General features: G+C 43.9%; 56 protein-coding genes (2 of these 56 cut by a window edge). 27 read left to right on the top strand and 29 right to left on the bottom strand.

Going from position 1 to position 57,514, the window contains the following annotated elements; genetic code table 11:
* On the bottom strand, positions 1-622 hold the 5' portion of the coding sequence (locus DOE51_RS15425) for a chemotaxis protein CheX (protein WP_246845123.1). It extends 335 nt beyond the left edge of the window; 622 of the gene's 957 nt are visible here — the first part of the coding sequence; its start codon is at positions 620-622; the stop codon falls past the left edge of the window.
* A 198-nt stretch (positions 623-820) separates the two neighbouring features.
* Here DOE51_RS15425 and DOE51_RS15420 point away from each other — a divergent pair, with 198 nt between their 5' ends.
* Together DOE51_RS15420 and DOE51_RS15415 are read left to right on the top strand one after the other, a co-directional pair.
* The gene (locus tag DOE51_RS15420) at positions 821-1,615 is read left to right on the top strand and encodes a GYF domain-containing protein (RefSeq protein WP_142697429.1); all 795 of its coding nucleotides are present in this window, start codon (positions 821-823) and stop codon (positions 1,613-1,615) included.
* A gap of 29 nt (positions 1,616-1,644) precedes the next feature.
* Positions 1,645-2,646, top strand: a complete 1,002-nt coding sequence (locus DOE51_RS15415; RefSeq protein ID WP_142697428.1) for a hypothetical protein — start codon at positions 1,645-1,647, stop codon at positions 2,644-2,646.
* Here DOE51_RS15415 and DOE51_RS15410 read toward each other — a convergent pair.
* Positions 2,577-4,388: an ABC transporter ATP-binding protein gene (locus DOE51_RS15410; RefSeq protein WP_246845122.1), complete on the bottom strand. Its 1,812-nt coding sequence runs from the start codon at positions 4,386-4,388 to the stop codon at positions 2,577-2,579. The two genes, DOE51_RS15415 and DOE51_RS15410, sit on opposite strands and share 70 nt — an antisense overlap.
* On the bottom strand, positions 4,381-6,051 hold the full coding sequence (locus DOE51_RS15405; RefSeq protein ID WP_168196471.1) for an ABC transporter ATP-binding protein: 1,671 nt from the start codon (positions 6,049-6,051) through the stop codon (positions 4,381-4,383). The genes DOE51_RS15410 and DOE51_RS15405 overlap by 8 nt, the downstream gene beginning before the upstream one ends.
* 359 nt (positions 6,052-6,410) lie before the next feature.
* Between DOE51_RS15405 and DOE51_RS15400 the strand changes: the two genes are divergently transcribed.
* Both DOE51_RS15400 and DOE51_RS15395 read left to right on the top strand, forming a co-directional pair.
* Positions 6,411-7,148, top strand: coding sequence for a helix-turn-helix transcriptional regulator (locus DOE51_RS15400; protein ID WP_142697426.1), 738 nt, complete (start codon positions 6,411-6,413; stop codon positions 7,146-7,148).
* 54 nt (positions 7,149-7,202) lie between these two features.
* On the top strand, positions 7,203-8,012 hold the full coding sequence (locus DOE51_RS15395; RefSeq protein WP_142697425.1) for a murein L,D-transpeptidase catalytic domain family protein: 810 nt from the start codon (positions 7,203-7,205) through the stop codon (positions 8,010-8,012).
* On the opposite strand, the gene DOE51_RS15390 is transcribed toward DOE51_RS15395, so the two are convergent.
* Positions 8,009-8,668, bottom strand: a complete 660-nt coding sequence (locus tag DOE51_RS15390; RefSeq protein WP_142697424.1) for a TetR/AcrR family transcriptional regulator — start codon at positions 8,666-8,668, stop codon at positions 8,009-8,011. The genes DOE51_RS15395 and DOE51_RS15390 overlap by 4 nt on opposite strands.
* A 252-nt stretch (positions 8,669-8,920) precedes the next feature.
* Between DOE51_RS15390 and DOE51_RS15385 the strand changes: the two genes are divergently transcribed.
* The 5 genes from DOE51_RS15385 to DOE51_RS15365 all read left to right on the top strand — a co-directional run bounded on the left by DOE51_RS15385 (position 8,921) and on the right by DOE51_RS15365 (position 15,817).
* Positions 8,921-10,288, top strand: a complete 1,368-nt coding sequence (locus tag DOE51_RS15385; protein ID WP_246845121.1) for a TolC family protein — start codon at positions 8,921-8,923, stop codon at positions 10,286-10,288.
* Between the two features lie 2 nt (positions 10,289-10,290).
* On the top strand, positions 10,291-13,533 hold the full coding sequence (locus tag DOE51_RS15380; RefSeq protein WP_142697422.1) for an efflux RND transporter permease subunit: 3,243 nt from the start codon (positions 10,291-10,293) through the stop codon (positions 13,531-13,533).
* A 19-nt stretch (positions 13,534-13,552) separates the two neighbouring features.
* Entirely contained in the window at positions 13,553-14,794 is a 1,242-nt protein-coding gene (locus tag DOE51_RS15375) for an NAD(P)/FAD-dependent oxidoreductase (protein WP_246845120.1), read from the top strand.
* Positions 14,795-14,820: 26 nt separating this feature from the next.
* Entirely contained in the window at positions 14,821-15,336 is a 516-nt protein-coding gene (locus tag DOE51_RS15370; RefSeq protein ID WP_142697420.1) for a MarR family winged helix-turn-helix transcriptional regulator, read from the top strand.
* 76 nt (positions 15,337-15,412) lie between these two features.
* Complete coding sequence (locus tag DOE51_RS15365; RefSeq protein ID WP_142697419.1) at positions 15,413-15,817, top strand: four-helix bundle copper-binding protein; 405 nt, start codon at positions 15,413-15,415, stop codon at positions 15,815-15,817.
* Positions 15,818-15,820: 3 nt separating this feature from the next.
* Here DOE51_RS15365 and DOE51_RS15360 read toward each other — a convergent pair whose 3' ends face one another.
* The 5 genes from DOE51_RS15360 to DOE51_RS15340 form a co-directional block, all read right to left on the bottom strand.
* On the bottom strand, positions 15,821-16,588 hold the full coding sequence (locus DOE51_RS15360) for a DNA-binding domain-containing protein (RefSeq protein ID WP_142697418.1): 768 nt from the start codon (positions 16,586-16,588) through the stop codon (positions 15,821-15,823).
* Positions 16,557-17,408, bottom strand: coding sequence for a DUF692 domain-containing protein (locus DOE51_RS15355; protein WP_246845119.1), 852 nt, complete (start codon positions 17,406-17,408; stop codon positions 16,557-16,559). Before DOE51_RS15355 ends, DOE51_RS15360 begins: the two co-directional genes overlap by 32 nt.
* 2 nt (positions 17,409-17,410) lie before the next feature.
* Positions 17,411-17,704, bottom strand: a complete 294-nt coding sequence (locus DOE51_RS15350) for a hypothetical protein (RefSeq protein WP_142697417.1) — start codon at positions 17,702-17,704, stop codon at positions 17,411-17,413.
* Between the two features lie 11 nt (positions 17,705-17,715).
* On the bottom strand, positions 17,716-18,306 hold the full coding sequence (locus DOE51_RS15345; protein ID WP_142697416.1) for a YceI family protein: 591 nt from the start codon (positions 18,304-18,306) through the stop codon (positions 17,716-17,718).
* A 205-nt stretch (positions 18,307-18,511) separates the two neighbouring features.
* Positions 18,512-19,933, bottom strand: coding sequence for a S8 family peptidase (locus DOE51_RS15340; protein WP_142697415.1), 1,422 nt, complete (start codon positions 19,931-19,933; stop codon positions 18,512-18,514).
* Between the two features lie 270 nt (positions 19,934-20,203).
* Here DOE51_RS15340 and DOE51_RS15335 point away from each other — a divergent pair, with 270 nt between their 5' ends.
* The 7 genes from DOE51_RS15335 (at position 20,204) to DOE51_RS15305 (ending at position 26,887) form a co-directional block, all read left to right on the top strand.
* Positions 20,204-20,767, top strand: a complete 564-nt coding sequence (locus DOE51_RS15335) for an NADH-quinone oxidoreductase subunit B (protein ID WP_371726445.1) — start codon at positions 20,204-20,206, stop codon at positions 20,765-20,767.
* On the top strand, positions 20,754-22,436 hold the full coding sequence (gene nuoD, locus DOE51_RS15330; protein WP_142697414.1) for an NADH dehydrogenase (quinone) subunit D: 1,683 nt from the start codon (positions 20,754-20,756) through the stop codon (positions 22,434-22,436). The genes DOE51_RS15335 and nuoD overlap by 14 nt, the downstream gene beginning before the upstream one ends.
* A gap of 15 nt (positions 22,437-22,451) precedes the next feature.
* Positions 22,452-22,925, top strand: coding sequence for an NAD(P)H-dependent oxidoreductase subunit E (locus DOE51_RS15325; protein WP_142697413.1), 474 nt, complete (start codon positions 22,452-22,454; stop codon positions 22,923-22,925).
* Positions 22,925-24,217, top strand: a complete 1,293-nt coding sequence (gene nuoF, locus DOE51_RS15320) for an NADH-quinone oxidoreductase subunit NuoF (protein ID WP_142697412.1) — start codon at positions 22,925-22,927, stop codon at positions 24,215-24,217. The genes DOE51_RS15325 and nuoF overlap by 1 nt, the downstream gene beginning before the upstream one ends.
* Entirely contained in the window at positions 24,198-25,781 is a 1,584-nt protein-coding gene (locus tag DOE51_RS15315) for a 2Fe-2S iron-sulfur cluster-binding protein (RefSeq protein WP_142697411.1), read from the top strand. Before nuoF ends, DOE51_RS15315 begins: the two co-directional genes overlap by 20 nt.
* A complete protein-coding gene (locus DOE51_RS15310; protein ID WP_142697410.1) occupies positions 25,778-26,302 on the top strand; it encodes an NADH-quinone oxidoreductase subunit I in 525 nt (174 codons plus the stop codon). Before DOE51_RS15315 ends, DOE51_RS15310 begins: the two co-directional genes overlap by 4 nt.
* Before the next feature lie 195 nt (positions 26,303-26,497).
* Positions 26,498-26,887 carry a hypothetical protein gene (locus tag DOE51_RS15305; RefSeq protein ID WP_142697409.1) on the top strand — a complete coding sequence of 130 codons (390 nt, stop codon included), beginning with the start codon at positions 26,498-26,500 and terminating at the stop codon, positions 26,885-26,887.
* A 9-nt stretch (positions 26,888-26,896) separates the two neighbouring features.
* Here the strand turns inward: DOE51_RS15305 and thpR are convergent, their stop codons facing one another.
* Together thpR and DOE51_RS15295 are read right to left on the bottom strand one after the other, a co-directional pair.
* A complete protein-coding gene (gene thpR / locus DOE51_RS15300; protein WP_142697408.1) occupies positions 26,897-27,508 on the bottom strand; it encodes an RNA 2',3'-cyclic phosphodiesterase in 612 nt (203 codons plus the stop codon).
* Between the two features lie 98 nt (positions 27,509-27,606).
* Positions 27,607-28,578, bottom strand: a complete 972-nt coding sequence (locus DOE51_RS15295) for a TerC family protein (RefSeq protein WP_142697407.1) — start codon at positions 28,576-28,578, stop codon at positions 27,607-27,609.
* 97 nt (positions 28,579-28,675) lie between these two features.
* Here DOE51_RS15295 and DOE51_RS15290 point away from each other — a divergent pair, with 97 nt between their 5' ends.
* Entirely contained in the window at positions 28,676-29,557 is an 882-nt protein-coding gene (locus tag DOE51_RS15290) for a LysR family transcriptional regulator (RefSeq protein WP_246845118.1), read from the top strand.
* On the opposite strand, the gene DOE51_RS15285 is transcribed toward DOE51_RS15290, so the two are convergent.
* From DOE51_RS15285 to DOE51_RS15255, 7 genes are all read right to left on the bottom strand, one after another.
* A complete protein-coding gene (locus DOE51_RS15285) occupies positions 29,558-30,223 on the bottom strand; it encodes a thermonuclease family protein (RefSeq protein WP_142697405.1) in 666 nt (221 codons plus the stop codon).
* Between the two features lie 39 nt (positions 30,224-30,262).
* The gene (locus DOE51_RS15280) at positions 30,263-31,729 is read right to left on the bottom strand and encodes an ankyrin repeat domain-containing protein (protein WP_142697404.1); all 1,467 of its coding nucleotides are present in this window, start codon (positions 31,727-31,729) and stop codon (positions 30,263-30,265) included.
* Entirely contained in the window at positions 31,726-32,676 is a 951-nt protein-coding gene (locus DOE51_RS15275) for an ankyrin repeat domain-containing protein (RefSeq protein ID WP_142697403.1), read from the bottom strand. Before DOE51_RS15275 ends, DOE51_RS15280 begins: the two co-directional genes overlap by 4 nt.
* A 92-nt stretch (positions 32,677-32,768) precedes the next feature.
* Positions 32,769-33,197: a hypothetical protein gene (locus tag DOE51_RS15270; protein WP_142697402.1), complete on the bottom strand. Its 429-nt coding sequence runs from the start codon at positions 33,195-33,197 to the stop codon at positions 32,769-32,771.
* The gene (locus tag DOE51_RS15265; RefSeq protein ID WP_246845117.1) at positions 33,185-34,465 is read right to left on the bottom strand and encodes a transglycosylase SLT domain-containing protein; all 1,281 of its coding nucleotides are present in this window, start codon (positions 34,463-34,465) and stop codon (positions 33,185-33,187) included. Before DOE51_RS15265 ends, DOE51_RS15270 begins: the two co-directional genes overlap by 13 nt.
* Before the next feature lie 154 nt (positions 34,466-34,619).
* A complete protein-coding gene (locus tag DOE51_RS15260; protein WP_246845116.1) occupies positions 34,620-36,068 on the bottom strand; it encodes an adenylate/guanylate cyclase domain-containing protein in 1,449 nt (482 codons plus the stop codon).
* 11 nt (positions 36,069-36,079) lie between these two features.
* Positions 36,080-37,543: a class I SAM-dependent methyltransferase gene (locus tag DOE51_RS15255; protein WP_142697400.1), complete on the bottom strand. Its 1,464-nt coding sequence runs from the start codon at positions 37,541-37,543 to the stop codon at positions 36,080-36,082.
* 195 nt (positions 37,544-37,738) lie between these two features.
* Between DOE51_RS15255 and DOE51_RS15250 the strand changes: the two genes are divergently transcribed.
* Positions 37,739-39,286: a YiiX/YebB-like N1pC/P60 family cysteine hydrolase gene (locus DOE51_RS15250; protein WP_142697399.1), complete on the top strand. Its 1,548-nt coding sequence runs from the start codon at positions 37,739-37,741 to the stop codon at positions 39,284-39,286.
* 77 nt (positions 39,287-39,363) lie between these two features.
* Here DOE51_RS15250 and DOE51_RS15245 read toward each other — a convergent pair whose 3' ends face one another.
* Positions 39,364-40,470, bottom strand: coding sequence for a fatty acid desaturase (locus DOE51_RS15245; protein WP_142697398.1), 1,107 nt, complete (start codon positions 40,468-40,470; stop codon positions 39,364-39,366).
* Between the two features lie 47 nt (positions 40,471-40,517).
* Positions 40,518-41,147 carry a hypothetical protein gene (locus DOE51_RS15240; RefSeq protein ID WP_246845115.1) on the bottom strand — a complete coding sequence of 210 codons (630 nt, stop codon included), beginning with the start codon at positions 41,145-41,147 and terminating at the stop codon, positions 40,518-40,520.
* Positions 41,148-41,314: 167 nt separating this feature from the next.
* Between DOE51_RS15240 and DOE51_RS15235 the strand changes: the two genes are divergently transcribed.
* Positions 41,315-42,250 carry a hypothetical protein gene (locus DOE51_RS15235; RefSeq protein ID WP_246845114.1) on the top strand — a complete coding sequence of 312 codons (936 nt, stop codon included), beginning with the start codon at positions 41,315-41,317 and terminating at the stop codon, positions 42,248-42,250.
* Entirely contained in the window at positions 42,247-42,846 is a 600-nt protein-coding gene (gene recO, locus DOE51_RS15230) for a DNA repair protein RecO (RefSeq protein ID WP_142697396.1), read from the top strand. Before DOE51_RS15235 ends, recO begins: the two co-directional genes overlap by 4 nt.
* 9 nt (positions 42,847-42,855) lie before the next feature.
* Here the strand turns inward: recO and DOE51_RS15225 are convergent, their stop codons facing one another.
* Together DOE51_RS15225 and DOE51_RS15220 are read right to left on the bottom strand one after the other, a co-directional pair.
* The gene (locus DOE51_RS15225; RefSeq protein WP_142697395.1) at positions 42,856-43,107 is read right to left on the bottom strand and encodes a hypothetical protein; all 252 of its coding nucleotides are present in this window, start codon (positions 43,105-43,107) and stop codon (positions 42,856-42,858) included.
* Positions 43,108-43,255: 148 nt separating this feature from the next.
* Positions 43,256-44,146 (bottom strand): tyrosine-type recombinase/integrase, encoded by an 891-nt coding sequence (locus DOE51_RS15220; protein ID WP_142697394.1) that lies wholly within the window; start codon positions 44,144-44,146, stop codon positions 43,256-43,258.
* A 197-nt stretch (positions 44,147-44,343) separates the two neighbouring features.
* Between DOE51_RS15220 and DOE51_RS15215 the strand changes: the two genes are divergently transcribed.
* Complete coding sequence (locus DOE51_RS15215) at positions 44,344-45,399, top strand: sigma-54-dependent Fis family transcriptional regulator (protein ID WP_142697393.1); 1,056 nt, start codon at positions 44,344-44,346, stop codon at positions 45,397-45,399.
* 243 nt (positions 45,400-45,642) lie between these two features.
* Complete coding sequence (locus DOE51_RS15210; protein ID WP_142697392.1) at positions 45,643-46,704, top strand: hypothetical protein; 1,062 nt, start codon at positions 45,643-45,645, stop codon at positions 46,702-46,704.
* Positions 46,705-46,803: 99 nt separating this feature from the next.
* Here the strand turns inward: DOE51_RS15210 and DOE51_RS15205 are convergent, their stop codons facing one another.
* The 5 genes from DOE51_RS15205 to DOE51_RS15185 all read right to left on the bottom strand — a co-directional run bounded on the left by DOE51_RS15205 (position 46,804) and on the right by DOE51_RS15185 (position 51,326).
* Positions 46,804-47,955 carry an aminotransferase class V-fold PLP-dependent enzyme gene (locus DOE51_RS15205; RefSeq protein WP_142697391.1) on the bottom strand — a complete coding sequence of 384 codons (1,152 nt, stop codon included), beginning with the start codon at positions 47,953-47,955 and terminating at the stop codon, positions 46,804-46,806.
* Positions 47,956-48,027: 72 nt separating this feature from the next.
* Positions 48,028-48,657 carry a hypothetical protein gene (locus tag DOE51_RS15200; RefSeq protein ID WP_142697390.1) on the bottom strand — a complete coding sequence of 210 codons (630 nt, stop codon included), beginning with the start codon at positions 48,655-48,657 and terminating at the stop codon, positions 48,028-48,030.
* A gap of 113 nt (positions 48,658-48,770) precedes the next feature.
* Complete coding sequence (locus tag DOE51_RS15195) at positions 48,771-49,538, bottom strand: hypothetical protein (RefSeq protein WP_142697389.1); 768 nt, start codon at positions 49,536-49,538, stop codon at positions 48,771-48,773.
* A gap of 199 nt (positions 49,539-49,737) precedes the next feature.
* Complete coding sequence (locus DOE51_RS15190; protein ID WP_142697388.1) at positions 49,738-50,571, bottom strand: flagellin; 834 nt, start codon at positions 50,569-50,571, stop codon at positions 49,738-49,740.
* Between the two features lie 482 nt (positions 50,572-51,053).
* Positions 51,054-51,326: a hypothetical protein gene (locus DOE51_RS15185; protein WP_142697387.1), complete on the bottom strand. Its 273-nt coding sequence runs from the start codon at positions 51,324-51,326 to the stop codon at positions 51,054-51,056.
* 68 nt (positions 51,327-51,394) lie between these two features.
* On the opposite strand from DOE51_RS15185, the gene clpB reads away from it, so the two are divergent.
* Together clpB and DOE51_RS15175 are read left to right on the top strand one after the other, a co-directional pair.
* Positions 51,395-53,977: an ATP-dependent chaperone ClpB gene (gene clpB / locus DOE51_RS15180; protein ID WP_168196470.1), complete on the top strand. Its 2,583-nt coding sequence runs from the start codon at positions 51,395-51,397 to the stop codon at positions 53,975-53,977.
* Between the two features lie 148 nt (positions 53,978-54,125).
* Positions 54,126-54,326 (top strand): hypothetical protein, encoded by a 201-nt coding sequence (locus DOE51_RS15175; RefSeq protein WP_142697386.1) that lies wholly within the window; start codon positions 54,126-54,128, stop codon positions 54,324-54,326.
* 151 nt (positions 54,327-54,477) lie between these two features.
* On the opposite strand, the gene DOE51_RS15170 is transcribed toward DOE51_RS15175, so the two are convergent.
* Positions 54,478-54,651 carry a DUF1328 domain-containing protein gene (locus DOE51_RS15170; protein WP_142697385.1) on the bottom strand — a complete coding sequence of 58 codons (174 nt, stop codon included), beginning with the start codon at positions 54,649-54,651 and terminating at the stop codon, positions 54,478-54,480.
* Between the two features lie 190 nt (positions 54,652-54,841).
* On the opposite strand from DOE51_RS15170, the gene DOE51_RS15165 reads away from it, so the two are divergent.
* Positions 54,842-55,825 carry a sigma-54-dependent Fis family transcriptional regulator gene (locus DOE51_RS15165; RefSeq protein WP_142697384.1) on the top strand — a complete coding sequence of 328 codons (984 nt, stop codon included), beginning with the start codon at positions 54,842-54,844 and terminating at the stop codon, positions 55,823-55,825.
* Here DOE51_RS15165 and DOE51_RS15160 read toward each other — a convergent pair.
* Positions 55,806-56,315, bottom strand: coding sequence for an OmpA family protein (locus DOE51_RS15160; RefSeq protein WP_142697383.1), 510 nt, complete (start codon positions 56,313-56,315; stop codon positions 55,806-55,808). The genes DOE51_RS15165 and DOE51_RS15160 overlap by 20 nt on opposite strands.
* A 166-nt stretch (positions 56,316-56,481) precedes the next feature.
* Between DOE51_RS15160 and DOE51_RS15155 the strand changes: the two genes are divergently transcribed.
* The gene (locus DOE51_RS15155) at positions 56,482-57,006 is read left to right on the top strand and encodes a hypothetical protein (RefSeq protein WP_142697382.1); all 525 of its coding nucleotides are present in this window, start codon (positions 56,482-56,484) and stop codon (positions 57,004-57,006) included.
* A 349-nt stretch (positions 57,007-57,355) separates the two neighbouring features.
* Positions 57,356-57,514, top strand: the 5' portion of a protein-coding gene (locus tag DOE51_RS15150) for a hypothetical protein (RefSeq protein ID WP_246845111.1). Its footprint extends 1,011 nt past the window's final position; only the first 159 of its 1,170 coding nucleotides appear in the window; the start codon lies at positions 57,356-57,358; its stop codon lies off the right edge, out of view.

Genomic DNA, 57,514 nt, shown 5'->3' with positions numbered 1-57,514 from the left:
CAACCACAGATGAAACTTCACCCATCAACGGATCGTGCGGAGATTTCGGTCCCGCTTTATCCATCTTCACATCCGTCACGCCGAACTGTGCAAGCACGTTAGTTGTCGCTTTGATAACGGCGTTGATCACACGCACATCAACTGCATATTTTGTCGCAGCGGCAGCAGTTGCGGCGGCTGCTTGTGGTTTCACGTCGCCGTGATGTTCAGCATTCAAAACCGCAACCATGGCATTAATTAATTCTGCCGGGCTGACCGGTTTTTTAAAGAATTTGCAGTGCTGAAGTGAATCGGGAAGTTCGCTTGGATCTTTTGTGCTGACCACAAGTAATTCTGCATCTTGCGTATTCTTATAAGTATGCAGGCCGTACACGAAGCCACCATCCATCAGACGGGGAACTTCAGTATCAATAAGAACCATATCAAACTTTTGATTTTCAGACTTGATGGCAGCTTCAGCGCCGTCTTTTGCGCGGATCAAGACAGGAGAGACACCACTGTCTTTGAATTGCTTCAAAATAGGCTCACGTACAAGCTGTTCCAGCTCGCAATTATTATCTACGATGAGGATATTTTTTCTGAGCTTCATGTCTTTCCGTTGTTCAAATACCATATAAACCATTATCGGTTTTTTCCGACTGTCCCTGAAGCAACCATTATTGCGTAGTAATTCTATCGGCTTTCTTAAGAGAGACTTAACGATAAATTTTGTCAAAAAGTTCGACGAAAACTGCACATTAAAAGTTCAAGAAAATGTCTAAAATCCTACAGTTAAGTGCGGTTATGAATACGCCGATAGTCTCAATAAGGAGATCTTCGAATGAATAAGCAGTACTATCTTTCTAATAATGGGACTCACATCGGGCCGTATACTCTTGAGACCGTGATGAAAAAGATTGAATCTCAAGAACATCAGTGGACTGACTATGTCTATGATGAAGCTATGGGCGAATGGGTTATGTTGTTGGAGCACCCTGAGTTTTCTGCCAAGCTTTCTAGCAAACCTGCGACTAGACCTTCATCGGTTCCCACGGCAGCTTCATTCAAAACTAATCTTAAAGATAAAGAGTGGTTCATCCTAAAAGAAGGAAACAACTACGGTCCTTTCTGTCAGTTGGATCTTGTACAAATGCTGCAAGAGAAAACTCTTTTTGAATACGATTACGTATGGCACGCAAAACTTCCTGCATGGAAACGTGTGGCTGAAGTTGAAGACTTCTCTCCAGAAGCGATTCGTAAATTGAAAGAGTCGCACGAGCAAGAACTTGCAGAGATCTTCTTCCGTCGTCGTCACTTGCGTGCATCTTATGGTGCATCTTTGATCGTTCATAACAATAAAACAGTCTTCCGTGGCCAAGCGCTTGAAATCAGTGCCGGTGGTGCGGGAGTTCTTATCGACAATCCAAATCTTCAACCAGGTCAGTCACTCTTCTTGCATTTCCAACCAGGTGACGGAGTTCCTCCTTTCAATGCTGTCTGCCAAATCGTAAGCAAGCAGTATATTAAAGACGGTGTTTCCGCTGCCGATCCTGTGAAGTATGGTGTGAAGTTCACGACGCTCAGTCAGTCCGTTAGAGAGAGCATCAGAAACTACACGACAGCAAAGGTTGCATAAACTTTTTAGTACGAGGAGCGAGGATCTTCATGGCGAAAAGCTACTACGGACTGGGCGGCTACGTTGTTGCACTGGCCTCAACGATGATGTTGATGGCTTGTGCCCAAGACGTGAAATTTGGTTTACCAGACACGTCTCAGGACTTTGCACAGAACATCACTTACAATAATAAGGTCGATATTTTGTGGATCATGGATAACTCCTCGTCCATGGCAAAGCACCAACAGAATTTGAGTAATGCTATTCCCGGCATGATCAGCAAATTAAATTCGTTGAAGATGGACTACCAAATGGCTGTGGTTACAAGCAGCATGGGCGGGACCGTTCCTAATGGTGGGCAGTTCATTGGTTCGCCTGGAATTATCAAAGCATCCACACCAAATGTTTCGAGTGTCTTGGCTTCACGTTTAGTCGTAGGACAAGATGGTTCTGATAATGAGCGTGGTCTGCAATCCATGGAAACGGTTTTGTCTTCAAGCTATCAAGCAAATGCGGGCAAAGGTTTCTTGCGCCCTGATGCCTTGCTTGTGGTGATTGCCTTGTCTGATGAAGACGATAAAAGCCAAAGTAATGCGACGACAAGTATCGCGCATTACACAAGCTTCCTTGATAGCATCAAGACGCCATATTCTGATGGCAGTCGTTCATGGGTTTTCAATTTCATTGGTATCTTAAGTCTGAATGGCAGTTGTTCGACGACTTCTACGGATTATAAAGAAGTCGGTGAATCGTTCTTGGGTCTCGTCGATGCGTCAGGCGGAACGAAAGATACTTTGTGTAATTCCGACTTAACAAGCGCAGTCACAAACATCCGCGCTCGTGTATTGCAAATCCTGACGGACTTTAAACTTTCAAGTAAACCAGTTGAGTCGACAATCGTTGTGAAAGTAAACGGTGTGGTGATTCCGCGAAGTACTACCAATGGTTGGGACTACATCGCGGCTTCAAGAATCGTACGCTTCTATGGATCTGCAGTTCCTGCAGCCGATGCTTCGATCAAAGTTGATTTCACGCCTGCTGAAGCAAACTGATAATAAAGACCTTGGGCTTTCATCAATTCTTCGTGAGAGCCCACTTCTACCACTTCCCCTTGATTTAAAACGACAATGCGATCGCACTGCTGAATCGTTGAAAGACGGTGAGCAATGATGATGCTTGTGCGACCTTTGGTGATTTCTTTTGTCGCCTCTTGAATGATGTGTTCACTTTCAGAATCGATATTCGCAGTTGCTTCATCCAAAATCAAAATGTCAGGGTTAAATGCCAAGATACGTGCAAACGCGATCAACTGTCTTTCGCCGACAGAAAGATTTGCGCCACGCTCGTCCACAGGACTTAACAAATCGCGACCGGTGCGCAGTAATAGCGCCATGTAGCCCGTTTTTTCACAAGCGCTACGGATCTGTTCGTCGCTGATCTTTGGATCGCCCAAACCGATATTATCGCGAATGTTGCCACGGAAAATAAAGTTATCCTGTTGCACGACGCCTACGTGATGGCGAATTTCTTCACGCGGAGTTTTTTCAATCGCAATACCGTCGACAAAAATCGTTTTTTCAGGTGCATCGTAAAAACGCTGTAACAACGAAATAAATGTCGACTTACCACTGCCGGTACGACCGACTAAAGCGATGGATTCACCCGCTTTAAAGCGCAAGTTCACATTCTTCAGTACTAATGGCAGATGTTCTTCATAGCGGAAATTCAAATTACGAATCTCGATATCACCGCGAACGATTTCGTGGCTTTGCAGAGTTTTGATTTCAAATTCTTTTGGCTCATCCATCAATGTGAAAATACGTTCCGCACTGGTAAGGGAATTTTGGAATTGCTGATATTTTTCCAAGATTTCACGCAAAGGTGGGATGAAGTCTTGAATATTCATCAAGAACGCCACCAAGGCACCAATGGCAATTGAGTTTTGCGAGCTCAGTAAACCACCGAAATACAACGCAGACGTGATTGTCACTGCATTGAACAGATTCATAATCGGTTGCATCAATGCATAAGCGCGGATCGATTGCATGTTGGTGTCGCGGTAGTCCACTGACAAGGCCACAAACTTATCGCGATTGCGTTTTACACGGTTATAAAGCTGTACAACCTTAATGCCGTTCAAATTTTCGGCTAAGAAGGCATTGATCGTCGAAAGTTTCTTTTTCTGTTCACGCAAAATATCACGAATGCGATTGCTAAGGTAAAATGATGCCCAAATAAAAAACGGTGCTAAGATCAAACACACCAACGTCAATTTCCAAGAAATCAAAGCCAACGCGACAACAACCGAACAAATAACGATGAAGTGAGTAAACACCGAAATCACGCCTTCAGTGAAAAGCTCGCCCAAGGCCGCCACGTCATTCGTTAAACGAGTCACGATACGACCTGTCGGTGTCTTATTGAAAAATTGCAGTGGCAGTCTTTGTACATGGTTCATTAAATCTTCGCGCAAATGGAAAAGCATGCGATTGCCAAAGAGCTGAAACAAGAACACGTTTCCAAATGAAAACGTTGAGCGCATGATTTCTAAAGCCAAATAAGCAAACGCCACTTTGGTAAAGACGCCGTAATCACGACCTTTAACGCCGTGATCAATCGCATAACCAATCAAAGACGGAATGATACGCGCTACAGTTGCGCCACCAGCAACGGCGAAGACCGCGCAGAACAGTAAGAATTTTTCTTTGCGAGCATAGGGCCATAGACGTTTGAACAAAACAGGATAGGTGACTTTGGTTTTAACCACGTCCTCATTCATGAAATTATCATTCATGGTGATGCTCCTTTCCTTGAATTTGCACGATTTTCTGGAACGTCGGGCTTGTGCTATACACGTCGTTATATGTTCCGAAGGCTTCCACTTCGCCATCTTTTAGAATCAAAAGATGATCGACAGCTTTTAGTGAAGACAAACGGTGCGCGACAATTATGCGACTTAATGAAGAGCTGTCTTTCGCAAGCTCTTGTTCGATCGCTTTTTCAGTTTTAGTGTCGACCGCGCTTAATGAGTCATCCAAAATCAAAACCGGACTTTTCATAATCAAGCCGCGCGCAATCGTCAGACGTTGTTTCTGACCGCCAGACAAATTCACGCCACGTTCACCCAATTGTGATTCAAATTGCATTGGCAGGGCCGAGATCTCGTTTGTTAGATCCACGGTTTCAGTCATGCGCTGAATTTCGGCGTCAGCGGCGCGCTCAGCCAAACCGAAGCTTAAGTTTTCAGAAATGCTTTCGCTAAATAAGAAAGCTTCTTGGGGCACTAGCAAGAACGTGCGACGCAAAGATTCTTGTGTGATGTCTTCTAGGCGAATGCCATTCACTAAGATCTGACCTTCTTCTAACGGATACAGACGAGTCAGCAAATGCAATAATGTGGTCTTGCCAGCACCGACTGGACCCATGATGCCAAGGCTTTCACCCGCGTTCATTTTGAAAGAAATATTTTTCAGAACGTAAACAGCACTGTTCTTGTGTTTGAATGAAACATTTCTGAACTCCAAAGTTTTGAATTCAGTGATTTCAGTTTTTCCAAGATCCGGAATATCAGTTTCCGTTTTAAGAACGTCTTTAATGCGATCAAACGAAGCATAACCTTTTTGGAAGAAAGAAAAGCCCATGCCCAGAGCACTCATCGGCCAGACCATCTTTTGAATATAACGATGGAAAGCAACGAAGGTGCCGACAGTCACCGCACCCGAATACAGATCATCTTTAGCGACAAATAATAGAATCACCGAACCCGAAGTGACGCCAAATTCCATCACGGGCACATAGAAGGCATCGACACGAGCCACTTTATTGCACGCTTTTTCAAACGCGGAACTAACGCCGTTAAATAATTTCGTGCGGTTGTCTTCTTGCGCGAAGCTTTTGATAACGCGAATGCCGCCAACAGTTTCTTGGGCGACACCAGTTAATTCAGAAAAACGATCTTGTTGGGTTTTATAATTTGAATGAATCAGCTTCATCACTTTCCAAATAAGGAAAGGAACAAGCGGTAAGAAGATCAACGTGCGCCACGTCCACGACCAGTTCATCGTGGCCATAATCGGCAGCACGATCGCGATGATCATAATTCCGTCAGCTAAAATCAACATGCCAGGACCGATGGCTTGACGGAAGGATTGGACGTCATTCGTGACAAGACTCATCAGCTCGCCAACTTGATGTTTGTGAAAGAAGTTGGGGCCCAATGATGTTACGTGCTTAAAAAGTTTTTGGCGAATGTGTTCGGCAGCGAAAGTATGAAATTTACCAAAGTTCGTGCGCCATCCGTAGCGAGTCACCGCAAGGCCGGTCATGACGACAAAAAACAGAATGCAGGTCTTTGTCAGATCATCCATCGTCACGCGCGCTTCAATTTGATCGAGCGCTTTTTTCATGATCAACGGATAAACGCCATCAAGTGCATTTGTCAGAAATAAAAAAAGCATCCCCAAGCTGAAAGCTCGGGGATTATTCTTGATGTAAAACCAAAGGGGACTTTTGAAGAGGGTCGAATTTTCTGACTCAGTCTGCATAGATGTCTGGAGATTAGTTAATCTCGTCCGACTCGACAAGATAAATGGATGTCGCGCGAGATTTGCTCTTGGCGTCGTTCATAACTGCGTTGTTCCCAGCCATAAAAGAAAGAGCGGCGGGAGCTGAGCCTTTCATATAAGTACTTTAGAATGGACATAACAACCTCCTACAGTGACATAGATAGGATCGGCTGATGGGCACTGTTATTCAATACCCTTGCAAAGAGTATCACATTGTAATACTCTGATATTAGTAGGCAGGCGGAGGCCCCATGTCGCAAATAGACCAATTTTTAGGTGCTCTGAAACGGACTCTGAAAGCTAAGAATATTCTGTACAGAGATCTCGCAAAATCCCTCGACCTCAGTGAGTCGAGTGTAAAACGAATTCTTTCCTCTAAAAGTTTAAGTCTGGAACGTCTTGAAGAAATTTGCAGACTTGCTGATATCAGTTTTTCTGAAGTGGTGAAGAGTGCAAATCTTGAAGACGGCAATCAAGTGATGACGTTGACGGATGAGCAGGAAAAAGCATTGGCGGAAAATGCACGACTGCTTCATTACTACATGATGCTTCATGATGGAAAGACGCCGCAAAAAATTGAAAAGGAATATCAAATCACGCGCGCTGAATCGCAGAAATTTTTATTTCAGTTGGATCGCCTTAATTTGATTGAATTGCATCCACGCGATAAAGTGAAAATGAAGAAGCAGGGCTTCTTGCGTTTCCGCCGTGATGGCCCCGTTGGTAAGGCGATGTTTGAGCAGACCAAATCTAGCTATTTGTCTTACGAGTTTAAACCCGAAGATTACATTCGCTTTTCGTTGCTGAGGGTCAGCCCTCCTACGTTGGCGAAATACAAGTCAAAGTTAGATAGGCTTATGTTGGATCTCCAAGAGGAAGCGCGTTTCGAGGCAGAGCACAATGTTCCTGTCGTCGATACTGGTGTCCTTTTGTCCTACCGTCCGTGGCAGTATTCTTATATGGATGCGATTAAGAAGAAAGAGTCCTGATCTCTTTCTAACTCTTAATTTGCTCTCGGGCGAATTCCAAAGGACTCTGTGTCCATGAAAGAACTTCGCCTGACCATTTTTCTTTCCCTGATTTTTTCAATCTTTACAGCAAGCATTTCTGCGCAAGCAGGAATGTATGATCGTAAAGTTCCGAACGGCCGTTATCTGTTTGAAACGCTCTTAGATGCGGGCGTTCCGCGTGAACCGCTGGATTTAGTATTCCGACTTTTTGACTACAACCAAGGAAGAATTCCGAACACATCTTTTGCTGTGATCGTTGATTACACGTTGCCGTCCACAACGAAGCGCCTGTATTTCATGAACTTTAATACAGGAGTCGTGGAAAAATTCTATGTGTCTCATGGAATTAAATCTGGAGTGATTGAAACCAGAAATTTTTCAAACCTTCTTGATTCATGGAAAAGTTCAATCGGTTTTTATTATGCCAAAGGCACTTATAAAAGTCAGAAGAACGGTTTGTCGCTTTACTTAGACGGTATCGACAGATCAAACAATCAAGCGCGGGCCCGCAATATCGTTCTTCATGGCGCAAAATACGTTAGCGACGAATTCATCGCGCAGAACGGACGTCTGGGATGGAGTGAAGGTTGTTTTGCCGTGGATTTAAATGTTCTGCAGTATCTAATCAATAATCTTCAGAACGGCAGTATCATCTTTTCTTATCACAAGGATTTGTTGCAGTACTCTAGACAATATCCCATCGAGCAAAGTTTGATGGGACAAGAGCAGATTCCTCCAGGAGTGAATTTAAACAGAACTCCTGGCGAGGGTGGAGGAGCGCAGGTGCCGCAGTTCTTAGATCCTTACAGCACGCCGCAATTGATTTCTCCTTTAGATTACTAAGGTCTTTCAACAGCGCGAACGTAGATATCGATCACGAAGTGAAGCATCTTATCTACTTCGCCTTCTTCAGCGCCCATCAAAATTTTATCGAATAACATCGCGCCGTGGAAATACGTATCCAATGTCTGCATGTAAGTGTCGACATCGACATCGTGCGCAAACTTACCTTTCTTTTGCAGCTCAAGCAGACGCTCGTGCAAAAGTGGATTCATTTTTTTAGGGATGATATTGCGCAGACGTTTTAAGAACTTCGGATCTGTCAGTGATTGAGACAAAACGATTTTGAAAAACTCTTTATCTTTCTGGCAGTGTTTTGAATACATCGCTTCGATGAACTTCGTCAGTTCCGCGCGCACGGTCGCTTGGGGAGGGTAGCCCAATTCACACATTGGATACTTTTCTGTTTCCACGTGTTTTTCGATCAATGAAATAAGCAAGCCCATCTTGCCGTCGAAGTAACGACCAATAAGCGATTCATTAACTTTCGCTTTGTCAGCGATCATACGAGTTGTAGCGCCTTTAAAACCGAGCTTAGCAAACACTTCCTCGGCGGCTTCTAATAGTCTCTCTTCAGATGCGGATCTATCTCGCTTTTTTGTATGGGAACGAACCGATTGCTCGACCTGTTCCAATTTTTTCTGAGATGTCTCATCCATAAAAAACTCCTCAAAATGAGGCTAAGTACCTGATTAGCCTGATAATTACTAAATGTATCATAAATTTTATATCGCAGCAAGTAAGTAATTGCTTGAGTACTTCATTGAAATGCCGTAATTATATGTATGTAAGCGATTACTTAAGATCACGATTATCTAGCAGATCAGGAGATCAAAGCAATGAAACCGCAGAGCGTACTCAAGACCTCGAAGCTCATTCTCGCGCTCGGGATTAGCGTGGTAAGTGCCAATGTGTCCGCACTTTCCTTGAACGAATATTTGGACCAAGTACAAAAAGACAGTTCGTCATACAAAGGGACTTCTGAGCAGGCCGAAGGGGCGACGTTGAAGTCGCGTGAAGCCGATTTGTTTTTTACTCCGCAGTTGTTTGCAGAGGCTCAAGTAGGTCACGACGGAAAACCTTCGCAACCAAAAACTTCAGATCGCATCAAATCTGAGAATTACTCTTTAGGTTTGAGTGAGCAGTTCAATTTCGGTTTGCAAACGAAGTTATACTATAACTTGTCGAAAACTGAATTCGTGAACGCGAACACGACAATGATCAGCTTGCCCGAATATTGGGATGCAACTCCGAAATTGGAATTGTCGATGCCATTGTGGGGCGGCGGCTTCGGTCGTACGGCTCGCGCCAATCAAGACATCACTCGCCAACAAAACTTGGCTGATGCTTATGGCAGCTCCGCAAATTCAGTAGGCTATTTGGCTAACGCTGAAGCAGCTTACTGGAAATTGTCTGCTTGGAAAGACGTTGTCTCTATTCAAGAGACGGCTTTGAAAGCGGCAAACAACATTTTGGATTACGTGTCTCGTAAAAAGAAAATGAATTTGGGCGAAGACGCTGACGTTGTTCAAGCGCGTGCACTTGTTGAATCTCGAACTCTTGAATTGCAAGTGGCTCGTAACGAACAACAAGAAGCTTTGCGTGCATTCAATACATATCTAAATAAAGAGGCGTATGCTCCGGTTGAGTCTTTGGATCCTGTGAACTATGCGGCTCTTGAAAACATCGCAATTCCGACAAAACGTCCTGGCGACAGATTTGACGTGAAAGCGACAGAAGCGCAGTTGGCAACAGCGAAAGCTTCTTCGCAACTTGTGAATGAACGTAACAAACCAACTTTGGATGTTTACGGTACATACGCATTGAATGGTCGCGATAAAGATCAAACAGAAGCTATGAAAAATGCAGGCTACACAGATACTGACACAAGCTATGTGGGTGTTCGTTTCAATGTGCCTTTGAATTTTTCTGCAACTTCAGACGCGAAAGCCGGTGCTTTGAGAGCTGAAAGAGCTGCTGAATACAACCGTCAATACGCTTTGTATTCACAAGAGCAAGACTGGATCAATTTAACTCGCAACTTGAGTGATGCTCGCGACAATTTGAAATTGCTTGGCAAAATTGAACAAGCACAAAAAACGAAACTTGATGTTGAAAGATCTCGTCTTCGTCAAGGTCGCACAACGACTTACCAAGTATTATTGTTTGAACAAGATTACTCACAAGCTGCTCTTTCTAAAGTTAAATCAGCGGCAAATATTTTGGGCTTACAAACACAGCTTAAACTTTACCAAGCCTCTCCAGAAGGAGGGAAATAGTCATGAGTTTACCTAAGATTTCCATTAACAGACCGATTTTCATTACCTGCGTAACTTTGGCTATCATGGTTGTTGGTTGGGCGTGCTTCAAAGCGATGAGCGTCGACTTATTCCCAGACGTATCCGTACCAGTTGTTACAGTTCAAACAACTTATAAAGGTGCAGGCCCTGCAGAGATCGAAACACTAGTTTCTCGTCCAATCGAAGACGAAGTGTCTACTATCTCTGGTATCAAACGTATGACTTCTAAAAACATGGAAGGCGTATCGCAAGTTATCGTAGAGTTCGTATCTTCAGTTGATTCGAAATACGCAGAACAACAAGTGCGCGATAAAGTAAATATCGCGAAACCAAAACTTCCAGATGAAGTTGACGATCCAGTTATCAAAAAGTTTGACCCGTCAGATACTCCTATCTTGATGGTTTCTTTGACTGGTAAAGACATTGGCGACGCGGTTCTTTACGATATCGCGGACCAAATTATCAAACCACGTTTAGAACAAGTAAATAACGTTGGTGCGATTGAAATCCTGGGTGGTCGTAAAAGAGAAATCCACGTTCTTCTAGATCGCAACAAACTTCGCAATCGTGAAATGTCAGTGACTCAAGTTGCATCACAAGTGGGTGCGATGGGTGAAAACATTCCATCTGGTAAAGTGAATCAAGGTGGTAAAGAGCTGACTTTCCGTGGCTTGGGTGAGTTCCGTAACGTGCAAGAGATCTCTGATACTCTTGTGAACTTGTACGGTAATGAAGTGCCAACACGTGTGGCCGATCTGGGTGTGGTGAAAGATACTCTTGAAGATGAAACTTCACGCGGTTTTGTAAACGGTGAAAAATCAATCTTCTTGCAAGTGTACCGTCAGTCAGGTTCGAACACTGTGAAAGTGGCAGACGACGTTATTAAACAAATGGAGAAGCTAAAACCTGAACTTGCAAAAATGGAAGGCGCGCCTTCAATCAAGCTTGTGACGAATGCTTCGCAAAAAATTAAAGATAACGTTGAAGACGTAAATGAAACGATCATCATCGGTATCATTCTGACAGTTATCACAGTGTTCTTCTTCTTGGGAAGTGCACGTACAACATTGATCACAGCATTCGCATTGCCGGTTTCTTTGATCGGTGCCTTCATGTTGATGAAGATTGCGGGCTTCTCGATCAATATCGTATCGATGTTGGCATTGACGTTGGCGGTCGGTCTTCTGATCGACGACGCGATCGTGGTCGTGGAAAATATCTATCGTCGTATGGAATTGGGTGAAGACTCGATCACGGCGGCTGAAAAAGGTACGACAGAGATCCAAATGGCCGTTATGGCGATCTCGCTGGTAGTTATCGCGGTATTCGTGCCAGTAGGTACGATGTCAGGTACGATCGGTCAGTTCTTGAAACAGTTCGGTTTCACGGTTGTGTTCTCGATGATCATTTCGTGGTTCGTCGCGATGACAATCATTCCGATGTTGACTGCATACTTCGGTGGTTCTGGTCACGGTGGTGGCGCCCATGGTGGTCACGCTCATAAACCAGCATCGTTCTATGACAAAACTTTGGGTCGCTTGGTTAAAGGTTTCGACCGTTTCCAAACGATGCTTGAAAATATTTACGAGAAATTCTTGCGCGTAACACTTCGCCATCCATTGATGACGATCGGTGCAACGTTGCTTGTGTTCATCTTGTCTATCTATACAGTGACAAAAGTTCCTGGTGCGTTCATCGCCGATGACGACTCGGGAGAGATCACTGTGACTTTGGAAATGGAACCAGGCACAAGCTTGGATGGTATGAACAAAGTGGGCGTGGAAGTGGATAAGATCATCCACCAAAATGAACAGGTTGTTTATACAACAATGATCATCGGTACTGTTTACGGTGAATCGAATAAAGCTGAGTTCTATGTTCGTATGAAAGACGGCAAAGAACGTGGCATGACGACAGAGAAATTCAGAGATGTGCTTCGTGGTCAGTTGAAAGATTATGCTTTCGCGAATCCAGTTGTTAAGAAGTACGACTCGACAGGTGGTATGGCGCAACAACCATTCATCTTGAACATTATCTCTGCCGATCCGAAGGAACTTGAATCAAGCGCGATGAAAATGTTCGATGCTTTGAAAAAAGATCCTCGTTTGAAAGACGTGAACTCGAATTACCGTCCGGGTAAACCTGAACTGCAAGTTCATGTGAAACCAGGAGCTGCGAAAACTTACGGTATCAACACAAAAACATTGGGCGCAGAATTGCGTGCTCAAGTTGAGGGTGCGACGCCAGCTAAGTTCCGCGAAAAAGGTCGTGAGTACGACGTCCGTGTTCGTTTGGTCGAAGATCAACGTGACTTGAATAAAACTTACGGTTCAGTTTGGGTTCCAAATATCAACCGTAAATTGGTTCGCTTGGCTGACGTGGCTAACGGTGACTTAACATCAGGTCCTGCATCGATCGAGCGTATGGACCGTGGTCGTTACATCCAAATCACAGCGGGTCTTGCCCCAGGTGCAGGTTTGAGTGACGTCGTGAACGATGCCGTGAAAAAAATGTCTGAAGGCGATACAAAATTCCCTTCGTCAGTTCGTTACAACTTCGGTGGTGACGCCGAGAACATGCAAGAGCTTGCAGGTTCAACGATCTTGGCTTTGGGCTTCGCGGTGATGTTCATTTACTTGATCCTTGCATCGCTTTACGAATCATTCATCACACCGATCACGATCATGGTGGCATTACCACTTGCATTGTGCGGAGCTTTCTTCGGTCTGTTTTTGATGAACGAGATCCTTTCATTGTTCGCAGTGTTCGGATTCTTTATGTTGATTGGTGTTGCGGGTAAGAACGGTATCTTGCTTGTCGACTTTACGAACCAAATGATGGCAGAGGGCAAATCTCGTGCAGATGCACTAGTGATGGCGGGCAAAACTCGTTTGCGCCCAATCTTGATGACATCGTTTGCTTTGATCGCTGGTACTTTGCCAGTGGCAATCGGCATGAATGCGGCTTCGAAATCCCGTACAGCTATGGGTGTGGCGATCATCGGTGGTATGATTTCCTCAACAATTTTGACTTTGATTGTGGTTCCTGCGGTATTTACTTATGTCGATCGTTTCAGAATTTGGGCCAATAAACTTGGCGCAAAATTCACAACGAGCAAAAAAGGTGACGAAGAAGTTTCCTTGGAATTGCCAGAAGTAAACGCACAACCAGCATCAAATACATCAGGGGCTGGGGAGTATGCGCTTACAACGTCCGAGAGCTGAGGTAGGACAGAAAACAGTCATGATTATTGGCGGAGGTTTTGCCGGCTTAGCTGCTGGCAAAGCCTTAGCGAATAAATCAGGTCTGCATGTGGTGCTTATCGATCAACGAAATCACCACCTGTTTCAGCCTTTATTATATCAAGTAGCAACAGCAGGTCTAAATCCTGCGGATATTGCAGTTCCTATTCGTGCGCAATTTACAAACGCCGAAAACGTGGAAGTGCATTTAGGTCGGGTTTCTCAAGTGAACTTAAAAGATAAGTTCATTCAAGAAGGCGATATCCGTGTTGATTTCGACTATTTGATTCTCGCATGTGGTGCACAACATAGTTATTTCGGAAAAAACGAATGGGAAGAGTTCGCTCCAGGTTTAAAAACTGTGGAGCAAGCGACTGAAATTCGTCGTCGTATTCTGTCGGCATTTGAAGAGGCAGAAAACGAACAAGATCCAAAACGTCAGGAAGCTCTTTTAAATTTTGTGGTGGTTGGTGGTGGACCGACAGGTGTTGAACTTGCCGGGGCGATCGCAGATATCGCGCGTACGGTTTTGGTGGAAGATTTTAAACATATTAATCCAGCCAGTGCCCACGTGATGTTAGTCGAAGCGGGACCCAAGATTTTGGCGTCGTTTGACGAGAAATTGTCGGCTCATGCTTTGCGCGATTTAAAAGATTTAGGTGTGGATGTGCGTTTAAATGGTCGTGTTGAAAATATCACGGCCACAGGCGTGCAAATTGGAAACGAATTTGTTCAAACGAAGTCAGTGTTCTGGGCGGCTGGTGTTCAAGCCTCGCGCTTGAATTTAAGTCCAACTGTCGAAATGGATCGCGCGGGACGCATTAAAGTGAATAAAGATTTCAGCGTTCCTGGGCACAAAGAAGTTTTTGTTGTCGGAGATATGGCAGCCTTCGAATTGACAAGTGGTAAATCGTTACCAGGTTTAGCTCCTGCGGCAATGCAAGCAGGTCGCTATGTTGCGGATGTGATCTTGAAAGAGATCGCAGGCAAAAAGCACGACGACTTTAAGTATTTAGATAAAGGCCAGATGGCGACGATCGGCAAACGTAAAGCGATCACTCAATACGGAAGAATTCGTATGGTGGGGTTCTTTGCGTGGATGGCGTGGTTGTTTGTGCATGTTTTTTATTTGATCGGTTTTAAAAACAGAATCTCGGTCATGGCGCAGTGGACGTGGAGCTATTTATTTTCTAAACGCGGAGCTCGATTGATCACTGAACGTGACTGGAAACTTAAGCCTTAATAAGCAAGCAGGAATTGGAGAACGCTATGGCAAAATTATTTATTCAAGAACTTCCGACTCGTGAAGAACTGTACAAATCAGCTGTTGATTTGAATACAGCGACTGAAATTGATGCAGATGCGATTTATTCAAATCTGCTGTTTATGAAAGTGGCGACAGAACTTGAAATCAAACTTGATAGCTTGTTATCTGAATACCATCTTTCAAGTGGTCGTTTCACGTTGTTATACGTATTGAAGAATACACCGGAAGGAATCATGCCTTCTGTGTTGGCGCAAAAAGTGGGAGTCACTCAAGCGACAATTTCAGGTCTATTGAACAGTCTTGAAAAGGCCGAGTTGATCGTGCGTGAAACTCATCAAAAAGACGGTCGTTCGTTTGTCGTTAAAATAACTGACAAGGGCGATGCGATGGTGAAAGAGATTTATCCACGCTGGTATCCATATGTGCATAATTTCTGGAGCCAATTTGCAGACGACGAAAAAAATGCTTTAAATGGTCTGCTTGAAAAGATGTTGCAGAACCCAGCTTTTAAAGCCTGATTTTTAGCACTCTAGGTCCTTCTGCGGTCGATATGCATTACACTAAAAGTGTAAACCTTTTGACCGAGGAGGACCCATGATTCCGAATCCATCACAGGACAGCGATACAGCCAAAGCCATTAAGGCATGCTTCTCCTGCTCAAGAACTTGTTTGGAAACTTTGCAGTACTGTCTTCATCAAAAAGTTTCTAAATTTACTGGTAAACAATTAGCGATTCTACAATTTTGCGCGGACTCTTGCCAAACATCGGCGGGAATGATGATGGCGGATATTAGTATTCACCATCAAAGTTGCGAACTCACTTTTGAATTGTGCACTCGTTGCGCTGAAGAGTGTGAGCGCTATCAAGATGATACCGTGATGTCTCGTTGTGCAGATGAATGCCGTCGTTGCGCCGACATTTGCAGAGCGATGGCAGGAATGACCGTGCAAATTTCTGGAAATGGCGGTCGTGAGGCGACTAAGCCCGCACGACCATAAATTCTAGAGCTCGCTGATGTCGTCGATGATTCCAGCTTGCATCATCATTTGGAAGAGCAGGCTGATTTTATCCGGTGTCAGCGTATTGGCTGAGTCTGCGAGAGCTTCGGTTACAGAGTGACCGTCTTGCAGGCTCTCCAACACTTTGAATTCCGTGGCGTCGATGCGACGGACATAGATTTTTTTATCTTTCTTATACACCAAAAGATTTTCTGGCTGATTCCAATTGATGTCTTCGAATTCGTATTGGGGTTCTTTGCGATGACTCCACAATTCGTAGATGGCGTAAGGACTTTTAAATAACGTCATCGCATCAATGAAGTTCACTTTGAAATCTTCCGCGCTAATCAGCTCTTGAACTCGTTCAACCGGAAGGGGATTCGGAGTTTGTGCATGGAAGATGTTTTTAAATTTCCACTCGAAACGCGCCAGATCCCCAATGAATGGAATGCCCATCATCGCGTGCTGAAGCTGCAAGAAGTCTGGAAAGTTACTGCCGTAATCCGATAAATTATAAGACACCGAAGGTTCGGTCGCGATATACGTGTGTGCAACTTCATCAAATAATTTATCGCCTAAAACCCAGTGGACTCCCTCGAAGGTTTCGCGCAACGCTTCGGTTAAACGCGCCAGATAGCTGTCGTGATAAACTCCGAAGGCTTGCGATAAAGACAACTGCCCTCCGGGTTTAAAGATTTTCAGTACGGCCGAATCTGCTTCGCCTTCGATAATTTGTCTTTTAAACAAAGACTGAAGTTCGTTGAGTGTCATGTGACTTCTCCAAAATAAGGGCTGCTTTGATCACTTCACATTCCAAATCCTGAAAATCGGGAATGTTATCATCACGCTCGATTGAAATTGGAATGTGACGAATACGTGGCGCAAGATCGCTGAATAAATCCCAAATGGGCTCTGGAATGTCCTCCGAGTGAGTATCAAACATATAAGTTTCATAATCACGCGGTCCTGCCAGATGAATCTGCGCAACACGGTCTAGCGGAATTGAATCAACGAAATCGTAAACATCATAGCCATGATTATTGGCGTTGATATAGGCGTTGGTTAAATCCAACAATAAAGCGCAACCTGAGCGTTTGGAAATCTCTGTGACAAATTCCCATTCGGACATTTCATTATTGCGGTAACCGACGTAGGTCGAAATATTTTCGAACACCATCGGACGATGCAAATAGTTCTGCACAAAATCGATATTGTTCACGACCGTTTGAATCGCTTCTTCTGTATAGGGGAGGGGCAGAAGGTCATGCATGTTGTGAGATTGAAAACCCGTCCAACATAAATGATCAGAAACGATAAACGGTTCGACTTGATCGATCAGGTCGCGCAGTTTGTTGAGATAATCTAAACGAACGCCTTCAGCGCTGCCGACGTTCAAGCTGACTCCATGCAAAGCCACCGGATAGTTTTTGCGAATGCTCGTCAAAACTTCCAAGGGACGGCCGCGAGAATCCATGTAGTTTTCGCTGATCGCTTCAAACCATGAAACCGCAGTTGATGGATGCGCCTCTAAATACGGATAGTGGGGAGGGCGCAAACCCATCCCCACTTTATTATTAAAATGTTGTGTCATTTTTATCCGGCCTTGCCTGATTTATCTTCTTTAAATTTGCCGTGAGCTTCGGCGCACTTTTCTTTCGTCATCTTGACCCAGCCTTGGCCTTTGCAAGAATTTTTTCCCGCGCAAGAGTGACCTTTGCCGCCACAGTCGCCTTTGCCTTTGCATGAATTGACGCCGTGGCATTCGCCTTCGACTGTCGCGACATCCGTTTTATGAGTGTCGGCTCCATGTGCTGTCAGTGACAGTCCCAAGGCTCCAGCTGCAAGCAGGCCTGATAGTGCTGATCTTGTAAGTACTGATTTCGTCATTTGTTGCTCCCTTATTTTTTTTGATTCGCAATAACCGCTTCGCCTTCGATTTCGATTTTGACTTCGTCACCGACGACAAAACCGCCAGCTTCAAGTGCTTTATTCCAGTTCAGCCCATAGTCCTTGCGATTGATTTTGGTTTCGGCGTCGAATGCCAAATGACGATTGCCCCATGGATCCGTCACTGCACCTTTGTATTCGATATCCAAAGTCACAGGTTTCGTGATTCCGTGGATTGTTAAGTCACCTTCGATTTTTTTCGGTTTCGCATTGTCATAAACCGTTTTTTTGCCTTTGAATGTGATCTTTGGAAATTTAGCGACGTCTAAGAAATCAGGACTGCGCAAATGTTTATCGCGATCCTTTTCGTTGGTATTGATTGAGTCCGCTTGAATGTTGATCATCACTTTATCTAGTTTCTGAGACTTCTCATCGAACTGAAAAGTGCCGTCGAATTTATCGAAGCGACCTTTGACCTTTGAAACAACCAAATGCGGAACTGTAAACTGAATCACAGTGTGAGCCGGGTCGACCATATACTCTTCTGCTAAAGCTGAAGATGCCGAAAGTGCTACGATCAAAGCTGGAAACAAAGCGCGCATGATTCATCCTTTGTGGTGTTAAAAGAAAAGGAACAAGAGCTGTTCTTAACTTTTTTTGATGAACCCATGATTTACAAATTAAGATTAAGTAAGACGCTTTAAGAACTGTCGCCGATTTCGCTTTTTGCTAAAGAACATTTCGGGCAAAAAAAAGGAGTTCGTGATGAACTCCTTTTTTAGAAAACTAAAATTTCAAAACGATGAACTAGAATTTCAAAAGGGCTTCAACATCCAATTTACCACCAGAAACTGTTTTATCTGAAAGGTTTGGAAGTTTCTTCGCCGAGCCGATGATCGCAGCTTTCACATCAGCATAAGTTTTCTCTGGGTGAGCAGACCAGTAAAGAGCCGCCGCACCTGCAACGTGAGGACACGCCATTGAAGTACCATCCCAAGTTGCTTTGAAACCGAATTTATCAATCACGATATCAGAGTACTGATTGCCAACCATTGTTGAGAACACAGCAACACCCGGAGCAGCCACGTGCACAGTTTTTTGACCCCAGTTCGAGAATGAACCCAAGTTATCTTTAGAATCAATTGCCGCAACCGACACGATATTCGCGTGTGGGTACGTCGCAGGATAAGAAGGTTTTGGATCTGTGTCGTTGCTGTAGCCTTTACCTTGGTGACCGTTACCAGCCGCCGCTACAAATAAGACGTCGTGATCTTGAGCGTACTGAACAGCATCGCGCAATGCTTGGTTTTCTTGGCCTTCAGATGGATCTTCACCTTCAGAACCCCAAGAGTTGCTTAGAACTTTCGCGCCATTATCAACCGCATATTTAATTGCTTTGATCGCGTCAGCTGTTGTGCCTTGACCTTTTTCAGTGATGAAACGCAAAGCCATGATTTTTACATTCGGAGCAACGCCAGCGATACCTTTGCCATTGTCACCACGAGCTGCCACGTTGCCAGCACAGTGAGTGCCGTGACCTGGGTTGCCACCTTTGAACAAGATGTCTAAAGGATCCACTGATAGATCGTAAGGTTTGTTGTCATTCGCAGCGAAATCCCAACCGATTACGTCGTCGATGTAACCGTTGTTGTCGTCATCGATACCGTTGTTAGGAATCTCTTTTGTGTTTCTCCAGATATTTGGCAAAAGATCTTCGTGAGTATAATCAACGCCTGTGTCGATCACAGCCACGATGAAATCAGGATTTCCTTTTGTCACTTTCCAAGCTTCTTCAACGCCGATGTTCAGCATGCCCCATTGTTTGTTAAACAAAGGATCTGCACCGGTTGTAGCTTGCGGAGCGTCAGGAATAGCCGGATTGTCTTTAGGAGCCATGATTTGTTCTTGCGGATTTCTGCGCAACATTTTGGCAAGAGCCGCACGACGAAGCGGGTCCTGAATCATGTGATCTTCCATTAAAGAGATTTTGTAGTTCGGTTGTACGAACTCGACCGCTGGATTTTTAACCAAGTTGTTTACGCTGAAGTTTTTTGGAGCAAGAACTCGAACCCAGGAATCCGTTAATTTTTCAACTTTAGCGCCCTGAAGTTCGATCTCAGTGAACCCAGGTGCTAACTTAATGAGCAAATCTTGGGTTTTATGCTGAGCGTGGGCCGATAATCCGAAGGCGAAGAGTGCAGAAACCAAACTGACTGCGACTTTATTCATGTTTTTTCCTTCCTTGAGATGAAATTCACTATCACTTCCCTTCATGTGAAGAGACAAAGTGGAAAGTTATAGCGAGGTTGCTCGACTGATGTTGAGTTGAAATTTAAGTTTCTTCGGAATCGAGGGGATAATCAATTTCATTAACAAGCCTTTGCAACTGCGCGTTGAAGAAATCAGACGCACTATCTATAATCACATATCTAGTTGTCAGGATTACGGATTTTCAGTAACTACTTAATGATAGCTAATTGAAATTGCAGAGGTGTATTTATGCACAAGAATGAAGTGCAGGGTTCTGCGTCTCACGGAGGCGCTACAGGGACTCAAGCAGTCGACGATATGTCGCGAGATTTCGCGTTCACATCGAAGTTAGATCACATCGTAGCATGGGGTCGTAAAAACTCGTTGTGGCCAATGCCTTACGGTACTGCTTGTTGCGGTATCGAATTCATGTCGGTGATGGGACCGAAGTACGACTTGGCTCGTTTCGGAGCTGAAGTTGCGCGCTTCTCTCCACGTCAAGCGGACTTGCTTGTTGTTGCAGGTACAATCACAGAAAAAATGGCTCCTGTTATCACTCGTATTTATCAGCAAATGCTGGAACCAAAATACGTGATCGCAATGGGTGCATGTGCAAGCTCTGGTGGTTTCTACCGCGCTTATCACGTTCTTCAAGGAGTTGATAAAGTGATTCCTGTCGACGTGTACATCCCAGGTTGCCCTCCAACACCAGAAGCGGTGATGGACGGTATCATGGCTTTGCAACGTATGATTGCTACAAATACTCCACGCCCTTGGAAAGACAACTGGAAGAGCCCATATGAACAAGCTTGAGAATTTAAAACAAAGCCTTGCTGGCAAGTTCAAGATTGAGAACTTCAAATTCACTCACGCTGTGGGTGATAATGTTTTGGAAGTTCCAAAAGAAGACGCGCCAAAAGTTCTTCAACACTTCAAAGACTCTGGCGAGTTTGATTTCTTGATGGACGTTTGTGGTGCCGATTATCCAACTCGTGAAAAACGTTTCGACGTTGTTTATCACTTGTTCTCTTCAAAAGATAACTCTCGTCTACGCGTGAAAGCGCAAGTAGGTGAAGGGGAGTCTATCGGTACAGCGATTCCTGCTTACCGTGGTGCTGACTGGTTTGAACGCGAAGCTTACGACATGTTCGGTATCGTTTTCGACGGTCATCCAAACTTGCGTCGTATTTTGACGCATCACCAGTTTGTGGGTCATCCACTTCGCAAAGATTACGATGCGAATCACCAACAAGCTTGTACAACTTCATTGCCAATTCACTTCAATAACGAACCGGGTTCTCCAGGTAACGTATTGAATGATAAATATGTTCCTTTGAACATCGGTCCAGCCCATACAGCAATGCACGGAACTCTTCGTGTGATGGCTGAAATGGATGGCGAGACAATCGTTCGTTGTAACAACGAAATCGGTTATCTTCACCGTTGCTTCGAAAAAATGGCGGAAACTCATCCGTACAACCAAGTTATTCCATACACAGACCGTTTGAACTACTGCTCGGCTCCAATGAACAACATTGGTTACTGTAAAGCGGTTGAGCGTTTGTTGGGTGTTGAAATCCCAGCAAAAGCACAAGCGATGCGTGTGATCTTGGCAGAGCTTTCTCGTATCATCGACCACACGATTGCAATCGGTACTGGCGCGATGGACTTGGGTGCTTTGACTTCATTCTTCTTCATGTTCGGTTTGCGTGAACAAGTTTACTCTTTGTTCGAAAAACTTTGCGGCGCTCGTTTGACTGTATCAATGACTCGCGTTGGTGGTATGGCTCAAGATGCACCTGAAGGTTGGTACGATGAAGTTCTAGCTCTTTGTAAAGAGATCCGTCGTGGTACTGATGAAATGGCTGCGATGGTTTTGGATAACAAAATCTTTATCCAACGTACTCGCGGTATCTGCCCAGTGAATGCACAAGATGCAATTCAATGGGGTTACACGGGTCCTCTTCTTCGTGCTTCTGGCGTGAATTTGGATTTGCGTAAAGCGCAACCTTATTATGGTTACGATTCATTGGATTTCGACGTTCCAGTTGGAACTTCTGGTGACATCTATGATCGTTACTTGGTTCGTTTCGAAGAAATGCGCCAATCAGTTCGTATCATTGAACAAGTCTGCAAAAACGTTCCTGGTGGCGATTACACAATCCGCGACAAAGGCATCGTTCTTCCAGAGAAAAAAGATGTTTACGGTAATATCGAAGGTTTGATGAACCACTTCATGTTGATCATTAAAGGTCTTCGTCCACCAGTTGGCGAAGTTTACGATGCAACTGAAGCTGCAAACGGTGAGCTAGGTTTCTATCTAGTGAGCGATGGCTCTGCAAATCCATACCGTTTGAAAGTTCGTCCACCTTGCTTCGCTATCTATCAGTCTTATCCGACTGTAGTTAAAGGCGCGATGTTGGCGGATGCGATTGCGACAATCGCTTCTATGAACCTTATTGCCGGCGAATTAGATCGCTAATTCCGAGGGAAAAAGATGTTTAAACTTTCTGAACAAGGCTTGGCTAACGTAAAAGCAGAACTTGCTCGCTATGAAGCGAAAGAGTCTGCGATCATTCCAAGTCTTTATATTGCTCAAAAAGAAAATAGCGGCTTCATCACTCCAGATATTATCCGTCACTTGTCACAAGTGATGGATATTCCTGAAGCACGTATCAATGAAGTATTTAAGTTCTACACGATGTTCAACCAAGAGCCTGTAGGTAAATACCACGTGCAAGTGTGCACGAATATTTCTTGCGCTTTGGAAGGCGGTCGTGAACTGGCTTCGCACATCTGCCACGAGCTAGGTGTGAAATACAACGAAATCACTTCTGATGGTCGTTTCACAGTTAGCAAAGTAGAGTGCCTTGGCTCTTGCGGCACAGCTCCTATGATGCAAGTGAATGACACTTATCACGAGAAACTAACTCCAGAGACTGCAATGAATCTTTTGAGAGGTATGAAATAATGGCTGAAGCAAAGATTCTTACAGAATTTTATCACTTGCCAGAATATCAAACTTTGGCTGGTTACAAATCTAAGGGCGGTTACGAAACTTTGCCTAAAGCTTTGAAAATGCAACCGCAACAAATCATCGACGAAGTGAAGGCTTCTGGTCTTCGTGGTCGTGGTGGTGCGGGTTTCCCAACAGGTATGAAATGGGGCTTCCTTCCTAAAAACGGAGAACCTCGTTACTTGCTATGCAACGCCGATGAAGGTGAACCTGGTACTTTCAAAGATCGTATGATGATGGAGCGTGCTCCTCACCAATTGATCGAAGGTATGATTATCTCTGGTTTCGCGGTGGGTTCTAATAAAGGTTATATCTACGTTCGTGGTGAATACGTTTACCCGATCGAAGTTTTGAACAAAGCGATCAAAGAAGCTTATGCAGCGGGCTTGCTAGGTAAAAACATTTTGGGTTCAGGTTTCGACTTTGACCTTGATGTGTACCGTGGCGCCGGCGCTTACATCTGCGGTGAAGAGACAGGTATGATTTCTTCTTTGGAAGGCTTGAAAGGCCAACCAAAATTGAAACCTCCATTCCCTGCGGTTCAAGGTTACTTGCGCAAACCAACTATCGTGAACAACGTAGAAACTTTGGCAGCAGTGACTTACATCGTAAAAGATGGCGCACAAGCTTACCGTAAATTTGGAACTGAAAAATCTGCGGGAACGAAATTGTTCTCTGTATCTGGTAACGTGATGAAGCCAGGTAACTATGAAGTTCCATTGGGTTACCCTTTGATTGATCTTATCAACAAAGAGTGTGGCGGTATGAAACCAGGTCGCAAATTGAAGGCGGTTATCCCTGGTGGTTCTTCTGCTCCGATCTTGACGGCTGAAGAAGTTGGAAAAGCAAATCTAGATTACGAATCACTTGCTGGCTTGGGCTCAATGTTGGGTTCTGGTGCGGTGATCGTGATGGATGACTCTCAATGTATGGTTGATATGTTGGGTGTTTTGACTCACTTCTACGCTCACGAATCATGCGGTCAATGTACTCCATGCCGTGAAGGTACAGGTTGGTTGGATAAGATTCTTCATTCGATCTTGGAAGGCCGCGGTCGTCTTCAAGATATCGATTTGTTGATCAAAGTTGCTGACAACATGAAAGGTAAAACAATCTGCGCTCTTTCAGACGCTGCTGCTTTGCCTGTTTTGAGTTTTGTTAATAAGTTCAGAGATGAATTTGAATTCTACGTTCGTGAAGGACGCTCGAAAGTAAAAGGAACGACATATGCCGAAATGCACCATTAATGGCAAAGAAGTCGAAGTAAAAGAAGGCACGTCGATCATCGAGGCGATGCAACAGTCTGGCGATCGTATCGCTCACTATTGCTGGCACCCGGGATTGTCTGTTGCTGGTGTATGCCGTCTTTGTATGGTGGAGATCGAAGGAAATCCACGCGTTCAAATCGCATGTAACACAATGGTTACTGAAGGTATGAAGATCAACAACACGTCTGACAAAGTGAAAGACGCTGTGAAGTGGGGTCTAGACTTCCACTTGATCAACCATCCTTTGGATTGCCCTATCTGTGACCAAGCCGGTGAGTGCGGTCTACAAGATCAATACATGGAGTACGGTAAGTACGATCCAGAAATGGCAGAGCCAAAACAAAAGAAACACAAGGTTGTGGACTTGGGCCCAACTGTGGTTTTGGATTCTGAACGTTGTATCTTGTGCTCTCGCTGTGTTCGTTTCACAGAAGAAGTTTCTAAAACAAATGAATTGGGTCTTTTCAACCGTGGTGACCGTACTGAAATCGGTACTCACGATGGTATGCCTTTGGATAACAAATACTCACTGAACACAGTGGATATCTGCCCAGTAGGTGCATTGACTTCAAAAGACTTCCGTTTCCGTCAGCGCGTTTGGTATCTAAAAGACGCAGAGACTGTATGTAACGGTTGCTCAACTGGCTGTAACGTAAAAGTATACTACAACCGCGAAGGTTTCTTCCGTGTTAAACCAGTATACAACGAACAAGTGAACGGTTACTGGATGTGCGATGAAGGTCGTGACATCTATAAATTCGTAAACAAAGACGTTCGTTACGTGAAAGCACAAGTTCGCACGAACGGTGGTTGGACTGAAATGCACGCAGGTGCTGCAGCGAAAGCGGCTTCAGAAGTATTGAAAGCTTCTGCTGGCGATTCAGCGGCTCTTGTATTGACAGCTCAGTACACAGTTGAAGAATTCGAAGCGATCGTGAATACGTTCGTAAATGAATTCAAATCTAAGAAAGTATATTTCTGGATCAACAATAAGGAGACTTTCGATTCTTTCGATAACCTTCTTATCCGCGGTGACAAAAACCCGAATACAAAAGGTTTGTTGAAGGTTCTAGAAAAGCACGGCATCTCTGCTACATGGGCTGATTTGTCTGCAGGTCTTTCTAGCGGTGCAATCAAAACGGTTGTTGTCGCGGGTCCTGAAAACTTGGCAGTGTTCCCAGACTTCGCAGAGCGCGCGAAAGAAATTTCTAAAGCGCAAAACGTGATCTGGTTGCAAGCAGCTAAGCACGATGCTTTGGCGCAAATGAACAACAACGCATGGATCATTCCAATGAAAACTTTCGTAGAGAAAGATGGAACATTCATCAACCACGCTGGTCTTGAACAAAAATTCAAAAAAGCGACTGTTGTTGTTTCTGAAGCTCTGACTTTGACTGAAGCAGCGTTGTTGTTGTCTGGTAAAAACCTGACAATTCAAGCAACTCCTGCGAACGAGTTCTTGCCGTTGAATCAACGTCCTGACCAAGTTGAGTTGGAAGCGCGTAAAAAGAATGAGTTTGTATTTAAGAGAGGTAGCCTATGAGCGTAATGCAAAACAACTCTGAAAAGGCCAAATGGTACTTGCCGGGTGTTCTTGGTGGTCTTGCGATCACTGGAAAGCATTTGATCAAGAACCTCTTCAATCAGAAAAAAATGATGACCCTGAACTATCCGGAAGAGAAGTATGAATACTCTCCACGATTCAAAGGGAACCACATTTTGACTGTGAAAAAAGACGGATCTCTTCGTTGCACAGCTTGTATGTTGTGCGCGACGAACTGTCCTGCTGAATGTATCAAAATCGTAGCGGCTGAACATAACGACCCATCGGTTGAAAAGTTCCCAATCCAATACGAAATCGATATCCTTCGCTGCGTATTCTGCGGTTACTGTGAAGAAGCGTGCCCAGTGGACGCTGTTCGCTTGGGACCTGAATGGCAAACGCCAGCAGTGAACGGTGGCAAGTTCATCTACGACATCAATCACTTGGCATACCGTCCAAATCTAAAAGGCGGCATCCAAACTCACGTCGACGACGAAGAACGCCACAAACAAGGCATCTAACATTTCACAAAAGTTGAAATACAAAAAAAGGGAGCTCCAAAAGCTCCCTTTTTTTATTCCGAAAAGGCAAAAAGGTGTCTGCCACTTTTTCCGCAAAAGTGCCTGGCACTTTTTTGGGTCTACGGCGCGTTATTCAATGCCCGTAAAAGTTGCAACTCTTGAAATCCTCTCTCAGACTTGAAGACAGGGGGATTTATGAAAAAGTTATTGTTGGCTTTGGTTTTGGCGTGCGCTCCGGTTTTCTCTTTCGCACAAAGCATGGGAACTTTCGCGGTTGAAGCGAAACCTGTTGATCAATATTACCGCTACAATTTTGGCAATGTGACTGTGGGTATGCGCATGTTCGCAGACTTTACTTTGACGGCACCAGCGAATGAAGCTGTGCAAGTGAAAGGCATCACAATCTCTGGCGCGATGTACGATGCGCAATCAAACTGCCCAGTGGTTTTGAATCCAGGTTTGACGTGCACAACACGCGTGTTCTTCTGGCCACGTCTTGAAGGTGGTGCATGGGGTTCGTTGGTCTTCAATCTTCAAGACCACAGAATCATCATCGATCTTTTCGGCTACGGCTGGAGAAGATAGTTTCAATTTTTACGGAGCGAGGAAAACTTCCTCGCTCGTTTTTTCTACTTCGCCAGTCAGTTTGCAACGGATCAGTGGTTTGTAAACCGTGTAGTTGCCCTGAACCTGCGATTCATACAACACAATCTCAGAGACATGAATTTTGCCGAAGCTTTTTCTCTTAAATGGAGAAAGCATGTCTTTCACGCTCTTCGGATTGCGAAGACGGGCGAAAGTGATGTGCGGAACATAGTCGCGCTCTTCCGCATGAGCGATCAATTTTTGCTCGATCAGCTCTTGTTCAAGAATATTTTTGAAAGTATTGAGGCAGCGTTTGTTTTGCACACCCAACCACAAAACGCGCGCATCGTGTTCGTTAGAAAAGGCGCTAACGTCTTCGATTTTTAAGTCAAAGGGTGCGAAGTTTGCGCACACTTTTTCTAAAGCGGCGGCAAGTAAAGGAATGTTTTCTTCCTCGGTAGGGCCGATAAAAGTGATCGTCGCATGCAAGTTATCAAGCGGAACCCACTTCATAGCGAGTTCACGTTGATCCGCATTGATTTTCAATTTTTTATAAGTCGGCAAGAAGGTTGTCTTTAAGGGATCCGTCGCATTGAGAGCAAAGAACAGACGTTTCTTCATACCCCTATTGTACCTACTGCCTGGCCCTTTACCTAACGATTAAATCGAAGGTCTAGGTTTCAGCTCGAAATAACGGGGCGGAGAATCTCCGCCCATCATTATTTTTTGGGAGGGAACAACAACGAGGCCGCGATTGAACCACCAATTAACAGGGCAATCACACCCAAAGAAATGCCAATCGGGAATTTGCCATCAAAAAGGTTATTCAACCACACCATTTTTAAACCCACGAACACAAGAACCGCAGCTAAGCCGTATTTCAAAAGATGGAACTTATCTACGACTCCAGCCAACAAGAAATACAACGAACGCAAACCTAAGATCGCAAAGATATTAGACGTAAATACGATCAAGGGTTCTTTCGTAATCGCAAAGATCGCCGGCACTGAATCGACCGCGAAAATCACGTCAGTAAATTCCAAGAAGATCAAAGCAATGAACAGCGGAGTCACCATGCGCACGCCGTTTTCTTTAATGAAGAAGTGATCTTCATGCATACGATCAGCGACGGGCAGACGCTTTTTCAAGAGCTTAATCAACCAGTTCTTCGACGGATCGACGCTACCTTCGTGTGAGAACACCATCTTAATACCCGTGATAATCAGGAAGATACCAAACAGCATCACGACAGCATGGTACTGCATCAATACCGAGCCAAGAGCGATAAAGATCGCACGGAAGATCAAAGCACCGATAATTCCGTAGAATAAAACTCTGTGCTGATATTTTGCAGGCACACCGAAGAAGCCAAACACCACAACGAACACGAAGATATTATCAATCGATAAAGACTTCTCGATTACATAGCCGGTCAGGAACTCAAGACCGACTTGTTTCGCCGTATTCGGATCGCCGAATTTGTTGAGCGTGTAGTAATACAGTAAAGCATTAAAGACGAGTGCTAAGCTCACCCAAACAGCGGACCATAATGTGGCCTCTTTAAAGCTGACAGTATGCGAGTGTTTATGAAAGACACCCAAATCGAGCGCAAGCATACCCATCACGAAGCCTATGAAAGCCAGGTAGAACCACCAGTATTCGGCAAAGGGGAATAAAAGTTCAGGAACCAAGAAAACCTCCTAGATCTGATCTTAATTCCTTTCGAAACATTTAAAAAATAGATAATCTGTAATAAGTTCTTCGCTTAAATCAATGATAGGATGTCCCATGCAATGGCTTAATTATCATCATCTTCAATACTTCTATACGATCGCTAAAGAGGGCAGCATTGCCAAAGCCGCAGCAAAGCTGAACGTGGGGCAGCCTTCGTTAAGCACGCAATTAAAGCAATTGGAAGACTCGTTGGGGCGTCCCCTTTTCGAGAGAAGTAAGCAAAGACTGCATCTGACTGAGGCAGGACGAATAGCTTACGACTATGCCGACCAAGTATTTCGTTTAGGTTCCGAGATGGTGGAAGCCTTAGAAGATCGTCTGGTGAACAATCGCATTCATGTGCAGATTGGCGCGCTGGACAGTGTTCCGAAACACATCACAAAAGAAGTCTTAGTGCAGGCTTATGGTGTCGGCAATTGCATGGTGTCGGTCCTTGAAGGATCGGGCGACAAATTACTGCGCGATCTTGAGGCGCATAAAGTTGATTTGTTATTGTCGAACTACGCGCCGCCTGTGGATTTCAAAACGGTACATGCAAAGACGGTTGCAAAACTTGATGTGGTGGTTTGTGCGTCGGCGAAATATAAAAATCTAAAAAAGAATTTTCCGCACTCGCTAGAAGGGCAGCCGTTTGTTTTTCCAACGGTGCACAGTAAACTTCGTCCTGACATCGATCACTTCTTTAATGTGAATGGCATTAAAGTGGACTGCGTCGCTGAAACTCAAGACACAAGTTTGCAAAGTTTGTTGGGAACTGAAGGTGTCGGTCTTATTCCCGTTAATGAAGTTGTGGCCGAAGAATTAGTGAAAGAAAAGAAATTGATTACCCTGGGAAAAATGAAAGGCGTTTACGAAGAGATTTGGTTAATGGCTGCAAGCCGCAAGATTGAAAATCCGATTGCGGCGCAACTGATGAAAGAATTTTCTCTGAAATAATTATTTACGTTTGTAGCCAGCGCGTTCAGCAAGTGTCTGATCAGAAAAGAAGACTCTGCGATATACCGGTACTTGATCGCTTTCCGACGGGGAGTACAGCGCTTTCGTTTCAATGTCGCCGACAAGATTCAAACCTTGTTGATTGCGTACATGCAAACGGAATTCGTAAGGGGCCTCAACGTTAGAATATTTAGCAGAAAAAAGTCCTTTTCTGTTTTCGAACGCTTGTTCAGCAAGATCGCTGTATTCGGCAATGACTTTTTTATCGAATGGAAATATCACGTAAAAATAGCCCCAGCCCTCAGAAAGCATGGCGCGATTCACTTCGACGTTGTTCACAACAATACGACCTAGGATGCGATCGTGTTTATCAAAACCATTGGTGTCATAGGTAACTGTGGCCGTACTGCCAACCGGAGCCAGCGAGCGTAAGAAGTCGCGCGCCATAAACGCGGCTTCACCTTGCGACTTCTGAAAGAATTCAACTTCAGGAGTATCAACCCCAAGCATGCGGATTTTATATTTCTTTGCTTCGCCGGGAACTTGTACGGTGAGGGTGTCGCCGTCATGAACGTCAACGATACGACCCATAATAGAATCAGCCAGACCCAACACCGGAGTCAGGCTGATAGAAAGACCGATAAGAAGTTTACTGGCAAATCGCATTGATAATCTCTTTTGAAAATATTAATAAAAAATTATATCTCAGCGGTTGCCCATGCAGCTCGCTAAATTTTCGTTTGTAATCTTCACGAAATCGTTTATGTAGTTTGCTGTTTCGGATCTTCGCTCCTTGTTTGCTTGTGAGGGAAAGAGCATCATTCCCGCGAAAACGTCACGCAAAAACTTTTTCTCGTCGGTTACAGATTGATTGCGATAAACGGAGTGAAGTACGGCAGATGTTGGAGTTAAGACTCCTGCTAATGAAATTCTCATTGCAGTAAATGACAGGTAATTGGTGATTAATAATTTCTGATTACTGTTTAAATTGAATTTAGAAGCAAATGCTCCGCTAAAGAGTTGTTCTTCAATGTGTGATTGGATCTCGGATAGACGATCATCTGAACACGTGAAGTTTTCCAAGGCATTGTCATTTAGGCAGATTTCAGAGACAGAAACTGGATTATGAAGTTGACCGTCGAAAAGTATAAATTTTGAAAGTTTAGAACAATTTGGATTCTCTAAAGCAAACATCGGCCAGAACGGTTGTTCCGAGTCAAAAGAAGACTTAAGCAAATTTGAGATTGATGAAGTAGGTAATTCGTAAATCAATAAAGAATCGCTCGAATTGAAAATCTCATTGGATTTAATACTACGCTGTAGCAATCCGTCTTTTGAATAGATTTCCGCAACGAGGTCATCTTCGCCAATGATAGAGGACAGGTCCCCAGGAATCTTTAAAAGATTGTTTTTCGAAAATGTAACTATTTGCAAAATAAAAGCTCTAGGAGTTAGAGCAATCGTTCCTTGTGGGATTTCGATCTTAAACAATAGTTTTGAGTTTGCAGCGACTGTTTTTAAAAAACGAAGTAGCTCTGTTGATCTAACTAAATTTTGCCTTTGGAAATACAATTCCTTGAAGAAAAGGTCTTGTGTCGTTGATAGGTTAAGATCATTAATGCAAGAATGGCTGTCTTGAATGCTAATAATACTTTTAAGCGGGTATTCTTCGCGCTTATTAGAGCTTAAACCAATATAGTTTTCGAAAAACACGGAGCATGGCAAGTCGCGATTAAATGTATCTCCACTTAATATGGCTTTCATGTTCGAATGAAATAAATTTTTAGCACTGTTTTCAATTATTGATTTTACTTGTTTTGAAAAAGAACTGCGTCTCTCATACGGACTGAGATTTGATATTGACTTTACAAATATAGACGCATTTTGTGCCAATAAGTCGTTAATAATGTTTATCTGACCTCTAGAAATAGCGACATCAAGCGGAAGCATTCCCTTCGAGTCGATCATATTTAGTAAGTTTTTATTCGAACTAATGGCTTCGTGAACTTTGTCGGCATCGTCGGATGCGATCTTACTGTTAAGAAGATCAATTTCCGCTTTGCTCTTATTCGACAATGGCGCACTGGGGCTTGCGTTATTGTTTTTTGAAAATGAGCAAGCCGCTAGCGAAAATAGGATGAGGATAATTATAATTTTTTTAAAATGTATCATAGTTCAAATCCCTCTTTTTTTAAAGAGGTTATGATAGTTGGTTCTGAGTCGGTCGAATTCAAAGTGCGTATGTCAGTGAAGTATGGTTCTGGAATATTTCGGCCTTTTAGTTGAACTTCAGGATTATAAGATACGGAATTTTTCAAATCGCTTGAATAGAATGCAATCTCGTTAGAGATATTCGCAATTTTTGAAAAAAGAGTAACGACGTCGTCACGTTCTTTTGAAAATGATAAAGTCCCTGTGTGAAACAAATCGTTTTTATCGAATATTGCGAATTTCTGATCAATCAATAGATAAGGTGAAATTAAATTTCCGCTTTTTCCCACTAGGTAAAATGATTTTAGACCGATTTTTGAAATGGACTCAATAACGGATAGATCTTTGAATCCAGTCTTCAATTGAAATACGAACTCTCTCTGGTACCAAGCCTGTATTAAATCAGAATTATCGACCTGGCATTCTTCAGATGCACTTATTCTTGAAAAATCATCAGCTCCGAATTTTTCGACTTCAATTTGGCGATTCCGAATGACTAGTTCTAAAATATAATTGAGAACGGGTGCGCAAGGCATCTGAGATTGGGAAATATAAGTTAGTAGTGTTGTGTCGTTATGATCGTTGATAAAATATTTTATTTTTTCGACATTTGCCAAATGTATGCGTCGAATCTGATTATGAACATCTTCAGTTTGGGGTAAGTCGGAAGCTCTTAAGCCTGACTTAGAGTTTTTTAGATATATAGAAATTCCACGCGAAAATAAGATGGAGATAATCTCTGCATTTCCGCGCTTAACAGCCACATGCATGAGAGAATCGCCATCCTCATTTAAATGTTGAAGTTGAGACGGCGATGCATTGTTTAATGCGGCGATTATATTATCTACAGGGTCATTTTTAACTATCGAAAATAAATCTTTGGATGCTGAAGTTGAATATGATTTCAACTCAGGCTCATTAGCGGCCCCAGGATGCTTTTTGAAGGAGCATCCCGAAAGAGTACAGATTAAAATGAGGGTTGAGAGCCCGGCTTTAACCATTACGACTTAGGGCAAAGTGCCGAAACAATTTGTTCTGAAGCTTGGTAAGCCGTCATTTCATTCAGAATTGGTTGCCCACTTGCACCATGTGACGTAGCTTCTAGGTGCGCATTGATTTGTTTGCAACGCTCTTCATTTAAGTTGCGAACATTCAGATTTTCTAAATACGTCTCAAACTCTAACAAACTAGCAAATTCTTTAGCTTGCTGGTTGGATGCAGTAAGTCCATCTTCGGGCATATCCATTTGATCAATTTGAGAAGACACGAAATTTTTAAATGCAGCCAGGGTGCGAGCTTTTAATGCTGAAGACTGCGTTTTTTGAAGATATACAGTTAGATCCTGTGTTGCCTTTAATACGGCAGGATTGCTGAATGCAAAAGAATGCGAGCTTGCAAATAGCATTGCGATAATAATTAGTTTACGCACGAGCCACCTCCAGCATTGTTTTCAATTTGATTTAATAGATTAGTGATTTTAGGAAAATAACTTGAAGTTTCTCGACGGCGCGCAGTTGTTGCGTTCGCACCAGCTGGATACTTCTGCATGTACTGTTGAAGTTGGGCGATAAATGCGTCGGCGTTTGTGACGGGCTTATTTCTGTAAAGCGTACGCAATAATGCTTTAGTTGGAGTGAGTGTTCCATTCGATCCCGTGTTATGAGACCACACCATCATTGCGCGTTTCACTTTCGCCAAATCGTATTCAGAAAGTTTAAACTTTTTAGAATATTCTTTGTTTTTAAAAATCGAACGATCCATATCTTTCTTCACACCGCGAAGGTAAGCGAATGTGTAGATCATGTTTTTAACTGGGTTGCCATTTTTCAAAGAAATGCGTTCGCATGATTTTGAAGCGGCGTCTTTAATCGGTTGCATAGAATCCAAGAATTCCATCGACATGCGACCGCATACTGGATTCGCATTCGATTCCAAAGAATTACGTACGGCTGGAAGTTCATTCACATTCACATCTTTAATCGCTGCACTTGTAAATTGACCGATACCGCCAGCACCTGTGCCGCTGACAGCGTTCATGTGAAAGCCAGATTCAACGTTTACCAGGGCGTACACAGCACGCACATCAAGTTTTTTCATGTCTTCGCTTTCACCGGCACCGATGAAGTCTTTCATACATGTCGAAACAAGGTCGAAGCTGTTGTTCATAAGTTTAAAGTAGTTTTCGCTAACACATGCCGCACCAGTTGCTGCGCCATAACCTTCTTTGCTGCAACCCTTGAAAGAGCTGCGAGGCAATGCAGAGCGACCCAATTCCATGCTCATCTGCATGCAAATTGGCTTAATAATAGAGTCAGGGCGAACAGGACGACGGATCAAACGACCGATCATTGAATTAGATAGGGAAGCATCACTTAAAGATTTTTCCATGTATCCGTTTTTGTCGGTGGCGCTACATTGAGCATAACGCATGCTTGAGATTTGTTTTACGCAGTCTTCACAGTTCTTAGATGCGGAATTATCGAACCAACCAAATAAGTTAGATAGATTTTTAGCTTTATCAACTTGATCTAACGCATGCTCAATAACAGGAGCCACGATTTCAGGGCTTTGCATGTCAGTTTCAGAAGACAGATCCATTGTTGAGTGAGGCAGACCATATCCCATACCCAGCAAAAATGCCGTGCAGATATTCATCAGCGTAAGCTTCGCAATATAAGAAGATGTCGAAGGTTTCATGAGTAGGGCTCCTCCTTCGAGATTGAGGAGCAAGGACCTGGCCAACAAACTCATCTGTTATTTCAGATAGTTAGATAGACAAATACATGTCTCAGTTTGAGACGAATAGAAGCTTTGCCTAAAAGTGTCCTGATGCTGTTAGAAAGGTAGACATCTATGCCGCAGGGGAAAGGTCCGTCAGCTCGAAGCCGCACTGACGACATTTCATCACAAATAAACCATGCGCATTCGTATCGAGATACAAGACCGAGTCTGCACAATGAGGGCAGTTCGTAGATTGTCCCGGAGTCGCTTCCACGCGTGTCGATGGCGGACCGTGAAGTTCAAAGACAATGTGTTGATCGTCTTCAAAGCCTTTAATCACGCGTTCACCGATGCTTTGAACTTTGAAGCCTTCAGCCTCTAAAGCAATTGCGATGTCGGAATCAATTAAGATTTGATCGGGTTGTGCTAAGTTCGTTAAGCGCGAGGCAAATGGCAATGGAGCACCGATCGCCGTGTATGAACGGAAGAATTTTTTATTTCCGTAAAAACCCACGTTCGCATAACCCGTAGAGATACCAATGCGGATCTGCATTTCTTTCTTCCAATTAAGAAGATAAAATTCGCGGTCCTGGCGAAGGGCTTCACGCACTTCAACAGCGGCCAAACAAGTTCTTTGCATAAAATCGCCATAACGAATCGGGTCGTTAGCGAAAGCAAGAATACCATCGCCTTGGAATTTATCGATCGTTAAGTCGTATTTTAAAAAGATAGATACGACTGTATCCATGAAGCGCGCAAGAACAATGTCGACTTTCGCTTGATCCAAACGCACAACGCGTTCTGTGGAGCCAACGATATCCACGAAGATCGCGCAGATCTGTGCACGACGCACACCTTTTTCAAGATCGACTTTGCCTTCACGAATTGCTTGTACAACTTGCGGGCTAAATTGCGTGCTTAAAGTATTTAAACGAACGGCTTCTTCGGTTTTCGAGCGAATCACGTGATCGCGATTAGCAATCTCTGACTGCAAAGCCAGTCTACTGTTGATTTCACGGATGCGCAGTTTTTCATTGAAGAAGCGAATCAGGAAGCAAATGACAATCGAACCCGTGATAAAGAACGAATTCAAAAGAACGCCGTAATAATCAGCAGCGCTATGCGCACGAGTCAAAGCGATTGCAAAGTAAGGCGCATAAATAAACGCCGTCGTAATCGCAAAAAAGTTCAAAGAGAACGGAATGAATGACAATGCACCCAAAGCCACCAGATTTAATCCCGCATAATAACCAGTCGTCACATCGGGAATAAACGCCACCATGATATTGATCGGCAAAGCGACAGAGGCTGCATAGTAAGCAGCAATCCACTGAGACTTCAGCGGAGTCTGCTCTTTTTCAATGAGGTATTTTGCTGTGAAACAGACGGGGACGATTGTTAAACGTAAAAACAAGAACGGCCACTTCAGTTGTGGCACATAGATTAAGTCTGCCGCCCAGAAAGCCAAAAAGAGGGGTACAGCCATCCAATTTGCGATGACTTTCAATACAGACTTAATTTCTTCGTTCACCTCAAATTCGCGAAGCTGCTTTGAGGTGATCTCTTGACCGTTAAACAATCATTGTCCTTTTACTTTTCGATTACCACGAAAAGATTTACGCCCAATGGTTCTTTTTCAACCCAGATTTTTGAGCCCATGCCTTTGAAGATTCTTAGCAAATCTTCTTCAGAACGATAGATAAGAACCCAGTCCAAGATCAATTCCATGAATGGTACACATGGATTGTCCTTGCTGAAATTACCGATGATCACACGACCACCTGGTTTTACTGCTGCGAGCATTTTTTGTGCTGCCATTTGTGCGACAGGCTCTGTGAAATAATCGAACAGACCTGCAGAGTAAATCATGTCGTAACCTGTATCTGGGCAACCTGCCGCGATCACGTTACGAATGGCCATGTTGTTGAATTTGAAGTTGTAACCAGACTTAACAAAACGTTCCGCTGATTGCAATTGGCGTTGTGCGTGTTTCAAAGACTCTTCGTCTTGATCCAAGCATGTGAATTCAACAGGGCGGCCATAGAATTGGCTGCTGTTTTGTAAGAACAATTGTTGTTCCATCGCAGGACCACTTGCTACGGAAAGGATTTTCAATGGCGTCTTATCTGGAGTTGCAGAGAACAACTGAGTGATCTTTTCAAATAAATACTGACCGCGATTTTTAACTGCGGCACCAGCTGGTTCATCGATAAAGTATTTATGCATACATTGATCGAATAACGTTTTGCCAACCAATTCATCACGGTAAAGGTGATTCATCATTTCATAGTCACCAGCGTAACCACGTGGTTTAAAGTAAGCACGATTTGCGAATGGCGCACCGTAAACCAAGTAGCCCACTTGCTCACGCGCAAATTGCGTAGCCCATTTCAACTGTTCCGGAGAGAAGTTCTTAACGAACTGTGGAACTTTCGCGTAGCTCATTGGAATAACTTGACCAAGATACTCTGACACCGTTTCAGCGATAGTCATTTTGTAGTCTTGTTGCTCTTTCCAGTTATCAACTGGAGCTTCTGCTTCAAGCTTATCAAGTTTTGTTTTAAGCTTTTCCAACCAGTCTTTCATTTCATAAACGAATGTTTTGAATTCAGCTGGCAATTGTGCCAAGTGTGTCGCGTATTCAGTTTGCTCTTTGATAACTTCGGCAGACAGTTCCAAAGCTTTGATGCGATCCATTTTGAATGGCTCACCAACCACTTCAAAACCAACGATCATTTCGTTTGTTACTGATTTTTGGTAGTTTTCAGAACGTACCCAGCGCAAGTTGATGTTTTGCGTTTGGATGTTTTTGAAAATTACGTTCGCTTCCATGTGCTGAACTTTTTCGAAGTGACTTTTCAAATTCGGGAAATCGAAAGCTGATACGATCACAGCGCAACCGAAGTGGCTGATGTTCATTACTTCGAAGTTCTTGCCACCGAAATCCAGGAAGCACATGCCTGGCTCAACAGGAGTACGATCCTGACGAACTACTTTTTTACGTGTTGATTCATCAATGTGAAAGAACTCTTGTTTCAAAGCGTTTGAACTCATTTATGTCCTCTATTGGTTTTAAAAGTAAAATATAAGCCTCCCTCTTATCGTCTTAACCTAATAGCCGTTTAGTCTAGATTTGGGATCTCAAAAAAACTTGACGTAAAGGGGCTCGCCTTAGGTCAGGTCCTGTTCAGTAAACAAGAAAAGCTGCCGAAAAAGTTCAGGTTAACTAAATACAATATGAGGACTTTCATGAATAAAATCGTATTCACAGCGGTGATGATGGCGATGACTTTGACGGCGACAAGCTGCCAGACTCCGCCCAAATTTTTCGAGCGTTCAAGAAACCCAGCAAGTACTCAAGAGTTATTCACAGGTGCTTCAAAGGTATTGGCTGATTTGAATGATACAAGTGTATTTAACGCCCAAACGTGCGCTTCATACATTAACGGTGTGACTGATTATTTGTATGGTGCAAGCTCTGATTATTTTGTACCAAAGACTGAAGCTGAGAAAGCCTACCTAAAAGCAAATGGTGTAGAGCTTTTGAAAAGTCTTTTCCAAGTGCGTGTGACTTTGCGTGAAAAATACCAAGGTTTCGACGAGCGCAATGAATTGACTGAAGCATGTATGTTGAAAGTGCGTGAAGGCATTCAGTATTCGCGTATTACAGAAGAGTATCTTTTGGAATGGCTTGTTCACAATAAAGTGGTGGACGTGCGCACACCAAAAATCTTGGAAGCAGATCCTATCTATACAATGACAAATCCAAAGTTTGAAGGCTTCTCGTTACAGACGGGTGACTTGATGGTCGTTCGTGGTAAGAGCTACGTGTCAGCGATGATCGCGCGTATTGCAGACGAAGAAGGAAACTTCTCGCACTTGGCAATCGTGGGTGAGGATAAAGCCGGCAAAAAATACGTTGTCGAATCTTTGATTCAAACAGGTATCATCATCACGCCACTTGAAAAGTGGGTTGCGGCACAAGACGCTCGTGTTGCCTTGTATCGTGCTAAAGATGCTGATCTTGCGAAGCGTGCCGGTAAAGCAATGTACGACTACGCTTACAATGGCATTAAAAAGAACGGTGAAATCCGTTATGACTTCGCGATGAACGATAGCAACTACAGTGATGGTTTCTTCTGCTCTGAAGTTGGTAAATACGCTTACGACAAAGCTTCAAACGGTCAATTCATCGTTCCGAAGTTCAGAAGTTCGGTAAGAAAATTTAAAAACACAGAATATCCAGCATCATTGGGTGTAACTTCTAAAACGTTGTTTGCACCATTCGATATCGAAGCGGACCCACGTTTTGATTTCGTTGCTGAATACAAATACTATCCACTTCTGCGCCAAGTCCGTATGCAAGATGCGGTTATGCAAAGTGTTTACGGTTGGATGATCGATAAGAACTATGAATTCCATTGGTCTTTGAGTTCTTCAGGTAAAGCCTACCTTGGTAAATTCTTGCGCCAATTCGGTTTGGTGAAAGATATCTTGCCGAAGTATATGCCAATTCAAACGTTAAGAACGACGGCACAATTTGAGGCCGTAGCGACGACGTTGGAAAAGAACATCTACGCTAAAGAAGATGCTTATTATAAGGAACACGGCTACTTGCCAACGTTCCGTGATCTGACAGCGATGAATGACGACTACAGAAAACAAGACTGTAAGCTTCATAAAGAATATATCGAATCGCAGAACTCTCCATTCGGTCACGGTGAAGGCTCAAGCCGTCCTTCTGACCAATCGAAGTTCCACTGGTTCTTCTATTCGAAATCTAAATCTTGCGAGTAATTTGATCTTAAAAAAGACATAAAAAAACCCGCTCTCTGATGAAGAGGCGGGTTTTTTAATTTTCAAAATCTATTTCATTAAACCGATTTCAAATGAAGCTGCCACATTTTCATGCCCATTTGGAATTCAAGGTGGGCCACTTCAAGATCACGTTTTAGCTCAGCCAGTTTCGCATCGTAAGCTTCTTTCAACTCTTCACGTTTTGCAGCCGCATTCACTTTAAATTGCTCGTAGTCTTCGCGAAGCTTCTTCATTTTGTTTTGTGCTTCGATGATTTTTTCTTTCATCGCTGCCAATTGATCTTCTGCGAAACCGTGTTTTTTCAACTCTGTCGCTTCAGCTTGAAGACGTGCTTTCAAGATTTCAACGTGAGAGATCTGACGAAGTTTCGTTGCAAGACCTACCAAGTTCAAAGACTTAATAACCCATTTAGTCGGATCCCAGTGATACCACTTGATACCGTTGCGGTAGTCGATTTGGAACTTGTGATGGAAGTTATGGTAACCTTCACCGTGAGTTAAAACCGCTACAAACCAAGAGTCACGTGCAGAGATCTCTTTAGAGTAAGTTTGTTTGCCCAAAGTATGGCAAAGCGAGTTTACGAAGAATGTACTTTGTTGAGTCAAAGCAATACGCAAACCACCACCGATAACCAAGCCACCAAGAGGTGAGCCCATCATCCAACCAATCAAAGTCGGAAGACCGAAACCAGTAAGGATCGCAAGCGGCACGTAATATTTGTGTTGGAATTGTACCATCCAATCTTTTTCAAGATCGGGAGCAGAGATCTTTTGATCTACTGAATCTTTGAAGAACAACCAACCCATGTGGGCGTACCAGAAGCCTTCATTGATGTTGTAAGGATCTTTTTCGCCATCGATGTGCATGTGGTGACGACGGTGATCTGAAGACCATTTCAAAGCAGAACCTTGAAAGCCTGAAGCACCGATCAACAAGAACAAAGCTTTCGCAACTGGATGGGCATCGTAGCTCTTATGAGAGAACAAGCGATGGTAACCAGCAGTGATACTAAGATTTGTAGCAGCAGCGAAAATTAGAGAGAAGATAGCGATGTCCCACTCAAATCCGAAGTAGTAGAAATAAATAGGCATCAGAATAAAAGTCACGAGTGGATTGATCGTAAGGAACAAGGCCACCGGCCATTCAATTCTTTTTTTGGTCATTTGCACCTCTGATATAAAGCGTATCAGAGGTGTTGTTTTTTCGATACTTAAAACGAATAACCCACTGCGAGTTTTAGATAAGTTCCACTCATATTGATGTCTTGAGTCGAATTGTTACCAGTCGAGTCACGAGCATCTTTCCAGCGAAAATCCATATAACCGATCTCACCACCAACGATAAATCCTGCGAGATGAGCTCCACCCTCTAGACCGAGACTGAAACTCGTTTGTGAGCCTCCAGTATAGTCTGCTTTTACTGTTCCATTTTCTGTCGCCTTAAGACTTGTGGAGTGAGAAAGTCCCCATGTAACAATCGGTCCCAAGTAAATAAGCGTGTCAATGATGTGGTAATTGAGAAGAAGTGACGTGCGAGTATAAGATTCCTTGATATCTATTCCATTACCGCTCGTTGTCAGACCCATATCTTCATAACGCAAACCAATTCCCGGCATGAGCGGAATCGGCAAGTTCACCACAACGTCAGCACCTAAACCGTAGGTTGGGACGATGCTAGGGACACTTCCGCCACATGCTGTACACAATGCATCTAAATTCGTATTGCTTACAAGCAGACCGTAATTCAAACGCAAATCAACGACCGCGTTTGCTTCTTTCGGGATGGCTAATACGACTGCGAACAAAAGAATAAACAGAGCTAAACATTTTCCTGACTTCATCAACGCTCTCCTGCGAATGCTTTATTCTAGAATAAGCACTGCAAAGTCACAATTCAGGTCTCAAAATCAGACCTTCGTCTGAAGCCAATTTCGACAAATTCCGCTACTTTAAATGAATGCTCATCGATGTGTTGCGACCTGAGGCTTGGGACGAAGTAAATGACGCCGTGAAAAATTACTTAGGCATTGAACCTAAGAATAAGGTGCGCGTGTATCGTGGTATCGCACAAGGCGTTTATGAAATCACTCAAGGCACCGCGCATTTTCTTGCACACAAACGTGCGATCGGTGTGATCAAAGGGCAGACGCCTGTTTTCGAACATCTTCTTCCATACTACTACAAAGAAACATACGAAGTCGCAGTTCGCTCGCACTCGCAAATCACTGATGTGAAAGAGTGGGTGGAATCGCTGAAAAAAGAAACGTGCTTCGTGATGTTTGCCGAAGATCATCCTGTTACAGGCGAAGTTTATCCTTTTGTGGAGGAACTTGATCGTTTGCTGAATGAAAAACGTATTCACTCGGTGCGTGTATCACATGCACGTCATTTCTCTGAAAAAGTAGAAGTTCGTCCTTACACAGTTCGTTTGTGTTCATACTCTGCCGATTTGGCTGTCGCGGTGACCGGAGAGCGTTTCCGTTCACCGACAATGATGGTGGAAAGTATGGCGTGGGATAAAGCTGCAATTTTGCGTGATCTGGAAAATTCAATTAAATCCAAATCGGTGGATCGCGATCTTGTTGAAGCTTTTGAAACAGAAATTTCTTCCGCTGCCCAATTGGTTTTCAAAAAAGATGCAGTCCGCATTTACGATCGCGCTGCATGTTACTTCCAAGACGCGAGTGCCGAAGCTGTGGCCGAGTTGTTATTTAAAAAACTTGGAATCAGCACCGAACAGGGCTGGGAAAAAATGAGCAGCACGAACATGTGCTACTGGTCAGGTATCAAAATGTTTAAGCATTGGTGGGAGCCAGAACCTTCTCACGAAATGCTGCGAGGCCTTTTAATCATCAGCGTTGATCTACTTAAGACAAAAGACTTTGCAAAGACGCTTATATCTTCGTATGAAGAAATAAAGCAGCAGCAAAGTTGGACGGTGTGACCCAAGGTAAAGACAGATTCATCATTCTACGAAAAATGAAATACGGCGAAGCCGATTTGATTTTGCACGCGCTGTCTCCACGCGGAGAAAAATTATCGTTTATTGCGCGTGGTGCGCTTCGTAGTAAAAAACGTTTCGGTGGGGGAGTCCTTGAACCCTCACACTTCGTAACCTTTACGTACAAAGCTGCCACTGATGAAGGACAACTCAACGTTCTGCAAGAAGCCACTTTAGTAAATGACTTTGCCGGACTCCGCCACGATTATGACAAACTCGAATTTGCCTTGCATGTTTTAGAATGTGTGAGCAAAGTCAGCCAAGAGGGTGACCAAAACTCTGAATTCCTTTTCAATCTTTTAGGTCACACGTTGAAGGCAGCAGAAACATCGACAGACATTCTTGTGCTAAAGATGCATTTCTACTTAAAGTTCCTTCTTCAACAAGGTGTCGTAAATGCGGAGCCATGGATGGCGCCGTTTCTAAAAACCAATCTTGCCGATAGCAACTCTTTAGTAAATCACCGCCAACTCGTCGATGAAGAGCTTCACAATGTGGAGCTGATGGTGAAGCACTATCTTCAGCATGCGATGATTTAATTTCTCTATTTACGGATTTCTTTTAGAAGTCGAAATCAACCCACGACTTCTTTCGCTTTCTGATCGTAAATGGGCTCTTTCGTTTTCGATCGGATGATCCATGCGAATTCTTTCTTTAAATTCAACATTGTTCTGGGCAGGGATACTTGCATCGACTTGTGCAGGTAAACGTTCGGCGCTTTCATTGGTGGCGGCACCAGCAATCGCAGAAGTGAAGATGATAAAAGCGGCTACGATAAATTGAAGTGATTTTGTTTTCATGGATTTTCCTTTTATAGAATCCATAAAGCGAGTTCGGGACCAACGGTTTTCGAATACCATCTGAAACGTATTAGACTTGAGGGAGTTTGGTCCCTCTTTTAAGAACGAAATCCTAGATTGGATAAGAGAGTCTTGGACAAGGCTAAAGCTATTTGCCCTTGCCCAGCGGATGCACGTTTTCCATCGTGCGCGCTAACTGATCGATGCCCAAGTGCGTGTATTTCTCGGTGGCTTGCAGGCTTTCGTGGCCCAGCAACTCTTGCAAGGTACGAAGATTCGCGCCACTCGAAAGAAGGTGAGTCGCAAACGAGTGACGAAGAGCATGCGGATGAAGAGGCTTCAGCAATCCCGCGCGTTGCCCGCTCTTACGAACCATCTCGTACGCTGTTCGTTGATTTAAAACTTCTTCGCCGAAAACAAATTCGTTAAAGCCGCTGTCTTTTTTCCACTTATTTAAAACTTGAATCGTCGTCGAAGGTAAAGCGACCACGCGCTCTTTTGAACCCTTACCCATCACGCGCAAAACTTTTTGCGATAGATGCACTTCGCTCCATTTCAAGTTGCAGGCTTCACTGATACGCAGCCCACCACCGTAAAGGAGTAAGAACAAAACCTTTTCACGCAGAGGCACTTCGAGTTTTTCGTCGTCGAAACTTTTTAAGACAGCAAGGGCTTCATCGACGCTTAAGAAGTGCGGAAGTTTCTTCGGCACCTTCGGAGCAATGATTTGCATCGACAGATCTCTCTCTGTCAGACCTTCGTCGAAGGCCCACGAAAAGAAGCTCTTCAAAGTGGCTGCTTTGCGGTTTCTGGAAGCCAATGAAAGTGTCGCCCAGTGGTTGAAGGCTTGGCGGACCGAACCCAGCAGTTCAGCCTCGGTCCACGAGTTTTTGGGTGAACGTGAGTATTTATCCAATTCAAAGGCTTGTTGCAGATCCAGGGTATAGTGCTTGATGGTAAGGGGAGAGGATGACCTAACAAAGGTCATAAATTTCAGGTATTTATCTATATTTTCGTTGAGATAAAAAGCCTTACTCATAGCCTCAAAACCGCTTTAAGGGCCCCAGGTTTCATAAAAAAAATCCAACGCTATGCAAAATTTTTATTGCAAAACCTACACGACCTTGGTTATAACTCAATGCGTTGCTGCAGCGTATCAGAACGAGATAATCAATCTGAGACGTCGCTAAAAGGATTAAGTCTTTTAATGAAGTACGTTACCGAAAGGTGGACCCAATGAACGATAACAACTCAACTATCCTTCCTGCTTCTCAGAATGCTAACCAAGTGATGTGGAATACAAACACAACTTCGAAAGTGATGGAAAACAAGACCATCGTCTACACTTCTGAAGTTATGGGCAGCATGATGAAGATGATCGACCGTGTGGCTCCTTCTCAAGCAAACATCTTGGTGCTTGGTGAGTCGGGCACAGGTAAAGAGTTGATCGCTCGTTCTATCCATGAACGTTCAGGTCGCAAAAACAAACCATTCGTTGCAATCAACTGCGGTGCTCTTCGCGAGACATTGCTTGAGTCAGAACTTTTCGGTCATGAAAAAGGTTCGTTCACTGGCGCTTACAACCGCAAAATCGGTTTGGCTGAAGCGGCAACTGGCGGAACATTGTTCTTGGACGAAATCGGTGAACTTGATCCAGCTATCCAAGCTAAACTTCTTCGCTTCATCCAAGAAGGTGAAATCTTCCGCGTTGGTGGCAAAGATCCAATCAAAGTTGACATCCGTTTGATCTGTGCAACAAACAGAGAATTGGATCAAGAAGTGACTCGCGGTAATTTCCGTGAAGACCTTTTCTATCGTATCAACACGATCGTAGTAAGTGCTCCACCTCTTCGTCGTCGTAAAGAAGACATCCCGTCGTTGGTGAACCACTTCTTGAATAACTCTCAACATGCTTATTTGAACCGTGGTCGTTCTGTTTCTGAAGATGCTATGAAAGCTCTTATGAAATACGACTGGCCAGGTAATATCCGTGAGCTTCAAAACGTATGTGAACGTCTACAAATCTTGTCTGACGGCCACATGATCATGTTGAATGACGTTCCAGAGAATATCAGAAATCCTGAGACTCAAAAGGACGCTATCGACTACGATCCAAACATGACTCTTCACGATCTAGAGAAGCGTTATATCTTGAAAGCGTTGCAACACTTCGGTGGCAACAAAACTCAAGCGGCTAACAACTTGGGTATCACGATCAAGACGCTTTATAACAAATTGCACGAGTACGGCGAGTTCGAAAAATTCGCAGTTCACTCGAAGCCAATGAAGTAATCATTCATTTCAACTAGCAAATAGGCTCAGCAGGGTTTTCTCTCTTCCCCCTGCTGGGCCTTTCTTCGTTTTAGCCCCTGCCCAAATTTTGCATTTAAATTCCACGATCTAAGTTCGCGAAAACAGAGGCACAAAAAGGGCCACTGTCTCATCTTTAAACATCTCTATTGAAATATATGCAGTAATGGCCCGGTCCGAAGTGTGCATTTCCCAGAGTGGATTCTTTTCCTGAAGGGAACTGACATGAGAACACTACTAACTTCAATGTCGATAGTTTTAGTAAGCACGTTTGCTTTGCAAGCAAATGCTTGGATTATCAAAAGCGATAATCGCGACACACGCCCATCCGTGCAAAGTAACGACAGAGACTTCCGTTCTTCAACTCAGCAAGATCGCTACGCAAACTCACGCGATGCTTGTACTGATGCGTTGTCGACTAACTTCGGAATTTTTCCTTCAACAGCTGACAGAGCTTGTTCTGGAAATACAGACGTTGAATTCCAAACGTGCGTAATCAATATCGCAAATGCATTGGATCAAAGATCACAACAACAAATGAGCACTTCACTGAAAGGCCCAGATCAATCAGTGATTACTGCTTCGGAATATTGCCAAGACCGTGCGGTATCAATTAACTCGTGCGCAGTGCAATTTGATTCTTTCGTAAAAAACGGTGATGGAGAGTTCTTGCCGGCAACTTCACGTTGGTGCGCAAGCTCGAACAATCCAAGCTATGGTCGTTGCATGGGTACTCTTTATAAGAATGCTCAAGTTGCACCAGAAGTTGCTCACAAATATTGTAATCAAGGTTTGGCTCCTGAAGTGATTGACTGTGTAACTTCTGGTTTCAGAACTAAAGGTGTTCGTGGTTCCGCTGCAATTATCGATCAATGTAAAAATGATTTCGATCCAGCAGTGATTGCCCGCAGACAAGCGGAAGCTCGTGCTCGTGCGGCGGCTGAAAAAGCGAAAGCTGAAGCGGCGGCAGCAGCAAGAGCAGCTGCCGATGCAAAAGCAAAAGCAGATGCTGAAGCAAAACGTAAAGCTGATGAAGCGAAGAAAAATGGTGGCAATGGTGGCGGTCAAACGCAAACGACTCCGACGAAGCCTGCTGCGCCGTCAACTCCTTCTAAACCAGCAACGCCTTCAACAGGTGGTGTAGGCACAACGCCGCAACCACAAAATCCTGCACCAGAACCAAATGGTGTTGGTACAACGCCGGCTCCAGCGCCTGCACCACAACCAGCGCCGCAAGATCCAGCGGACAGCGGTGGTGGAGTGATTGTCGATCTTCCTAGCTTCTAAGAAGATCGCTTCTAAAAAATTATTAAACGGGAAGGGCCGGTTTAACCACTGGCCCTTTTCTTTTGCTGCGGTGTAGACCCAAAAAAATGACAGACACCCTTAAAGAAGCGCGATGAGTTTTTGAATGTCGTTGTGATTTTGGTAAAGACCGAAACCGAAACGTAAACGAGTTCCGCGGGAATCGACTTTCACATTCTTCTTTTTCAAAGCGGCTACAAACTGTTGAGTTTGTTCTACACTTGGCAAATTGAACGTTAAGAAGTGACCGTGATTTTTTAAATCTCCGGCGATTAAAGTTTTGCGACTAAGCAGCGGATGATTTTTCTTCTCTAGCTCTTCTAAGAAAAACTTTTGATTGTCTTGAACGAATGCGTGAATCTTCGCAACCGTAAGACCTTCTTTTTTGAAGAGTTCTAAAGTTGCGATCAAACGATACAGTGCTGTGAAGTCCATCGTGCTTCCCGCATACATCAAACCGTCTGTGGCATAGGGGACTTGATTGCCGACTGCTGACAGATGACCAAGTTCCGTGAACCAGCCCGTGTAAAATGGACGATGGCGCACGGACGTCGGGACGTGAAGGAAACAAGCACCTTCGCCGCCTTGAGCATACTTGTAAGAACCCGCTAGATAAAACGCATGCGCTTCAATTGCAGATAAATCCGTCGGTACGGCCATGAAGCCATGATAACCGTCGATCACAAAAATCGAATTCTTGGAAGCCGCACGGGCCAGGCGATGAATGTCAGCCACCAATGACGAATTGAAGAACACATGACTTAAGAAAACCATGTTCCATTCGCGTGATTTTAATTCTTTCTCAAAACGGTCGTTGAATGTTTCAAACGGAGCGACCGGAACTTTCACAACTTCGAATTGGGAAAATTCTGATAAGCGATTCACTTGGCGATCAAAGCTATAGAATTCAGAATCTGTCGTCAGGATCGAAACTTTACCAGCATTCCAATCTAATGAACTCATCAAGCGAAAGACAAACTCGTGTGTGTTCGGTGCGAACACAATTTGTTCTGGTTTGGATAAGTTCAAATTTTCCGCGATCAATTTTTGTGCGGCAGTAACTTTTGCACTGAAAAGGTAACCCCATTTATCGTCAACGTGGGCGGCAGAATCATCCCAGTATTGGAGTTGGGCATCGCGAGTCACATCGGGCCAGTAGTGATGGCTGTGGCTTGCGAAATGAAGGTGGTTAGGATTCGCCTCTAAAAATCTTTTATAAAGATGTTTGTACATAAGGCGATGATAATAAAAAAGGGAGTCAAAGACTCCCTTTTTTTATGCGCTCTGTGCTAGCAGAAGTGCAGACTAGAAGTAACCTTCGTCGTCGCCGAAATCATCGTCGTCGTCTTCGTCATCTTCGTCTTCATCATCGTCATTGCTAGTTTTTACGCTACCAATTTCGTTTTCTTCTTCTTCATCGTCTTCTTCGATGTCGTCGAAAGATTCGTCGTCAGACTCTTCGCCTTCTTCTTCAGAAGCTTCCCAGTCGTCACCTTCTTCAACGTCTTCTTCTTCGATATCAACCATGCTGTCTAGTTCAGCTTCGTCATCGAAATCAGAGTTGATGTCTTCGATAGCTGGTTTGATTGCTTCAGTTGCAATTGCACCTGCTACTGCGCCACCTGCAACTTTAGCTGCAGTTGATGCTTTTTCTTTTTTAGGAGCAGCTGGTTTTTTTGCTGCAGGTTTTTTAGCTGCGGCTTTTTTCGGAGCTGCTTTTTTTGCAGCGGCCTTCTTAGGGGCTGCCTTTTTAGCAGCTTTTTTAGGAGCAGCTTTCTTAGCAGGTTTAGCAGCTTTTTTTGGTGCTGCTTTTTTAGCAGGCTTCGCTGCTTTTTTAACAGATTTTTTTGCTACTTTTTTTGCAGCTTTTTTAGCAGGTTTAGCTGCCTTTTTTGGTGCTGCTTTCTTAGCTGGTTTTGCTTTTTTCTTTGCCATGATGTGCTCCTGAAATAAGTGCGTTACAAATGAAATGCCCCCTTAGACTAGCGAGATTTAAGGGGGCAGGCAAAGCAAAATTCATTAGGATTTTCAGAGGCTAGTTTTGAAACTTAGTGGATGATGCCGCTCAAATGGTCATCAATGATTTTTGCGATATCGTTAGGGATCAAAGAAGCGACAAAAAGTCCGCCATTGTATGAACCCGATTTTGGAACAATTGAGAAGTAACCCAAAATTTTTGTCTGAGCTTTGTTTTTAATGGGTAATGTTAGGCCAATATACTCGGGGATGTAGGAGCTTTCGATAAACATACCGACCGCATTGACACCTATATAGATGCGAATCTTATTTTCCGAGTTGTTATTAAGACTGAAGGCTAGTGATGGAGCCTCTCCGGAAGGCATTGCAGGAAGCGGGTTGCCATTTGGGAGTTTGGAAGCGGGCAGCGTAGTAACTCCATGCAGCACGTACTGCAACGGAATGCTGATAGCTACTTGGGCTCTATTATTAACGTCATAATAAGTTTTGATCTTCGCACCTTTAAGATCCGGAATATCCACAGAGATGTTTGAGAACGGTCCCGCAGGAATTGGTAGATTCACGAGCAGGGCGTTGTTGGTCTTGTCCAAACTCATTGCGAAGTTTCCATCGTAGGCACCGCCCGCGACATAACCATCGATATCAAGTTTGTCATAAGCACTTGGAGCAGTCGGAGTTGTTGGCGTTGTCGATTGGCCGTTGTTGCTGCCATTGTCGACAGACTGATTGGTATTGCTAGCAACTGACGACAAAGCTTCAAAGCCGCCACCTGTACACGCTGACAACGAGAAAGCAAAGCCTACGAGCACTACAAGCTGGCTTGCGATCAAAAGTTTCATAACTCCTCCATCATGGCTAAACATTTCGGAAGGAATCAGAGTTTACTTTATGTAAATATTCGGAATTACTAGTAAATTAGTTAGACACTTTTTCCAGAGTTCAAAAAATAGGCAGGGAAGTGGAAACTCTTTGGACAAAAAATAAAAAACCCGGAGAGTTTCCTCACCGGGTTTTAGGTTTAAGCTATCGCTCTATCGATTAACCGATTAGTTTCAAAGCCAATTGGTTAGATTGATTTGCTTGAGCCAAAGTCGCAGTACCTGCTTGCAACAAGATGTTGTTACGAGTCATCTCAGAAGATGCTGAAGCAACGTCAGTGTCACGGATACGGCTGTTAGCAGCTGACATATTTTCTTGAGCAACACCCAAGTTGTCTACTGTTGACGTCAAACGATTTTGAAGAGCACCAAGGTTAGCGCGAGTACCAGATACTGAAGTTTGTGCAGCATCCAATTTCGCCAAAGCGTCTTGAGCACCTTCTTTAGAAGAGAAGTCAATACCAGCGATACCCAAAGAATCCAATGTAGCTACGTTTTCAGACGCGTTGAAAGAGATACGATCTTCTTCAGCGTTGTTACGGATACCAACTTGGAAATCGAACTTCGGAGAAGAACCATCCAATAGTTTAGTAGTACCCCATGTCGTAACGTTAGCGATACGTTGAACCTCAGACTTCAACTGAGTAACCTCTTTATTCAACATGCCACGCTCAGTTTCACCAACAGTGTCAGAAGCAGCTTGGATACCCAATTCTCTTAGACGAACTACGATGTTACCGATTTCATTCAAACCACCCTCAGCAGTTTGAACCATTGAGATACCGTCGTTAGCATTTCGTTGAGCTTGAGCAGCAGAACGGATCTGTGCTTTGAAGCTTTCAGAGATTGCTAGACCAGCAGCATCGTCAGCAGCTTTATTGATACGGCTACCAGAAGCTAGTTTTGCCATTGAATCGTTGATTGCTCTTTGTGAACCAACCAAGTTTCTTTGTGCATTAAGTGCGCTAATATTTGTTGTTACTCTCATTCCCATTTTAAATTCCTCCGTTAATATTTATTTTTCATTTTCAATATCCTTCCCTGATTTGTTGTTTGGCTTTGTGAAACCTACTTCCACCAGCCGAGCACTGACATCCGAGTCTGCGCTTTAGTTTTTTTGTTTTAGGCCTTAACGTCTTTCGACATCATCTTGGTATTCTGTTTTTGAGGACCTTACCTCACTCCGCTTTACCAAGTAGTGAACAATCTGTTGTTCTTGTTATGTCATCCTTGAAGGCCCTCCTTTCGGTTATAGCAAAGAGAGTGACCTTCTCTCTTTGACTCCTTCTGAGTTGATTCTTGATGTGAGATTGATCGGGATTTAGGGCGTAGCCTTGACAGGACATGAGGCTGGTTTCGTCGGAAAAAAACAATACTAGTCCAACGATAGATCGAGATTTCAGGACGTAAGATTGTCCTGAATCGAAATTATACAATACTTTTAGTGAGAAAAATTACGCGATTCTCGACTGAAGATCAGTCAATTTCTATGAAGCGACAAAAGGCCATGTTGCCAGCAAGTTCATACTGGTGTGTCTGCGCGGCTTTTGTATGATGTTCGGGAACTAAACCAATCGTGCACACGACTTTATCAGAATCAAAGTGAGAGCAGTCCTCGCAAGAAAAGCGAGTGTCATACTTCATGTAATCCTGGGGGTTGATACGATCTTTGTGAATTGAGGGACGCAAACGCGGTTGAGATTTGCCCTTGGATTTTGGATTCACGATTCCAGCGGGGATCTTCGGCATTTGTTTAGGTCCTCATATTGACATTGGGAAATTAAGACTCATCCTTTAGGTAGATTGCTGGAGGAAAAATGGCAAATGATATTGAAAAAATGACGCGAAAAAGTCAGGAAGCCATGCAAGCGGCTGCCAAATTGGCTGAGCGTAAGGGCAACCCATCGGTTGAACCTGAGCATTTGCTTTTAGAACTCGTACAACAATCAGAGGGGATCGTTCCTCGTCTATTAGATAAATTAAGCGTACCTCAGGCTGATTTCTTGGCTGAGCTTCGCAAAAAGGTCGACCGTTTCCCGCAAATGACGGGTGGAGGCCAAAAACAATTCGCAAGTCCACGTCTTGAAAAAGTCTTCAGTGCAGCTGAAAAAGAGGCTGAAGAGTGGGGCGACGCTTATATTTCTACTGAGCATTTCTTCTTGGCGATGTTGAAATCAGGAGACTCTGAACTTTCAACGTTGTGGAAGAAATATAACATCCGTCCTGAAAACGTAAAAACGGCGCTAACAGAAATGCGTGGCAGCCAAAAAGTGACGGACGACGATCCAGAGAATAAGTACGAGATTTTAAAAAAATATGCGAAGGATTTAACAGCGCTTGCCGCTGAAGGAAAATTGGATCCTGTTGTGGGCCGTGATGAAGAAATTCGTCGCGTAGTCCAAGTATTGTCTCGTCGTACAAAAAACAATCCGGTGCTTATTGGTGAACCGGGTGTTGGTAAGACGGCGATTGCTGAAGGTTTGGCGTTAAGAATTATCAAGCACGACGTGCCTGATAATTTGGTTGGTAAAAAATTGATGGCCCTGGATATGGGGGCGTTGATTGCCGGTGCCAAATACCGTGGTGAATTCGAAGACCGTTTGAAAGCCGTGATCAAAGAAGTGACGACAAGCGAAGGACAAATCATTTTGTTCATCGACGAAATTCACACTTTGGTGGGCGCTGGTAAAACGGAAGGTGCAATGGATGCGGGGCAATTGTTGAAGCCAGCCCTTGCACGCGGTGAACTTCGTTGTATTGGTGCGACGACATTGGATGAATATCGCAAATACATCGAAAAGGATGCGGCTTTAGAAAGACGCTTCCAAACAGTAATGGTTGAAGAACCAAGTGAAGAAGATGCGATTACAATCTTGCGTGGTCTGAAAGAAAAATACGAAGTCCATCATGGTATTCGTATTACAGACTCCGCGCTGGTTGCAGCCGTGAAGCTTTCACGTCGTTACATCACGAATCGTTTCTTGCCGGATAAAGCGATCGACTTGGTCGACGAAGCGGCAAGTAAATTAGGTATTGAAACTCGCTCCGTTCCGGAAGAGATCGATAAGATCGAACGTGAATTGATGCAGCTTCGTATCGAAAAAGAAGCGATGAAAAAAGAAAAGGACGATGCTGCGAAAGAGCGTATCACTGTTCTTGATAAAGAAATCTCAGAGTTGACGGCAAAAAATCAATTGCTGCGCGAACAATGGGAATTCGAAAAGGGCGGCATCACGCAGATTAAAAAGCTTAAGTCCGATATTGAAGATTTGAAAAACTTAATCGCTAAAGCGGAACGCGAAGGTGATTTAGGTAAAGCTGCGGAATTGAAATACGGCAAACTTCCAGAGACTGAGAAAAAGCTCAAAGCCATGGAAGAACGCAGCAAAGAGCAAAAAACAACGGAAAGCCGCATGTTGAAGGAAGAAGTGACTCCTGAAGACATCGCTGAAGTTGTTGCGAAATGGACTGGCATTCCAGTTAGCAAAATGCTTGAAAGCGATATGCAAAAGCTTTTGCACATGGAAGAGACTTTGCAAAAACGTGTGGTGGGTCAAAACCATGCGCTGCAAATCGTTGCTGATGCTATTCGCAGAGCTCGCGCTGAAATTTCAGATCCGAACAGACCGATCGGCAGTTTCATTTTCTTAGGCCCAACGGGCGTAGGTAAAACAGAAACTGTGAAAGCGTTAGCCGAATTCTTGTTCGACGATGAACAAGCGGTCGTCCGTATCGACATGAGTGAGTATATGGAGAAACACTCTGTATCTCGTTTGGTCGGCGCGCCTCCGGGCTATGTGGGTTATGAAGAAGGCGGTCAATTGACTGAAGCCGTTCGTCGCAGACCTTATAGCGTGGTGTTGTTGGATGAAATCGAAAAAGCGCACACGGATGTGTTTAACATCTTATTGCAGGTTTTGGATGATGGTCGATTGACTGACGGTCAAGGTCGCACAGTGGATTTTAAAAACACAGTGTTGATCATGACATCAAACGTCGGTTCACAAGCGATCTTAGATCCGGCAATGAGTGATGAACAAAAACGTGAAGCAGTGACTGAAGCCTTGCGTGGACATTTCCGTCCAGAGTTTTTGAATCGTATCGATGAAACGATCATCTTCAATTCTTTGGGTGAAAATCAAATCGCTGGCATCGTGAAAGTTCAACTGGATTTGGTTGCGCAACGTTTGAAATCGAAACGCATCAACATCGACTTTGACGACAAAGCTGTCGATTTCTTAGCGAAGAAAGGTTACGACCCAATTTATGGTGCCCGTCCTTTGAAGCGTGTGATTCAAACAGAATTGTTGAATCCACTTTCGAAAGAAATCATTTCTGGTAAAGTCAAAGCCGGTGATTCTGTGAAAGTCAGTGCGAAGGACAACAAACTGACATTCTAAAAGTTGTTGGAAAAAAATATTTTTGCTCCCGCTGTGTGAATGCTCAGCGGGATTTTTTTTGCCGATACTCAATCAGACATTGGCAGAGATATTGCTTAAGTAGGGCTTATGTAAGCAGTGACGCTTATACAACTAACAAGGAGGCCCTATGGGTAACGAAAGATCAAACAGAAACATGAACGATTCATCGAACTCTTCTTCTTCAAGAACAAGCGGTAGCTCTTCAAGCAATTCAAGAGATTTGAATCGCAATCAAAACTCTAGCAACAGTTCAAATCAAAGATCATCAGACTCATCAAGAGACGTTGGGAGCAACAGAGGCTCTTCTAACTCTCGCACTGATAGATAGTCCAAACGGCTGGGGTTTTCGTTGGAAAAAACGAAAGCCCTAGCGGCCTTTTCGATACGACAAAGCCGCGGCTTCTGTTAATTGAAAGTCGCAAAAAGGGAGAAAGCCCGAGTGGAAAATCTCCCTGCTCGTGGCAGATCAGGACTGTTAACTAACGATGTCCTCTTCGGCCAATCAAGTCGATGAAGAAACTGATCACAGCTAAAACCAAGAATACGATCAATAGCATTCGACCAATTTCCACTGAAAGACCAGCGACACCGTTCGCACCTAACACAAATGCGACGATGGCCAAGATGAAAAATGCAATGGCAGCACGTAACATGTTAAACCTCCTTGATTGCGGAAATGCTCTTATTAACTTCTGAAGCAATAGTGATGCCCACCAGCCTTTCGTTTGTTAATTGAAAGTGTAAATGTCTTCGAGCAAGAACGTCGCTTTTGCATTGGGGAAAACTGGAACGTGGAGTATTTCTCTAAGAGAAGTCACTTCATACTGTGAAAGGAGTTGGGCAATGCAGAGTCACAAAGAAGTTATCGCCAGAAGCCCCGCCTTTATCGAAGCCGTCGAACTTGCGAAGCAGGTCGCAGAAAGTTCAGCCAATGTTTTAATCGTTGGCGAAAGTGGTTCCGGCAAAGAAGTCATTGCACAAATGATTCATGAACATAGCAAACGAAAAGCAAAAGCTTTCGTACCGCTGAACTGTTCAGCTATTCCAGACAATCTTCTTGAATCAGAACTTTTCGGTTACGCCAAAGGCGCATTCACCGGGGCGGGACTTGCGCGCGTGGGTCTTTTTGAAGAAGCCGAAGGGGGAACTGTTTTTTTAGACGAAATTGCCGATCTTGATATCAACTTGCAGGCAAAATTATTGCGCGTGATTCAAGAGCGCAAAATTAAACGCGTCGGAGAAAATAATTATCGACCTATTAATATTCGCATCATCTGTGCGACCCATGAAAATCTTCACGAATCGATCAAACGGAAAACATTCCGCGAAGATTTATTTTTTAGATTAAATGTTATCTCTATCGAAGTGCCGCCACTGCGCCAGCGTCAGGAAGACATTTTGCCGCTCGCCCAATATTTCCTTCGTCGCTTTGCCACTTTAAATGGAAAAGAGATCACAGGTTTTTCCACAGGTGCTGTCGAAATCTTGTTAAACTACAACTGGCCGGGTAACGTGCGTGAGCTTGAAAACTTAATTGAGCGGGCTGCGGTGTTGTGTACGACTCCACAGGTGGAAGTCGAACATTTGCGTTTGATGCGTTCTTCGCCAAGTATTTCTGATTTAAAAGTTCCGTCATCAAACTTGCAGCAATTTCTTATTGAAAAGCTGCCACAGAAAAAAATCATGCCGATTGAAGAAATCACGCGGCTTTATATTCAGTATGCTCTTGAAGTGAATCGGGGAGCGAAAGATAAGACGGCCCGTGATTTGGGAATAGATCGCAAAACTTTGTATCGACGTTTACGCTCTATTGAAGATAGATCATAAGAACTGCTTTTGATCTTTGCACGCGCGTGAAGATATAACCGCCATCCATGCTGTTGCCGTCGTCTTTAGGAGCAAAGCCGACGGCCTTTTGCAATGGATTGGGGCGTTCACTCATGTTGTAAGTGTTAACGGTACGTACACCTAAATCATTATTCAGATATTCTTTTAATTCTTTTGCGCGGGCGGCACTGAGTTTTAAATCCTGCGATGAACTTTTTGTGCTGTCGTCGGGATAGTCTTTGTCAGCCCACGCTGCAATTTTAACTTCTTCGATCTGACCTTTCTTTTTGGCATCATTCATTAAAGCTGCCAGATCGGCTTTGGATTGTGCTGTCAAAGTGCTTTTGCCTTCTTCAAACTTCACTTCATCGACCATATTTGCGCCCAGCAGTTTGGCGCCGGCTTCTATTTCTGACGGGACCAAGCCGTAAGCTGTCGTGGTCGCCAAAAACAGTGTCGTCAATAAAGCGATTTTTAGTTCGTTCATCATATGAATTTCTTGAAGCAGAATTGATGCCTACGTGGTCCGCGAACTAATGCGAGCTTACTCCTGTTCATGTTCAACCACGCCACGAGGACGGGACTATTAGCCCCATTGAAGCTTTAGCAAACTTAAAACGATTGACTAGGTGTCGTCGAAATTTTGAAATGGAGTTATGAAAAATATTATTGCAATCACTCTTTGTGTTTTGTCTTTATCTTCATACTCTTTCGCAGCAGAGCGTTCTCCAGCTAGCAGCAGCAGACGTCCGCTGACTTATGATTTAAGCGGTGGTGTGGGTTCATACAATGGCAACTCTTACACAGAGCTTGATTTGGGTTTGAACTGGTGGGTTCAAGACTGGTTGAACTGGCGCAACTCGATCTTCACGCAATTTGGTTCGACAATTAACACTGTCTACGGTTTGGATACAGCCCTGCTTGTGGAAGGTTCGCTGTACACAGAAGGTCGTGGCTTTGGTGTTGACGTCTTCGCGGGCCCGGGTTTGCGTTTTGCCAATGAAGATTCAAACGGTGCATTTGCAAAAGCAGGTTTGGTTTTTAATCTTGGTGGATTGCGAATCGGTGGTGGTGCGCAAGTTACTCACTACTATACAACTCGTACAGATAAGAACGACGTGAAACTTCCTGATGATGAAGTTCAGTATTTCATCATCTTGTCGGGTGGCGGCTCGTTCTAATTTTCTTAGAACATTCTGCGTCCAAAGATACATAACGATGTCTAAAGCTTTCGATCAAGTTTTAGACATTTAGAATTTGCGCTCTAGACAGTGTCACATAACTTTTCAGTAAAACAGTCTAAGAATTCGACAAGCGAAAATTTTTTGAATGCTGCGAATTTTTTGACTCTCGAATTATTTCCAACACTTATCGTGTCCCATAGTGAAACTAGTTTTTCATTTCCCAATTTTTTTGTGTACTTAGCCGCGCTTTAAGTTCCCAGACCAAAATCCGTATACTGTGCGTGAACACCGAAACAATTTTCGAACCCTGCGGTCACCGATGACCCATGGGGAAGGGAACAGGAAGATGAAGACGATTGGAAAAATCGCAGTGCTCGTCGCTGGGGCTGCAATGACAATGGGTAACCAGAAATGTCAGCAACAAGCAGCAGTACCAGAGCGCGCTCTGAAAAAAATTGTCGACATGGGTTCGATCAAATCGAGCGCAGTTAATTTTCCTGGTGGA

This window comes from Bdellovibrio sp. NC01 (genome assembly GCF_006874625.1).
Taxonomy (GTDB): Bacteria; Bdellovibrionota; Bdellovibrionia; order Bdellovibrionales; family Bdellovibrionaceae; genus Bdellovibrio.
The sequence above is the reverse complement of the archived record's forward strand: the minus strand, read 5'-3'. Positions and strand labels throughout refer to the sequence as shown.

What these genes read in the sequence shown, in the direction of transcription:
- DOE51_RS15420 (WP_142697429.1), top strand. Translation starts at nt 821, where the DNA reads ATGAATAAGCAGTACTATCTTTCTAATAATGGGACTCACATCGGGCCG.
- DOE51_RS15415 (WP_142697428.1), top strand. Translation starts at nt 1,645, where the DNA reads ATGGCGAAAAGCTACTACGGACTGGGCGGCTACGTTGTTGCACTGGCC.
- DOE51_RS15410 (WP_246845122.1), bottom strand. Translation starts at nt 4,388, where the DNA reads ATGAATGATAATTTCATGAATGAGGACGTGGTTAAAACCAAAGTCACC.
- DOE51_RS15405 (WP_168196471.1), bottom strand. Translation starts at nt 6,051, where the DNA reads ATGCTTTTTTTATTTCTGACAAATGCACTTGATGGCGTTTATCCGTTG.
- DOE51_RS15400 (WP_142697426.1), top strand. Translation starts at nt 6,411, where the DNA reads ATGTCGCAAATAGACCAATTTTTAGGTGCTCTGAAACGGACTCTGAAA.
- DOE51_RS15395 (WP_142697425.1), top strand. Translation starts at nt 7,203, where the DNA reads ATGAAAGAACTTCGCCTGACCATTTTTCTTTCCCTGATTTTTTCAATC.
- DOE51_RS15390 (WP_142697424.1), bottom strand. Translation starts at nt 8,668, where the DNA reads ATGGATGAGACATCTCAGAAAAAATTGGAACAGGTCGAGCAATCGGTT.
- DOE51_RS15380 (WP_142697422.1), top strand. Translation starts at nt 10,291, where the DNA reads ATGAGTTTACCTAAGATTTCCATTAACAGACCGATTTTCATTACCTGC.
- DOE51_RS15375 (WP_246845120.1), top strand. Translation starts at nt 13,553, where the DNA reads ATGATTATTGGCGGAGGTTTTGCCGGCTTAGCTGCTGGCAAAGCCTTA.
- DOE51_RS15370 (WP_142697420.1), top strand. Translation starts at nt 14,821, where the DNA reads ATGGCAAAATTATTTATTCAAGAACTTCCGACTCGTGAAGAACTGTAC.
- DOE51_RS15365 (WP_142697419.1), top strand. Translation starts at nt 15,413, where the DNA reads ATGATTCCGAATCCATCACAGGACAGCGATACAGCCAAAGCCATTAAG.
- DOE51_RS15360 (WP_142697418.1), bottom strand. Translation starts at nt 16,588, where the DNA reads ATGACACTCAACGAACTTCAGTCTTTGTTTAAAAGACAAATTATCGAA.
- DOE51_RS15355 (WP_246845119.1), bottom strand. Translation starts at nt 17,408, where the DNA reads ATGACACAACATTTTAATAATAAAGTGGGGATGGGTTTGCGCCCTCCC.
- DOE51_RS15350 (WP_142697417.1), bottom strand. Translation starts at nt 17,704, where the DNA reads ATGACGAAATCAGTACTTACAAGATCAGCACTATCAGGCCTGCTTGCA.
- DOE51_RS15345 (WP_142697416.1), bottom strand. Translation starts at nt 18,306, where the DNA reads ATGCGCGCTTTGTTTCCAGCTTTGATCGTAGCACTTTCGGCATCTTCA.
- DOE51_RS15340 (WP_142697415.1), bottom strand. Translation starts at nt 19,933, where the DNA reads ATGAATAAAGTCGCAGTCAGTTTGGTTTCTGCACTCTTCGCCTTCGGA.
- DOE51_RS15335 (WP_371726445.1), top strand. Translation starts at nt 20,204, where the DNA reads ATGCACAAGAATGAAGTGCAGGGTTCTGCGTCTCACGGAGGCGCTACA.
- nuoD (WP_142697414.1), top strand. Translation starts at nt 20,754, where the DNA reads ATGAACAAGCTTGAGAATTTAAAACAAAGCCTTGCTGGCAAGTTCAAG.
- DOE51_RS15325 (WP_142697413.1), top strand. Translation starts at nt 22,452, where the DNA reads ATGTTTAAACTTTCTGAACAAGGCTTGGCTAACGTAAAAGCAGAACTT.
- nuoF (WP_142697412.1), top strand. Translation starts at nt 22,925, where the DNA reads ATGGCTGAAGCAAAGATTCTTACAGAATTTTATCACTTGCCAGAATAT.
- DOE51_RS15315 (WP_142697411.1), top strand. Translation starts at nt 24,198, where the DNA reads ATGCCGAAATGCACCATTAATGGCAAAGAAGTCGAAGTAAAAGAAGGC.
- DOE51_RS15310 (WP_142697410.1), top strand. Translation starts at nt 25,778, where the DNA reads ATGAGCGTAATGCAAAACAACTCTGAAAAGGCCAAATGGTACTTGCCG.
- DOE51_RS15305 (WP_142697409.1), top strand. Translation starts at nt 26,498, where the DNA reads ATGAAAAAGTTATTGTTGGCTTTGGTTTTGGCGTGCGCTCCGGTTTTC.
- thpR (WP_142697408.1), bottom strand. Translation starts at nt 27,508, where the DNA reads ATGAAGAAACGTCTGTTCTTTGCTCTCAATGCGACGGATCCCTTAAAG.
- DOE51_RS15290 (WP_246845118.1), top strand. Translation starts at nt 28,676, where the DNA reads ATGCAATGGCTTAATTATCATCATCTTCAATACTTCTATACGATCGCT.
- DOE51_RS15285 (WP_142697405.1), bottom strand. Translation starts at nt 30,223, where the DNA reads ATGCGATTTGCCAGTAAACTTCTTATCGGTCTTTCTATCAGCCTGACT.
- DOE51_RS15280 (WP_142697404.1), bottom strand. Translation starts at nt 31,729, where the DNA reads ATGATACATTTTAAAAAAATTATAATTATCCTCATCCTATTTTCGCTA.
- DOE51_RS15265 (WP_246845117.1), bottom strand. Translation starts at nt 34,465, where the DNA reads ATGAAACCTTCGACATCTTCTTATATTGCGAAGCTTACGCTGATGAAT.
- DOE51_RS15255 (WP_142697400.1), bottom strand. Translation starts at nt 37,543, where the DNA reads ATGAGTTCAAACGCTTTGAAACAAGAGTTCTTTCACATTGATGAATCA.
- DOE51_RS15250 (WP_142697399.1), top strand. Translation starts at nt 37,739, where the DNA reads ATGAATAAAATCGTATTCACAGCGGTGATGATGGCGATGACTTTGACG.
- DOE51_RS15245 (WP_142697398.1), bottom strand. Translation starts at nt 40,470, where the DNA reads ATGACCAAAAAAAGAATTGAATGGCCGGTGGCCTTGTTCCTTACGATC.
- DOE51_RS15240 (WP_246845115.1), bottom strand. Translation starts at nt 41,147, where the DNA reads ATGAAGTCAGGAAAATGTTTAGCTCTGTTTATTCTTTTGTTCGCAGTC.
- DOE51_RS15225 (WP_142697395.1), bottom strand. Translation starts at nt 43,107, where the DNA reads ATGAAAACAAAATCACTTCAATTTATCGTAGCCGCTTTTATCATCTTC.
- DOE51_RS15220 (WP_142697394.1), bottom strand. Translation starts at nt 44,146, where the DNA reads ATGAGTAAGGCTTTTTATCTCAACGAAAATATAGATAAATACCTGAAA.
- DOE51_RS15215 (WP_142697393.1), top strand. Translation starts at nt 44,344, where the DNA reads ATGAACGATAACAACTCAACTATCCTTCCTGCTTCTCAGAATGCTAAC.
- DOE51_RS15210 (WP_142697392.1), top strand. Translation starts at nt 45,643, where the DNA reads ATGAGAACACTACTAACTTCAATGTCGATAGTTTTAGTAAGCACGTTT.
- DOE51_RS15205 (WP_142697391.1), bottom strand. Translation starts at nt 47,955, where the DNA reads ATGTACAAACATCTTTATAAAAGATTTTTAGAGGCGAATCCTAACCAC.
- DOE51_RS15200 (WP_142697390.1), bottom strand. Translation starts at nt 48,657, where the DNA reads ATGGCAAAGAAAAAAGCAAAACCAGCTAAGAAAGCAGCACCAAAAAAG.
- DOE51_RS15195 (WP_142697389.1), bottom strand. Translation starts at nt 49,538, where the DNA reads ATGAAACTTTTGATCGCAAGCCAGCTTGTAGTGCTCGTAGGCTTTGCT.
- DOE51_RS15190 (WP_142697388.1), bottom strand. Translation starts at nt 50,571, where the DNA reads ATGGGAATGAGAGTAACAACAAATATTAGCGCACTTAATGCACAAAGA.
- DOE51_RS15185 (WP_142697387.1), bottom strand. Translation starts at nt 51,326, where the DNA reads ATGCCGAAGATCCCCGCTGGAATCGTGAATCCAAAATCCAAGGGCAAA.
- clpB (WP_168196470.1), top strand. Translation starts at nt 51,395, where the DNA reads ATGGCAAATGATATTGAAAAAATGACGCGAAAAAGTCAGGAAGCCATG.
- DOE51_RS15175 (WP_142697386.1), top strand. Translation starts at nt 54,126, where the DNA reads ATGGGTAACGAAAGATCAAACAGAAACATGAACGATTCATCGAACTCT.
- DOE51_RS15170 (WP_142697385.1), bottom strand. Translation starts at nt 54,651, where the DNA reads ATGTTACGTGCTGCCATTGCATTTTTCATCTTGGCCATCGTCGCATTT.
- DOE51_RS15165 (WP_142697384.1), top strand. Translation starts at nt 54,842, where the DNA reads ATGCAGAGTCACAAAGAAGTTATCGCCAGAAGCCCCGCCTTTATCGAA.
- DOE51_RS15160 (WP_142697383.1), bottom strand. Translation starts at nt 56,315, where the DNA reads ATGATGAACGAACTAAAAATCGCTTTATTGACGACACTGTTTTTGGCG.
- DOE51_RS15155 (WP_142697382.1), top strand. Translation starts at nt 56,482, where the DNA reads ATGAAAAATATTATTGCAATCACTCTTTGTGTTTTGTCTTTATCTTCA.